The sequence below is a fragment of the Methanoculleus frigidifontis genome (assembly GCF_030464345.1).
GTDB lineage: Archaea > Halobacteriota > Methanomicrobia > Methanomicrobiales > Methanoculleaceae > Methanoculleus_A > Methanoculleus_A frigidifontis.
Genome location: NZ_VCYH01000015.1, coordinates 1 through 43010, shown reverse-complemented (window position 1 = coordinate 43010; position 43010 = coordinate 1). Strand labels below are relative to the sequence as shown.

Sequence of the window (43010 nt, the reverse complement as noted above, 5' to 3'; positions counted from 1 at the left end):
CATGCCCCCTCCCCTGGTACCCCTCCCCCGACACGATTGCCCGTATAGTCCCAGGCTCAGGAGGCGATCGCGGAGGCACCAGCTCCATCACTCCCCCGTTCCTGCTGCAAAAATATACCGGCAACGAGGTTTGACTACCCAGCGAAACCCCTAAACCCCTTTTATGCCGTCTTCCGTCAGCACGAACTCGAACGAGAGCCCTTCGGGCCGCCACCGGTGCTTCTGCAGCACCGCACGCCGCACGCTGTCCGTCTTCTCCAGCCTGACGATGGCCTTCGAGATATGGGCGAGCGCCGTCCCGCCGAGCCCCATGACGCGGCTGCGGTCGATGTCCATGTAGATCTGGTTCGTTATCAGGACAGGAACATCATACTTTTTTGCAAGCCCCAGGAGCTTGACCATGTAGTGCGAGAGCTTCCGCACCGCCTCCTTTCCAGCCTCAAACTCGGTCCGGTAGAGGGCGGTCGCCGAGTCCATGACGATCAGGTCGACCGGATACTCCCGGCCGGCGCGGAGCAGCCCTTCGCTCTCGGCGATCATCAGCCCCTGCTGCTCGAAGTCCACCGGCTCGAAGAGGTAGAGGTGTTCGGCGAGCTCTTCGGCCTGCTCGCCGGCAATCTGGGAGAACCGGTCGACCGAGAACCCCTCGGTATCGATGAAGACCACGGATTTGCCCGCTTTCAGGCACTCGACGGCGGCCATGAGACAGAGCGTGCTCTTCCCGCTCGCAGGCTCGCCGTAGATCTGGGTGATGACCCGCCGCTCGAGCCCGCCGCCGAGCAGGGCGTCCAGTTCCGGACTGCCGGTGCCCGGTTTCTCCGGCTTCACTCGTCGAGCACCCCCCGTTCCCGGAAGATCTGCCGTGCCGCGTCCTCCACGATCCCCGAAACCTCCCGGAGGGGCAGGTCGAGGTCGCGGGCACAGGCGCGTGCCTGCTCGAACTCCGCCTTGAACGAGGAGATCTTCCCGTCGAACCACCCGCACTTGACATCGACGGTATAGCTTCTTCCCCGTATCGTGACCGTCACCGGTTCGACCGTCCGCTCAATAGTGAACCGGTGGACGGTGGAGAAACACCGGATGCCGAGCGTCCCGAGCTCGCGTGCCATCACGGCGGCGAGGTGGTCCGTCCTCTCAGGCCTGCAGATGACGCGGACCAGGTAGCCGTTTCTTCCTTTCTTCATCACCAGCGGCAACGCGCTGGCATCCCGTGCCCCTTCTTCCATCAGCCGGGAGAGGGTGTAGGCGAGCACCTCCCCGGTCACGTCGTCCACGTTCGTCTCCAGGAGATCGACGTGGTCGTGGGAGACGGCGGTATCGACGGTGAGCAGCAGCGTCCGGAGGACGTTCGGCGTGTGGTGCGGGTCTTTCGTCCCCGCCCCGTAGCCGATCGCCGAAATCTTCGCAGGCCCGATATCCGCAGCCTTGAGCGTGGAGAACTCGGCAAGGAGCGCCGCCCCCGTGGGCGTGCAGAGCTCCTGCTCCTCCGCACCAAGGCTCGTCTGCAGGTCCGAATCCCGGAGAACGGCCAGCGTGGCGGGTGCCGGGATTGGGAAGGTGCCGTGCGCCCCGGTCGCAAACCCCCGGCCGAGAGCGACCGGAAGAACCGCAACACCGTCGACACCGAGCGAGAGGAGAGCGGTGCATGCCCCGACGATGTCGGCAACGGCGTCGTCGGCACCGACCTCGTGGAAGTGGGCTCCGGCGCCGTGGATGCTCTCCTCGGCCCGGTGCAGCCGGAGAAAGACCCTCCGTGCCATCTCGCGGGCTTCCTTTGGAGCGACGCTCTCGTCGAGCCGTGCGAGCACTTCGGCGAGGCTGCGGTGTGCTGCCTTTGCATGTGTCCTGACCCGGACCGCCCGGATACCTGCCCGGTCTACGTGCTCGAACGCCGGTTCGCCCACGACAGAACGCATGGCTGCCCGGACAAGCCCTTCGTCCGCCCCCAGATCGAGGAGAGAGCCGATGATCATGTCGCCTGCTGCGCCGTGGAACGGGTCTACGAGGAGGATCTTCATGCGTGGACAGTACTTATAAATCCGAGAATATATGAATTAGAGGTAATGCCCGAGATATACTTGAAAGTCGATAGCGCATATCCGGAGGATCAGGGCGCGGGAAAGGCACGGCTCGACCCTGATACCATGCTCCAGCTCAGGCTGAGCCCGGGTGACCTCATCGCCATCGAAGGGAAACGCCCGACCGTGGCAAAGGTCTGGCGTGCCATGGTAAACGACTGGCATCAGGGGAAGGTCCGCATCGATAATTTCACACGGCTCAATACCGGTGCCAGTATCGGCGATCGGGTAAAGATCAGGACGCTCGACGAGGAGGTCGAGGCAAAGCGGGTGGTTCTCGCCCCGCCGGAAGACCTCCCCAAGCAGCTTCCCATCAACTACAGCAGCGTCGTCAACAAACTGATCGATTTCCCGGTCGTGAAGAACGACTCCGTCCCGATTCAGGCCGGCCTTCCGTTCATGCAGCCGCAGCTTGTGGCGTTCAAGGCCGTCGTCGTGGAGCCGGAGAACGCGGTGATCATCACCAAGAATACCAAGATAGAGTTCTCCGAAAAGCCCGCCGCCGGGTTTGAAGGGGCAAAGAAGATCAGCTACGAGGATATCGGCGGCCTCAAGGACGAACTCCAGCGGGTCAGAGAGACGATCGAGCTGCCGATGCGCCACCCCGAGATCTTTTCTAAACTCGGCATAGAACCACCAAAAGGCGTGCTCCTCTACGGCCCGCCCGGGACCGGCAAGACGCTGATCGCAAAGGCGGTCGCAAGCGAGAGCGGCGCCCACTTCATCTCCATCGCAGGCCCGGAGGTCATCTCCAAGTACTACGGGGAGAGCGAGCAGAGGCTGCGTGAGGTTTTTGAAGACGCACGCCAGCATGCTCCCGCCATCATCTTCATCGACGAGCTGGACTCGATCGCACCCCGCCGGGAAGAGGTGACCGGCGAGGTCGAACGGCGTGTCGTCGCCCAGCTGCTCACGATGATGGACGGACTTGAGGAACGCGGACAGGTCGTGGTGATCGGGGCGACGAACCGGCTGGACGCCATCGACCCGGCACTCCGCCGGCCCGGCCGGTTCGACCGCGAGATCGAGATCGGCGTCCCGCCGGAAGACGACCGGATCCAGGTGCTCCACATCCATACCCGCGGGATGCCGCTCGCCGGCGACGTCAATATCGAGAGCATCGCCCAGCAGACGCACGGGTTCGTCGGCGCCGATCTCGCCGCACTCGCCAGGGAGGGGGCAATCAAGGCGCTCCGCCGGTATCTTCCCGAGATCGACCTCGATGCCGATGAGATCCCGCCGGAGATACTCGAGAAGATGGAGGTGCAGCCAAACGACTTCCGCGACGCACTCCGGGACGTCGGCCCGAGCGCGATGCGTGAGGTGCTCCTCGAAGTCCCGCACACGTCGTGGAACGACGTCGGGGGGCTCGAAGAGGCAAAGATGGATATCCGCGAGGCGGTCGAGTACCCGCTCACCCAGCGGGAACGGTTCGATGATCTCGGTATCGAACCGCCGAAGGGCGTCCTGCTCTACGGCCCGCCCGGAACCGGCAAGACCCTGATCGCAAAGGCGATCGCAAGCGAGAGCGGCGCGAACTTCGTCCCGGTCCGCGGCCCGCAGCTCCTCTCCAAGTGGGTCGGCGAGAGCGAGCGGGCGGTCCGGGAGATCTTTAAAAAGGCCCGGCAGGTCGCCCCGGCGATCATCTTCTTCGATGAGATGGACGCCCTGACGCCGGCACGGGGCGGCGGCTCCGAGTCGCACGTCATCGAGAGCGTCTTAAACCAGATCCTCACCGAGATCGACGGGCTCGAGGAGCTCCGCGGTGTCGTCATCATGGGAGCCACGAACCGCCCCGATATGATCGATCCGGCGCTCCTGCGGCCGGGGCGGTTCGACCGGCTGGTCTACATCAGCGAACCGACACCCGCTGACCGGCACAAGATCCTCAACATCCACAGCCGGACGGTGCCGATCACCGGATCGACCCTCGAGGAACTCGTGGATATGACGGACGGGTTCTCCGAGACCCGGCTTGAGGATCTTGTCGGGTCGCTCGGTGTCGAGAAACGGATCACCCTCGACGACGTTCGGGCGCACCTGCCGGACGACCCCCGGGCCGCGCCTGACGAGGAACGGGAGAGCGAGGTGCCGAAACGGACGCCGCGGCGGAAGATGCTCGTCAACCTGCTCTCCCAGCACCGGCTCGACCTGGCCGATCCGGCACGCGAAGAGCTTATCGCGAAACTTGCCAAAGAAACCGAAGGGTTCGTCGGATCCGACCTCGAGGCGCTCTGCCGCGAGGCTGCCATGGCAGCACTCCGCGACGGTTCGCGGACGGTCGAGCCCAGGCATTTCGAGGAGGGACGGGGGAAGGTCCACCCGACCATGAACGAGCGGATGCGGCAGTACTACCAGAAGATCCAGCAGCACTTCAAGGGAGGCCTCCCGAAAGAGGTGCAGCCACCGGAGTACCAGTAACCCCCACCCGCTCTTTTTTTGCGATACTGTAATATTCGCCGATGAACAACTCTATACATTACGGATCAGCGATGCCGCCGCATCCCTATCGGAGTGTCGTACCCCATGCCGAACTGCACCACATTTCTCGATATCACCGCCCGCACCAGCACACAGCCCGCTCTGGTCGTCCCCTCGCGAGGAGAAGCCTACACCGCCGCGGATCTCCTCGACCGGGTGAACCGTATCGGAAACGGCCTGCTCGACCTTGGGATCACGGCGGGAGACCGGGTCTGCATCTACCTTGACAGTTCTCCCGAGTACCTCGTCAGTTACTTTGCCGTCTGGCGGATCGGTGCCGTCGCGGTGCCGACGAACCGCGTCTACCGCGAGTCGGAGCTCCTCTACGCGGTGAAGGACGCCGGGGCGGCGGCGGTGATCACCGACACGCCCGGCAGCGCATCGGTTGCGGCGATCCGGAGCGATGCACCGGCGCTCCGGCAGGTGGTCGCCGTCGGCGGCGGGGAGGGCGCTGTTTCCTGGGACGACCTCCTTACATCCTCTCCCCACCTCCGGGCCGCCCACTGCCGGTTCGACGACCTCTGCCAGATCCAGTACACCTCCGGCACGACCGGCAGGCCGAAGGGCGCGATGCTGACGCACGGCAACTGGATCGCGGCGATGGACGCGGAGCGGGACGTGCTGGGGCTGACGGCGGCCGACGTCTACCTCGGGATCTACCCGATGGGGCACGTCGGGGTGAGCTGGGGGATCGCCGCGCTCCGCGCCGGCGGCACCTACGTGACGATGGAGCGGTTCGACCTCGACGCCTACCTCGACCTCGCCGGCCGCTACCGCGCCACCGTCGTCGCCGGCATGCCGCCGGTGATCCACTCGCTCCTCCGCACGCCGCCGGGGACCGAAGAGCAGCTCGCCTCGGCACGGGCGATGATCAGCGGCGGCGGGCCGCTTGCCCCGGAGATCTGGAAGGAGTTTCACGAGCGGTTCGGCATTCCGATCGTCAACGCCTACGGCCTCTCAGAGACGATCGTCGTCGGCACCGGGACCGCGATCCGCCCGGAGCACTACGCCACCGCGGACGAGTTTAGGAGCGTCGGCACGCCGGTCGGGTTCTCGGAGGTGAAGATCGTCGACGAAAGCGATCCCGGGCGGGAACTCTCCCCCGGCGAGACCGGCGAGATCGCGCTCCGCGGCCCGGCCGTCGCCGCGGGATACTGGCAGATGCCCGCCGAGACGGCGGAGGTCTTCCTCCCGGACGGCTGGTTCCTGACCGGCGACATCGGCTACCTGGACGATGCCGGCATGCTCTCGATCACCGACCGGAAAAAGGATATGATCGTCATGTCGGGCTGGAAGATCTACCCGACCGAGGTGGAGAACGTCCTGCTGCAGCACCCCGGGATCCGGGATGCGGCGGTCTTCGGGTGCAGCGACGAGCACCGCGGCGAGGTGCCGGTAGCGGCCGTCGTGCCGGAAGGAAACACCCTACCTCCGGAGGCGGTCGTCGCCTACGCAAAGGAACGGCTCGCTGGGTATAAAGTGCCGCGGACGGTGCTGATCGTCGACGAACTGCCCCGGGTGAACGGCTGGAAGATTCTGCGCAAGGTGCTGCGGGAGCAGTTCTGTCCGGGGTGAGAGGGCGGGCAATCCCGGGATGCGCCCGAACGCGAGAAGGCATCAGCCTGCCCGTATGTCGGGGACGGACGCATCGCAGCCCCGCATAGGAAGGATTCGATCGGACGTACAGTCCCGGCGCATCCGGACGCGCTCTGAGGCCTTGCCGAGCGAATGAGGGCGTCTGCACTCCCGATCAACCGGGGAAGATCAGGGCGATGTTACGAAGCGAGCAAAAGCGAGTGAGGAAACTCACCCGATGGTCCGAAGATTCAAATCCTACCCCTCAGATTTCATTTCTGATCTCCCCGGCCACATCGCCACGGTCTGGAGGATGACGCGAGGCCCGACCAACCACACATGGTCTCTTTTTCTGTGTACCAGCCCCTCGACCGTGTTCCCTCCTGCCAGGGGCGATGCACCTCCCGGTTCCGGTATCGTCCGGTGCGGCACGCCTCCCCCGCCTCCCGGAGCCGCAACCTATAAATAGAATACTCAGATGTTCCTGCTATGCAGGAAGAGCACGATACCCCCACCCGCATCCTGCGTGCTCTCCGGTTCCGGCCGAAGGGCATGACGATCACCGAGGTGGCAAAACAGATCGGAGCGACCCGGAACTCGGTCTCGAAACACCTCGAAATTTTGCAGATCGCGGGCAAAGTCGACGTGCGGGTCGTCGGCAACGCGAAGGTGTACTCGCTCGCCCAGCGGGTGCCGATGTCCGCCTTCCTCTGCTTTACAAAGAACCTGATCCTCATCCTGGACGAAAGCCAGCGGATCGTCCAGGTCAATGACCAGTGCCTAAAAGCCCTCCGGCGGTCGAAGGACGACCTCATCGGGCTGACCCTTGAGGAGGCGGCGCTCCCGGTCGTCTCCACGCCGGAGGCCATCAGCTTCATCGAGGGGCTGGAGCGCGAGCAGGTCGTCACCGATCTGCGCTGCCGGAGTGACGGAAAGGACTTCTTCTACCAGATGCAGGCGATTCCGACGACCTTCGACGACGGGGAGACGGGGTGCACCCTCGTCCTCGAGGATATCACCGAGCGGAAGCGATACGTCCGGAACATGGAGTTTCTCGCCCGGACTGCGATGGAACTTGTGGATATGCCAGCGGAAGCGGATATTTACCAGTACATCGGGAAGCGGATCATCGAACTCGTCCCGGGGGGATGTGTATATGTCTTTTCGTACGACGAGATCTACCAGCAGTTTTCTCTGCGGGCGACGGAAGGTGAGGGCTTCCATGACGGACTGATCCAGATACTGGGGCGGGATCCGATCGGCCTGGTAGTGCCCTTAACCGAGATATTTTCCCTTCCCTCTGGAGGAAGCCCCATGAGCCTGCTCCATGGCGGCATCAAGGAGCTCATCTTCTATCCGGAGATCGGTCCGGAAGGGCTGTCATTTTATGATCTCTGCTTCCGGCAGATCCCAGAAGATATCTGCGAGGAGATCCGGCGGACATGGAATCTTGGGAAGGTGTATATTACCTTCTTAGTCTGGGGGGAGCAGCTCTTCGGGGATGTCGGGATATTCATGGCACCACATGAGAAACTCGAGGATCAGCAAGCGGTCGAATCCTTCCTCCGCCAGGCTTCGATCGCCCTCGCCCGACGGCAGACCGAGGATCGGCTCCGCCGGAGCGAATCCCGGTTCCGGGACGTGATCGACTCCTCCCCTGTTGCCGCCGCGATCATCGAGAGCGACGGCCGGTACTCCTACCTCAACCGGGCGTTCACCGATCTTTTCGGCTACACGCTCGCGGATATCCCCACCGGGCGGGACTGGTTCCGACAGGCGTTCCCGGACCCTGATCTCAGAAGCGAAGCGATCGCCGCCTGGAAGGCGGACCTGGCGCAGGCCGGCAGGGGCACACCCCGCCCCCGGACGTTTTCGGTCCGGTGCAGGGACGGCGAGGAGAAGACGATCCTCTTCAGTCCGGTGGAGCTCTCTGACGGGACGCAGTACGTCACCTGCGAGGATCTCACCGAAGAGCGCCGGGCATACCGGGTGCTGGTCGGAGAGATCACCAGGCTGCGGCAACGCAGGAAGAGCTAAGCAACGATGTGGTTGCAAATCCGGATCTCCTGAAGAAGCTGCTCGACGAGCTGATCGAAGAGAAGAAGCGGAACGGCGAGCGGTGATACATTCCGCCCCCCCATTCTCTTCGCCGGAGGGCTTTGCATGATACCGACCGTGGAGATGAAAGAGGCCGCCCGTGCTTGAGAGGTAGGAGTGTCGCAGAAACACGCAATCGAGATCTTCCCGAGCGGCGAGGACGAGGGGTTCCTGTCGCCCCCCGCCGACCGGGGACGGCCGCGGGAGATCCTGCTCCGCTTCACCCCCGAACAGGTGCTCGCCGCCTGCGAAAAGCCGGGAAAACCCGAACATGCATAATGCCTCTTTCCGGCGGGAAATCAGGCCAATATCCGGCCAATTTCACGTTTCCCGGTCAAGTAACGGATAAATAACACCCGGTTTCACTGCCGGCATACACCCCGCACGTTTTTAAACCGCGTACGCTCACCCTGAATCAAGTGATGCTCAGGATGCGGTTTCCTCCGCGAGAGCCGGTGCATCGCGAAAAACAGCAGAGAGGTCGTTCATGAAACCGAAACCAGACCCGATACCCCGGGGCATCCGAACCCCGGCCGAATCAAGAAGAGAAGACGAAGATATCTGCGGCGGCAGCCGGGCACAACCGAATGTTTCCAGCACCGGGATGCACCAGACCGCCAATGGTACTCGGCACTGCAACGATATAAGCATGCCCACTTCGAACGCGGTCCCGCTCTACCTCATTGCGCAGGCGGTGGCGGCCGCTGTCGCCCGGCACAAACGGGCGGTCAGGGAGATCCACGTCGTCGGCGCCGCCGGCCACTACTACACGGTCACGACCGTCATCAGCGGCGGTGAGAAGCGTGCCTGAGCCGGGGACGCTCGCCTACGGCAGCGGCGGGGTGCTCCACGTCATGGTCGACGCCGAGCACTACCGGATCGATCCTGCGGACGTGCAGGCCCTGCTCTTCTCCGGCCGATCGGCGTCGGTGCTGCAGATCCGCGTCGTCCGCGGCGGTGGGGCGCCGATGGGCAGGACGACGATCGAGGGGTATGCAGCATTGAACTGCACGGGACAGGCCGTGGCGCTCCACACCCGCGCCGGCTCCTACGTCATCCCGCTCGTCAGTTTCCAGCGGGTGACCCGCGGGGAGGCCGCAAGCGCCCCCCTCTTTCCCCTTCTTCCGGGGGTGACTGGATGACGGACGAAATCCTCCGGATCGTGCGCCTGCTCGCCCCTGACGGCGTCGTCGAGGTCCGGGCGCTCAGCGAGGCGGGCGTCCACTCCGGCTACTTCGACGACCGCAGCGAACTCGCCGGCAGAGTCGAAGTCCTCGATGCCGACCCCTCGGTCGCCGGGATCTACATAACGCTCAACCCCGTCAACGGTGCGCTCCTCGCCCGGCGTGGGCGCTCAGTCCCGCGGCGTCTCCGCCGCCTGCATGATGTAGGCGTAGTCCTCCTCGGGGATCTCCCGCATCGCCTTCCCGCGGAGATGCCCGGACCACTGCTGTTTGTTGGTGATGAACTGCAGGTGCTCGAGGAGCTGTTTGAATTCCATCGGCGGATCGAAGAGTTTGATGGGCTTGAGGGTGATCCGGAGCGGGAAGACCTCGTCGCCGAGCTTCTGCGGTGCGGTGAAGATCCGGGAGGTGTCCTCGTACACTCCCGAGGTGACCGCAAAAGCTCCGGTGAGCGCCGGCGGGAGCACGTCTCTGTCGACGATCTTCTGCCCGACGTAGACGAGCACAGTATCGCCGGGCTGTACCCGGCCGATGGTGTTGGCGTACCGCTTCGGCACGCCCCAGACGTGTTTCCTGATCACGACGTCGGAGTTCTCCCGGTTGGATATCGCGAGCCAGCGTGTCATGGTCGCTCCTATGCAGGAGTACTACAAAAAGATGGAGGGATATGAGCGAATTCGGCCGCCCGGTACCGGGCGATCCGGACGGCCAATACAGAACTGGTCGGGCTGTACCGGGATGTTGCGAGGCCGATTGTGGATCGGCAGGCCGGCGATGCCCGGGGCAGGTCAATTCTCCAACAACCGGTTGGAGATCTGCAGAGGGAGTTTCCCGGCATCGGCGGCTTTTCCGCCTCCGATCTCCGGCGGATGCAGTCGCCTTTCGAGGCGTATGCCGGCCCCCGCAAAACTCGCACACCTGGTGCGAGAAATTGGCCGGAGTCACAATCCAGGTATCCTGAAACGGCAGGTTCGCCTGAACGGGAAGAGGTGCGAGGTACCTAGGGTATGACGACGGAATCGCACAATCTGTCCCGGCAGGCAGAAGCGATCTGCCTGCAGACTACGCCGGGGTACTCGGAGAGATCAAAGAGCGAATCTGGTCGGAGCGCCTGCGGGTCACGCTTGCGGCCAACGCAGCCATGATCCTGCTGTAATGGGATATTGGAAGGATTATCCTGGATCGCCAGAAGAGCGAGGGATGGGGCGCGAAGGTGATCGATCGTCTGTCACACGACCTGAAGATCGCCTTTCCCGAGATGACGGGGTTCTCCCCGCGCAACCTGAAGTATATGCGCACCTTCTCTGGGTCCTGGCCCGACCGCGAGTTTGTGCAACGCACCATTGCACACATTCCGTGGCGCAGCAACGGTGCCCTGCTCGACAAACTGAAAGACGCGGATCTGCGCGTATGGTATGCCCAAAAAACCTTTGAGCATGGCTGGAGCCGCGAGATTCTCAACGTAGCAAGGATCAACGCGCACCAAAGCGAGCGCGACGCGATCAGCGTCATCTACCGGAGCCTGCAGAAGGACCGCGATGCCGTTCTCCTTACCATCCGCGATTTCCTCTGGAGCGATACAACCGGCCTGCCGGTGGATCACTATACCGAAGACGACGTGCAGGCCAGGGTGGACGAAGTGTATCGCCACGTCTACCGTGTGTGTCCGGCGCTCCCGTCCCCGTTCTACGAAAAACCGGCAGCGGCGTGAACCACGGAAACAAGCCCTGCAGCGGATGCAGTAACGCCACCCTGAACCCTTGCACCATCGTTTGTGGGACACAAAACGCATGTTCATGTCGCACAAACTCCGTTGTGGGTCGCAGGTGTCGCACAACCGCTCCCCGGCATATAGGGTTTGTGTATATTCTGGTACGCACAAGGTACATTGTGTATGTCGGATCGGGGTTTCGATATACACAAGCAGGTCTGCCGGCATCTGACTACTTACAACCGATCCCTCCCGGTGATAGAGAAAGCAGCCGCGGAAAGGTATGGGTATCTCCCCTTCGGTACAGACCGGGGCGTCTCCCTCCTCATCTTCTCTATAACCGGCGCGAAAACCCTCGACGCCGCCGGCGAAGGGCTCGAGCGACTGAAGGAGATGCTCGCCCGGATAGGTTAGCCAGATCGAACTACTAACGAACTACTCATCTCTCCTAAATGAGTATTTCACGACTGAATCCGCCCATACCCCTGCCGCACCGCGCCCGGCCGCAAATCCGAAAGCGAGACTTCTTCCCCTGCCGCGACCACACGGAACATAATGACCCGCCTCTCCCCGGCCCTGATAGCCCCCTGCGGCATGAACTGCGCCCTCTGCATCGGCTACCTGCGGGAGAAGGACCGGTGCCCCGGCTGCCGGGCGGGCGATGCCAGCAGGCTGCGCCCCTCCTGCGCCCGGTGCACCATCAGGAACTGCGAAGACCGCACGGGAGACTACTGCTTCGACTGCGCGAACTACCCCTGCCCGCGGCTGAAACGCCTGGACAAGCGCTACACAACGAAGTACCGGATGAGCATGCTGGAGAACCTTTGCGAGATCCGGGAGCGGGGAATCGCGGCGTTCGTCGAGCAGGAAGAGGTCCGCCGGAGATGCCCGCAGTGCGGACACATCCTCTCCGTTCATCGGGACCGCTGCCTGCACTGCGGCCGGGCGTGGTGAGAAAGGAACGCCCCCGCACCAGCTCCTTCTCGTACCGCAGCACGATCTCGTTCGTCCCGCTGCCGGACCTGCCGTTCCCGTCCGGCAGCGGCACGGCACTTCCGGAGATGCGACGCACCGCCCCGTCGTCAAAGATCGGGTCGGATGCGACCTGTTCCTCCGGCAGAATCCCGACGCCTCTCGCATCGCCCTGGACGCTGCCGGCCGCTCGTCTTCGGGCGCTGGCGGTGAGAGGGTGCTCCCGAACGGCAGGGGAAGCAGATCGTGGGTGCGCCTGCCGCCAAAGCACGGAGCGGCATTCCGGATCGGGCGCGATGAAGAACGCAGCATCGAGTATATCTCCGGACACTCGTATAGGCGGCCGAAACACGGAGAGGCACAATTATATTCCGCCCGATAATATATTTCACCAGATACGTGTGTACCGCTGGGTGCACCCGGGAGCAGATACGTGACACCTGTAAAGAAACGTTCAACCGGGATCGCCGGCCTGGACCTCGCCCTCGACGGCGGATTCCCGGTGGGCGCCAGGATCGTCGTCTCCGGATCGGTGCTGAGCGGCCTTGAGCATCTGGCTCACCAGTTCTGGAAGACCGAGGACGAGACCGGCCTGTACCTGATGCTGGACGCAGAACCCACGCAGGGGATGTATGACGCACGCGAGCTCTCCCTCAAAGAGCTCGGCGCTGCACTGCAGGGGAACCGGATTGTCGTGGACTCGCTCTCAACGCTCATCCATAACTACGGCATCGACGCTGCGGCCGAATTTCTCACCCATACCACCAGGGACGTCGTCGATGCGGGCGGAAACGTCCTCTTTCTGCTCTACAAGGGGATCCACACGCCGGTAGAAGAGGTCTGCCTCATGCGTGCCGCGGACGTGGTGCTCCTCCTCCGGCAGGAACTGCACGGCAACGAGTTCGAGCGGACGCTTGCCGTGGAAAAGATACGGGGGATGCAGGTGCCCTCGCGAGCGGTTCCCTACAACATCACCGCAAAGGGCCTCGAACTCTCGACGACGACCCGTGTCATCTAAGTGTATTCCGGTCGCAACTCGCCGGCGGCGGCGACCATATTCTTCAATTTTCCAGACGCGGTCTCGCGGCTCTGCATCCGCAGGCCGCAGTCGGGATCGACGAGCATCGCCCTGGCACCGAAGACCTCGATCCCCGTTTCGATCCGCCGCACTATCGTCTCGACGCTCTCGACCGCCGAACTGCTCGAGTCCACGCAGCCGTAGCCGACGGACCGCCCCCGGAGATCCCGTGCCGAGAGCACCTCAAGGTTCCCGGGACTGACGGCGAACTCGAAGTCGAGGATCGCGACGTTCACCTTCAGCACCTCGTCGATGACCGACGCAAGATCGCCGCAGACATGGAGGCAGGTCGGGATGCGCAGCGACGAGACGATGGCGTTCACCGCCTGCCGGCCGGCTGCGAGATCGGCGGCGCCCGTCGAGAAGATGGGCTCGTCGATCTGGACGAGCGTGACGCCGGCAGCCTCAAGATATCTCGCCTCGACCGCCAGCGCCTGAGCGAGGTCGAGCGCCAGCTCCTCCCGGTTGCGATACATCGGGGTCTCGATCTTGAGCGCATGCGCAAGCGTCGAGGGGCCGGTGAGGATACCCTTGACCTTGGCGTGCTTCGAGAGGGCATACCGGGTGTCCGCCACGGTGAGCGGCTTTGCCGGCGGCTGCACCTTCCCGACGACCGCTTGGCCTTTGATGCCGGGAAGCCGGGACGTAAACGCCTGCACCATATCCCCCCGGACCTGGCCGTCCGAGATGATGTCGATCCCGGCCTCCAGCTGGTCGGCGACCGCCGTCTCGACGGCGTGCTTGAGGGGGTCGAGGGCAAAAAGTCCCTTCTTCGCGACAACGGGGTAACTGCCGACCACCGTTGTGGGCAGGGTCTTGCTGATGAGCGTCATGGTGTCAGCCGGTGCCGGTCCCGCGGGAAGAGAACGGCTTCACGGATATTGGGGAGATTGAGCATCGTCATAATTAACCTTTCGACACCGAGCCCCCACCCGGCGTGGGGGGGCATGCCGTACTCGAACGTCTTGAGATAGAACTCGAAACTCTCGGGGGAGAGCCCTTTTGCACGGATCTGCTCGACGAGGAGGTCGTGCTGGTGGATACGCTGCGCTCCGGAGGAGAGCTCCATCCGGGGATGCATCATATCGAAGGCCTTGGAGAGCTCCGGGTTCTCGGGATACGGCATGGCGTAGTAGGGCTTGATCGCGGTCGGCCAGTCGACGATGAAGTAGTGCTGACCGATATATTCGCCGATCGCCTTCTCAGCGGCAGTGCCGAGATCGTCGCCGAACGAGATCTTCTCGGGGACCGTCCGGTTGGCGATCTCGATCGCCTCGGCGTAGGAGATTCTCGGGAACGGCGTCGCCGGAACCGTCAGGTCGACCCCGAGGGTCGCGAGCTGATCGGCGCAGTCTTCGGTCACGCGCCGGTAGACCGCGATGATGAGGTCCTCGAGGAGCTGCATCACGTCGTTGTGGTCCGCAAACGAGACCTCCACGTCGAGGCTCGTCGCCTCGTTGAGGTGCCGGACGGTGTTATGCTCCTCCGCACGGAAGATCGGGCCGATCTCAAAGACCTTCTCACAGCCCGCCGCCATCATCATCTGCTTATAGAGCTGCGGGCTCTGGTTGAGGAACGCCTCTTTCTCGAAGTACGCGATCGGGAAGAGCTCCGTCCCGCCCTCGGTCGCCGCAGCAACGACCTTCGGCGTGGTGATATTGATAAATCCACGGGAGAAGAGGAACTCGTTGATAGCCCGGACCGCCACGCTGCGAATGAAAAAGATCGCTCCGACGCGGGGCTTCCTGACATCCAGGAACCGGGAATCTATCCGGGTATCCATCTCCGCAGACACCTTCTCGGCGACATCGAGCGGCAGCGGGCTTGCTGCGAGGCTGACGATCTCAAGTTCCTCCGGCACGAGCTCCCGGCCGCCGGGCGCCTTCTCAATAGCCTTGACGGTGCCCGCCACCCTGACGACCGACTCGCGCGAAACCTCCTTTGCAGCCTCGACAACCGCTTCCGGAGCCTTCTTCTTCGGGATCGTCACCTGAATGAGACCGGTTCTGTCACGCACGATGAAGAATGCCAGCCCACCGAGATCGCGGATTTCGTGAACCCATCCGATAATTTCAGCATAGTCTGTCTCTGGAGTTACGTCCTGTATTGCGATGCGCATAGCAAAACCCGAATACTATTGAGTCTGGTAGATATTGTGCTTTCCGCTCGTGAACCGCCTTCGCATCAGGCAGCCCCGTCCGGAGCGGAGAAAAAAGATTGGCGACTCTCAGTCTGTATTCAGACAAAGACCGCTGCTGCAATGACCGTTGTCCACCGGCCGTTCATATCCCCTTCGGCGGCCTGGCAGATGTTGGTCGTGTAGATGATCCTGCCGCTGGCCTTGTAGATCTGTTCACGCTCCTGCCAGGCGCGGTCGGGATCGAACTCGATGCCGAGCGTGGTTGCGAGCATGGTTGCTGCAAGGTCCTCGGCATACTCACCGCTGATCTCCTCGGTCTCCCCGAAGGCATGGTGCTCGGAGAGGTATCCGTATTCGTTGCTCTCTTTGGGCATCGCATGGCCGATGGCTGCAGAGGTCAGCCGTTTGGGTTCGTTGGTCTCGCTCCGTGCCATGACGACGTAGACGATGGAACCCGGCTGCAGTTCGGCAAGCCCTTCCTCCCGGGTGATCAGTTTGCAGTTTGGTGGGAAGATACTGGAGACGTATACCAGATTGTATTTCTCGATACCGGCCTGTCTGAGCGCCAGCTCGAAGGAGGCCAGTTTGTCTTTATGGACACCGACACCTTTCGTAAAGAAACATTTGCTCGGAACAAACATTGTCAAGCTTCTCATCGTGAGAATTTTTAATATTTTTGGTCTTCCCAAGCAGCAATTCTGAAAATACGTCTATTATTTCAGTATATTTACAATATGAAGGCAAATTTTCGCCAAAAGACGAATCAAGGAAGATATCTGCCCGAAAAGGGGCAGGAGAATGGACGAAGGCTGCTCCGGCAATCCGCATGACGGGGAGGGAAATGCAACAGCAGAAGCCTTCTCGTGCGAAAATCGCCCCCTGCGGAGGGCACGGAGCGCCCGGCATAGTCGGAGACCCGGCAGCCGCCGAGCGCATGCGCATCCCGGATCCGGAGAGCGCCGGGGAATACACCCACGGGAGGTGAAAACCTATTCCGGAGACCATCCCGGCATTTCGTGGCTGCTTTGCAGCGTTTGCCGGCGACGGCCGCCGGCAGGTCCGGTTGCACCCGGGGCAGCGCAACACTTATATCATCGAATGCACGAGACCGTGCGGCCGACAGCGACCATGGGTTCGCCGCCACCGGACGCAGGCGGGAAAACAGGCCGGTGCAACAGGAGGAGAGACACAGGATGAGTGCATCTATCGAACCGGCAGCAGAAGTGGACTGCATCGGGCTCTACTGCCCGATGCCGATCGCCATGACCAAAGAACAGATCGACGCGATCGGCGTCGGGGAGATCCTGAAGGTGGAGGCGGACGATCCCGCAGCCGAAGAGGACATCAAACGCTGGGCAGAGCGTGTCGGGCACGAGATCGTGCAGTTTGAGAAAGAAAGCGGGATTATGACGTTCTACATTCGTCGGATGAAATGAGGTGATGGAAAATGTATGCTGATTCGACCGCCGACTGCATCGGGGCCTGCGAGGCGCCGATGCTGCTGGTGAAGGAGAAGTTCGGAAGGCTCGAGAAAGGGCAGGTGCTGAAGGTCGAGACCGACAAACCCGCGGTCGTGAGGGATGTCGAGGACTGGGCAGGTAATCTCGGGTTCAGTATCGAAGAGCAGGAGAAGGTCGCCGGCGTGACCTCGATCTGGATCCGCAAAACGAAGGAGTGGTCCGAGGAGATCGAACCGACAATGCAGACTGCGGAGCAGCAGCGATAACGGGACAGACGACCCAGATCCGGTGGCGGGCGATCGCCGCCGGGACGGGACGGCGACCGGACGGGCTCGTTCTACCGGGCAGTGCGGGTGGGGGTTCGCGGAGACGAAAGAGACCGGCGGCGTAACGACAATTTATATACGGAAGGGGGGCAAGTGAGCGCATGGCCAGAGTGCTGTACATCCAGACCAGCGGTACCGATACCCCCGAGAGGCTCTACGCCCCCTTCGTCCTCGCCATGACCGCACGGGCGATGGACATGGATGCGGAGATCTTCTTCATGATCAAGGGCGTGACCGTCGTCAAGCGGGGCGAGGCTGAGAAGATCCGGATCGGGAACTTCCCGAGCCTCGCCGAGATCATGCAGCAGGCGATCGCCGCGGGCGTGAAGATCTACATCTGCGAACAGAGCACGCAGCTGCTCGGGATGGAGCGGGGCGACTTCATACCCGAAGGCACAATCGTCGGCGCCACGACCTTGAACGACATCGCGATCGATGCCGACGCCGTCATAACCTTTTAGGGCGGTCGTATGGAGCGAATCTACCTCGACCACGCGGCGGCGATGCCGGTCGATCCGCGGGTCATCGACGCCGCCCTCCCGTACCTGGCCGGGAAGGTCGGCAACCCCTCCGGCCTCTACGAGGAGGGGCTCATGGCAAAATCCGCCATCGAGGAGGCACGCGGCAGGGTCGCCGACCTCATCAACGCGGAGGATACCCAGTCGATCGTCTTCACCGGCGGCGCCACCGAGTCGAACAACATCGCGGTCCGGGGGACGGCGCTGCGGAACGCCCGGACCGGAAAGAAGGTGGTGACGAGCGCCATAGAACATATATCGGTGCTCAATCCTGCAAAAGACCTCCAGAAGAGCGGGTTTACCTACGCCACGGTGCCGGTCGATCCATGGGGAGTCGTCGACTGCGAGGCGCTGCGCGAGGCCGTGACGCCCGATACGACCGTGACCTCGGTCATGTACGCGAACAACGAGATCGGCACCGTCGAACCGATCCGCGAGATCGGCGAGATTGTCCACGAGAGAGGGAAGTATCTCCACGTCGACGCCACGGATGCAGGCGGCCGGATCCCGATCGATGTCCAGCGGGACGGCATCGATCTCCTCACCCTCTCAGGAAACCAACTCGGCGGCCCGGAAGGCACCGGCGCCCTCTACATCCGCCCGGGCGTCCGATCGCAGCCGGTGGTCCTCGGCGGCGGACAGGAGCGGGGCCTGCGGTCCGGGACCGAGGACCTCTTCGGGATCGTCGGGATGGGCGAGGCTGCCCGGATCGCCGCCGCCGATATGCCGGGGGAGAGACGGAGGCTCGCCGCCATCCGCGACCGGTTGATCGAAGGCATCCTCACCCTCGAGGAGGCCGCCCTGACCGGCCACCCGACCGACCGCCTGCCGCACCACGCGAGTTTCCGCTTCTCCCGGATCGAAGGGGAGAGCATCCAGCTCGGCATGGACTTCTTCGGCGTCGCCGTCGCTACCGGGTCTGCCTGCACCTCGCGGACGCTCGAAGCGTCCCACGTCCTCCTCGCAATCGGCCTTGCGCACGCGGAGGCGCACGGCTCGATGATCGCAACGCTCGGACGGTCGAACACCACCGAGCAGGTCCCGGCCGTCCTGCACGCGGCGAGGGAAACAGTTAAACGGCTGCGAGCCATTACACCGCTCTAATCCGAGGTGGACCGATACTATGGCAGAGCAACAGATCGGGTACAGCAAAAAGGTCATGGAGCACTTCATGAACCCGCACAACGTCGGGGTCATCGAGAACGCAGACGGCTACGGCAAGGTGGGCAACCCCGTCTGCGGGGACATCATGGAGATCTTCATTACCGTAAAAGATGACCGTATCGAGGATATCAGGTTCCGCACCTTCGGCTGCGGCTCGGCCATCGCCACGAGCAGCATGGTCACCGATATGGCGAAGGGCAAAACCCTCGACGAGGCGATGGCGATCACCCGTGACGACGTGGCTACCGAGCTCGAGGGGCTGCCGCCCCGGAAGATGCACTGCTCGAACCTGGCAGCGGACGCACTCCACGAGGCGATCCGGGACTACCGGAGCAGACAGGGGGAGTAACCGGGGTCACCGGGCCAGGAGCGCCATGAGGTTCTTTGCAAGGTGCAGGCTCTTGCCCCGGTTGATCATCAGGGTATCGAGACGGAGAGTGCCATCGATCTCCACCGGATCGCGGACGTCCTGCACGAAAATGTCAAGGAAGTCCTCGTAGAGGCGGAACGTCCCTGCAGAGGTCGGTTCCAACCCGAACGCACGCATCAGCGCCGCAGCCGGGCCGCTCACCGGGGTGTCGCCAATGAACGGGCTGATCGCTATCACACGCTGTTTTTTGAGCGCCTCGCGGACGCCGGCGCACTCCAGGATCGGGGAGACGCTGGTCACGGGGTTTGAGGGGCCGATGATGACCGCGTCGCTCTCCTCGATGGCGGAGAGAACCTCCGGCGTCGCCTCCGGCGCATCCCGGCAGACCCGCTCGACGCCGGATATCTCCACCGAGCCCCGGTGCTTCACCCAGTACTCCTGAAAGTGCATCTGCGCATCGGCGGTGCGGACGTAGGTCGTCACCTCCGCGTCGGTCATCGGCAGGACGGTCGCCCGCAGACCGAGCCGTCTGCAGAGCACCCGCGTCGACGCCGTCAGGGTCATGCCAGAGCGGAGCATCTCGCCGCGGGCCGCATGCACCGCCCGGTCGCGGTCGCCGACGGCAATGAACTCCTCGATCCCGAGTTTCTGCAAAAAATCGTGCGTGATATAGGTATCGTCCCGGATCCCCCACCACTTCGCCGTGTCGAGGAGCCCGGCGAAGAGATAGATCACCGTGTCCACGTCGGGTGAGAGATGGTTTCCCGTGAGCCACATATCCTCGGCGGTGTTGACGATCACGCTGATCTCGCGTTCGTCCAGGATCTCCTGGAACCCGCGGAGCAGCTTCGGCGTTCCCGTCCCGCCCGAGAGGAACGTAATCATGCAATCATAGGGGTGCATGGCGGGCCTATATGAACGTTACCAAATTGCATACCGGAGGCTACACACCGGAAACCGGAAAATATTCCTCAAAATAGCCTTTTCGCGTCGATACGGCGATTCCCTCACGAAACGGCCTTTCGGATAACCGCCATGAGATCCCAGGCGAGCGCATCCAGATTTCTGCCCCGCCAGAGCCGGGTATCGAGGCGCAGCGCACCCTCGACGACGTCCGGGTCGCGGAGGTCCTGGACAAAGATATCCGCGACGTCCTGGTAGAGAGAATAGACGCCGGACGCTGTCGGTTCAACGCCTGCGGCACGCATCAGTGCCGTATCCACGGGGCTCACCGGTTTGTCGGCCCGGAACGGGGAGACCGCGATAACGAGCTGCCCGTCGAGCGTCTCGCGGACGCCGGCACAGTCCAGGATCGGCAGGATGCCCTGCACCGGGTGGGACGGCCCGATGATGACGGCATCGGCCGCCGCGATCGCGCCCAGCACCTCAGGCGTCGCCGCCGGCTCCTCTTCGCCGGCACGCAGGATCCGCCGGATCGCCGGATCGGCAGGTGCTGCCCTGCAGTACTCCAGGATATGCATGGCACCTTCGCCGGTCTCGACGAAGGTGGTGATGCCGGTATCGGTCATCGGAAGAATCGTCGCCTCGATGCCGAAGGCGGACGCCTGCCGGCGGGCCGCCTCCGTCGCCGTCACTCCGCTCCGCAGCATCTCGCCGCGGGCGATCTGCACCGCACGCTCTTTGTCCCCGATCTCGAGCCACTCCTCCCCGGCGGCTCTCTTCAGGTATCGGTGTGTCGAGAAGGTATCTCCCCCGATCCCCTGCCAGGTGCCGGTGTTCAGGATGCCGGCAAAGAGGTAGAGGAGTGTTTCGAGATCGGGAGCATGGTAGCCGCCGCTGATCCAGAGATCGTCGGCGGTGTTGGCAACGACGGCGATCTCGCCGTCATAGAGGATCTGCCGGACGCTCTGAACCAGCCGCGGCGTTCCCGCCCCGCCCGAGAGGAAGGTGATCATGCTTCAGAAGTGGTGGGCGCTCTGAGGTGAAGAAGGTTGATCGGGCCTCCCGCCGTGCGGTCACGCAACCGACAGTGCAGCTTTGGGCTCTTTCTCGGTAACCTGCACGTGGAGTGCGTCCTCGGGCAACTTGACGATCTTCGTCACCGTTGTTGTCGTCGCTTCGACCTCGTACCCGGTCTCCCCCCGTTCTGCCGTATACCCTTTCCGTGGGTTTTCGTACGTCACCCGGATCCCGTACGTCCGGTTGCCCATCCGGTTCTCGAAATAGTCCGGCCCTTCCGTCTTTTTCAGGTCGCCGGGGACATAGAACCGTTTCGCCTTATCCACCGGCTCTCTGGTCCTGCTGCTTGGAACCTCGTAGGTTATCCAGTATGTCCGGGTCTCTCCTGCATACTTCGCGGTCGTCTCCGTATACGCCATAGCCGGTCACCCCACGTAGTCGGGCTTCTCACCGACGGAATACGCATCGCCGCCGTGCCGGTTGCTGTTTGCAACCTCAGTGGTCTTTTCGTACTCTTCCCACGCCCGTCTCTGTGCCTCGTCCAGCGATCCCATCTCCCGGAACTTCTCTGCAAGACCCGTCGGGTTGTCCGGCGCAAGCAGGACGACAAGGTACCTGCTCCTCCGCTTCAGCTCGGTCACCCTGTCGCGTGAACCGGCGCTTCGGATCTCCTGGCGGATCGTCTCGTTGATCGCTGCGATGTCGTCGACATCGTTCACTTCGCGGTAGATCTGTTCTGCCATACCGTTCACCGGGCTCCGGTTCCGCACCGGAGAGCCATAAAATTACCGGCGATTCCACCCCGTCGGAGGTGACCGCGATCGACGGATAGAACGCCCGGGAACGGCAGACCGGAGGCGGGAGAAACTAATTAATGCACAGTCGGCGAACTTTCAACAGAAAACCGATGAAGATTATCAAGGACCCGGTGCACGGATATGTGGAGGTGGACGCTCTTGCTCTTCGCCTGCTGGACTCACAGCGGGTTCAGCGCCTCCGCCACGTCTCCCAGCTCGGGTTCGCCAATCTCGTCTACCCCGGAGCGAACCACACCCGCTTCGAACACTCGCTCGGGACGATGCACCTTGCTTCCATGATATCCCGGCAGCTCGGCCTGTACCAGAACGAAATACAGATCGTCACGGCAGCAGCGCTTCTCCATGACATCGGCCACGGCCCGTTCTCCCACGTCATCGAACCGGTCATGGAGGCATGCACCGGCAGGCGGCACCACGAGATCGCCGACCTTGTCAGGGCGGGGCCCGTCGCCGGGATCCTGGAGGGCGAGGGGATCAGCCCTGCCGAGGTCTACGCCATCATCAGCGGGCGCCACCGGCTTGCCGGGATCATCCACGGCAGCCTCGACGTCGACCGGATGGACTACCTGATGCGGGATGCGCATTATACCGGCGCTCCCTACGGGACGGTCGACGCACAGCGCCTGATCCGGAGCATTCTCCTCACCGATTCAGGGATCGGGATCGAGGAGAGCGGCATCAACGCCGCGGAGTCGCTCCTGATCGCCCGGACACTGATGCGGCCGGCCGTCTACTTCCATCACGTCAGCAGGATTGCCACCAGCATGTTCGTTCTCGCCGCGACCGAGCACCTGCAGCACGTCCCGGGCGCCGACGCCGCGGCGATGATGCGGATGGACGACGCCGCCTGCATGCAGACGCTCCTGGCATCGCCGCACCCGGTCACCCGGAGCCTTGCCGAAGGCGTCTACAACCGCCGGCTCTACAAACGGGCGCTCTACGTCGGCGAGGGGCGCGTGAACCTGACATCCGCCGTCAGCGGCCTCGACCTTGCAAAGGAGCGAAGCCTCGCCCGGGAGATCGCCGGGGCGGCAGGGGTCGAGGAGTGGCAGGTGCTCGTGGATATCCCCCCGCTGCCCGGGGAGATGTCGATGGAGGTCCGGGTCCGGAGCAGCCACACCATGGTGGAGATCGAGGAGGTCTCCCCGCTGATCAACACCTTAAACGACACCCGGCGGCAGCAGTGGCGGCTCGGGGTCTATACCCTGCCGGAGCACCGGACGACCGTCGAGGCGGCGGCGATAGAGGTGCTCCGGGTGAAGAAGCCGACGAAACAGGACAAACTGGTTTTTACCTGACATGTGAGGAACTATGACGAAAGAATATGTGATCGGGGTCACGGGAGCAAGCGGTGTTGTCTACGCCCGGCGGATCCTCGAGGTGCTCTGCGAGAAGGCGACCGTCCATATCGTCATCTCAGAGGTCGGCCAGCAGATCGCCGACCTCGAGAAGGTCGGCCTCGACGGGTTCGACGCGATCTATGCGGAGAACAGCGACCTCGCCGCAGACATCGCCAGCGGGTCGTTTTGCTACGACGGCATGGCGATCGTGCCCTGCAGCATGAAGACGCTCGCCGCCGTCAGCAACGGATTTGCAGACAACCTGATCACCCGTGCAGCGGACGTCTGCTTAAAAGAGCGGCGGCGGTGCATCCTGGTGCTGCGGGAGATGCCGCTCTCGCGGATACACTTAACGAACATGCTGCGTGCGGACGAGGCGGGAGCGACGGTCATGGTGGCCAGCCCGCCGTTCTACCACAACCCGGCGACGATCGACGACCTGGTGGACATGGTCGCCGCACGGGTGCTCGACCACCTGGGCGTCGAGCACGCGCTCGGCACACGATGGAGCGGATACGATGCGTGAATTTATCGAGATGATGCGACAGAAGGGGCGGGTCGAAGATATCCGCGAGCCGTGCTCGACGGTCTTCGACGCCCCGAAGCGATCGAAGGCGAGCGATAGGATACTCTTCTTCCACGACCTGGAGGGGCACCGGGCGGTGATGAACCTGATGGCCGACCGGTCGGCCCTGGCGGCGGCGCTCGGCGTCGGGGAGCGGCGGCTCGTCCCGCACCTGGCGGGTGCGGCCTATGCGGGAGATGTGGTCGACGCAGGAGCGCTTGCAGACCCGCAGCCGGCAGACCTCTCGCGCATTCCGATCATGAAGCACTTCCCCGGGGACGCAGGCCGCTACATCACCTCCGGGATCGTCTTCTCCCGCGCCGGCGATATGGAGAACGCCTCCATCCACCGGATGATGGTGCTCGACGAAAAGCGCGTGGCCGCCCGCCTGGTGGAGGGGCGCCACACCCACACGATGCTCAAAGAAGCCCTCGCCCGGGGCGAGAAGCTGCCGGTTGCGGTCACGATCGGCACCCACCCCCTGGTGACCTTCGCGGCCTGCACCCGCGTTCCGCAGGGAAAAGAGCTCGCCTACGCCGCAGAACTGCTGGGCGGCACCCTTGCGGTCCGGGAGTGTGCAAACGGCGTCCTGGTTCCCGACGCCGAGATCGTGCTCGAAGGATACATCGGTGCGGAGCGTGCCGCCGAAGGGCCGTTCGTCGACATCACCGGCACCTACGACCCCGTGCGGCAGGAGCCGGTGATCGAATTCACCCATATGTACTGCAAACCCGACCCGATCTACCACGGGATCCTTCCCGCCGGCGACGAGCACAAGCTCCTGATGGGAGCGCCGTACGAGCCGAAGATCTACCGGGCGGTCGGCGAGGTGACCGGCGTTTGCGATGTCCTCCTCACCAAAGGGGGAGCCGGCTACCTCCACGCCGTCGTCAAGATCCGGAAAAACACGCAGGGCGATGCGAAGAACGCCATCATGGCCGCCTTCGCGGCGCACACCTCGCTCAAGCACGTGGTGATCGTGGACGAGGACATCGATATCCACGACCCGACCGACGTCGAGTTCGCCATCGCGACCCGGGTGCGGGGGGATACCGATATCATGGTGATCACCGGCGTGCGGGGCTCGTCCCTCGACCCGACCCGGCTCGGCGACGGCACGAACGTGAAGGTCGGCGTCGACGCCACGATGGTGATGGGCAAAGAAGACGAGTTTGTGCGGGCAGGATGGGAGTGAAACGATGTACCTTGACGCAGAAGACGAGAACGTGCTGGCCGGCGAGTTCGGCGAGACCCGGCAGAAGATGATGGAGATCCTGGTCGCTCTCGGCCGGGTCTACGACGCCGAGAAACTGGTGCCGATCGCGAGTGCGCAGGTGAGCGGCGCGTCCTACAAGACGATCGGAAAATGGGGGCTGCACTGGCTCTCCACGATGAACGCCCGGGTGGCGGTGCCGGCGGTCTTAAACCCCATCGGAATGCCCCGGGACGAGTGGCGGGAGCTCGACGGGATCACCCCGGAGTTTGCCCACCAGCAGGAGGAGGTGCTCGCCGCGTACCGCAGGCTCGGGATCAAACTGGAGTGCACCTGCACGCCCTACTACCTCCAGCGGACCGAGTACGGCGAACACCTGGCGTGGTCCGAGTCGAGCGCGGTCTGTTACGCAAATTCGGTGATCGGGGCGCGGACGAACCGGGAGGGCGGCCCGAGCGCCCTTGCCGCGGCGATCGTCGGCAAGACGCCCTTCTACGGGCTGCACATTGTCGAGAACCGCCGGCCGGGCGTCGTCGTCGAGGTCGAGGCGGGCGACGCGCCCCACGCCGATCACTACGGCGCCATCGGCTACCTGGCGGGGCGCGAGGTCGGCAACCGGATACCGATCTTCACCGGCATCCGGCCGGGCCGCGACCAGCTCAAGGCGCTCGGGGCGGCGATGGCGGCAAGCGGCGCGGTCGCCCTCTTCCACGTGGATAAGATTACGCCGGAGACGCGGGTCTTTCATTTCGAGACAGAAAGCCTTGAGCGGATAACCGTCGGGCAGCAGGATATCGAAGACCTCTTCGCAGCGCTGGACGTGGACGCGGTCGCCATCGGCTGCCCCCACTGCTCGCCGGACGAGCTCCGGGAGGTCGCCAACCTCCTCCGGGACAAGCAGACGACAAAACCGCTCCTCGTCTTCGTCGCACGGGCGGTCGCCCGGGAGAACCCGGACCTCGTCGGCGCCATCGAGCGGAGCGGCGCAAAAGTCGTCCCCGACACCTGCATGGTCGTCTCGCCGGCGATGGACCGCTACCGGGCTATTATGGTCGACTCCGGCAAGGCCTTCGCCTATGTCCCCGGGATGTGCGGGGCGCTCGCCCGTATCGGGACGCGGAAAGAGTGCATCGACGTCGCGACGTCGTAGCCCCGCACCCCGCCCTCTCTTCTCTCTTTCTGCCTGCAGCAATATTCATATGCACCCGCGGGAATAGACCGCACGAGATATGCCACGGACGGATGTTGCCGCCATGCAGCGGAAGAGAGACGTGGAGGGGCTGATCCGGGCACTTGCCGACCCCTCGGAGACCGTGCGGGCGGCCGCGGCGACGGCGCTCGGGGCGGTCGGGGACAGCCGGGCGGCGGAGCCCCTGAAGCATGCAAAGTTTTCTGATGGAAGTCCGGACGTCCGCAGGGCGGCCTCGGCAGCCCATACCTGGCTCGTCACACGGCTGCAGGCAGAGCGGATGCTGAAGGGCGGCCGGTACGCCCCGTGATAGCCGGAACCTAGAGGGGGAAGGTGAGCGGGATGAGCGGCGCCTCTCCCGCCTCCTCCGGCGGCACGAACGTGAACGTGCTGTCGGGAATCCCCGGGTTGACGGCGATGTTTGCGTACTCGGCCGAGAGGAGACAGTCCCCGGAACCGTCCGCGAAGTCCACCCGGTCGACCATCCAGGTGGAGGTATCGATCCACGCCCGCATCAGGGCAAACTCCCGGCCGGTATACCGGCACGGGTTGTCCGGCGCCGCCTCGACGACGTGCGCCCTGCTGCCGTTCACCCCCTCCACCCCGCGATACGCGATCGCATTCTCCGCCACGACCCGGGCAACGACCCGCTGGTAATCCTCGTGGAGAAGAGCCGTGCAGATCTCGCCGGTTGCGGGCACCTGCTCCACCGCCCCGGTTCCGGGCGTGTAGCGCCAGAGCACGCTCCCGTTGCAGACTTCTATCCTCTCGGGCAGACCCGCCTCGTCGAGATGTTCGCGGCGGTACCTGCACGGCGCCTTCGCCGTCACGACGGTCTGCCCGTCCCGCACTCCCGCAGGTCCGGTCATCTGCAGCGTTGCCGAGTACTCGCGGACGCTCTCCTGGTGAGCAAGATACTCCCGCCTGATGTCGCCCGCCGTCATCTCCTGGTTCCCGAGCTCCATGCACCCGGCGAGCGGCACCACAAGCAGAAGCAGGAGCAGCGCAGAGAGGACGGCCGGCTTCATGGCCGCCTTTCTGGCGCCCACGCCGGGACGGCGGCGGTGCTGCCCGGACCTGCGCACCTGCGGATCCGACATAGGCGTGGGTGTAGGGTGGCGAGATGCTAATACCTTACTGCCCGACGGGAAGGAATCCTTAAATACTGTGCACGGGAGCAGATGCCCTGCAGAGGGAGAAGAGAACGATGACGGACCGGGATGATGTCGACAGGATGCGTGATGAGCGGGACGTTGAGGGGCTGATCCGGGCGCTCGGCGACGACGACGAGTTTGTCAGGGCAGAGGCCGCGCTTTCGCTCGGTGCAATCGCCGATCCGGCGGCAAAAGAGCCGCTCGACCGGCTCCGGTCGGAAGATGCGAGCGCGTCCGTCCGGGAGGCCGCAGAGACCGCCTACCGGTGGGTCGCCGGCAGGCTCGCGGAGGTGGAGGCGACGAAGGGCACGCCCACAAGCCCGCCGCCGCAGAGGTAAGGGTCACGGGAACGCGAACATAAGCCAGAGGATCCCGGTGCCGATCCCCACGGTGATGACCAGGATCAGCATGCCGATCTTCAGAAACTCCATGAACGTGATGAGCGTTCCTTCCCGTGAGGCGATCCCGAGCACCACGACGTTTGCAGACGCGCCTATCGCCGACCCGTTGCCGCCGAGGCACGCTCCGAGCGAGAGCGCCCACCAGAGGGGGTAGATATCCATCGAACCGCCGAGGTCCTCGATCAGCGGGATCAGGGTGGCGGTCAGCGGAATATTGTCGACAAGGGCCGATGCAATGGCAGCGAACCAGGCGATGATGAGGATCGCCTCGCCCGTCGAGTGGACGGTGTTCACCACCATGTTCGCAATAACTGCAATCGTTCCGGTCTCAACGAGTGCTCCGACGACGACGAAGAGCCCGCCGAAGAAGAAGAGAGCGGGCCACTCGATCTTCTCGAAGATCGCCTCGGGGGATTCGCGGCTCCAGAAAAGGAGGAACGAGGCTCCAATGAGCGCGACGAGCGCCGGTTCGAGACCGAGCGCGTCGTGAATGAAGAACATGCCGACGACGAGCAGGATCGTGACGACGGATTTATTGAAGAGTACCCGGTCTCGGATAGCCGCATCTTCGTCAAGCGCTTCGAATGTCCGGGCGATGGCCGTCTGCCGGTCAGGGTCGACGCGGAGCACCCGGCCGTAGACGAGAATGAGCACGCCGATGACGACGACCAGATTGATCGCCATGATCGGGCCGAGCGTGATCAAAAACTCGTTGAACGAGAGGCCCGCTGCAGAGCCGATCATGATATTCGGCGGGTCGCCGATGAGCGTGGCCGCTCCGCCGATGTTGGATGCAAATATCTCGGTGATGATAAACGGAACCGGGTTTATCTCCATCGCCTCGGCGATGTAGAGCAGCATCGGCGTGAGCAGGAGCACCGTCGTGACGTTGTCCAGGAACGCGCTGACGAGGGCGGTGACGATTGCAAAGAGGATCAGGGCACGCAGCGGGCTGCCGCCGGCCTTTTTTTGCCGTAATGATGCCGATATACTCAAAGAGACCGCTGTTCCTCGCGGTGTTCACGATGATCATCATCCCCATCAGGAAAAAGATGGTGCCGAGGTCGATGTACTCGGGGATCATCTCCCAAGGGACGATCTGCAGGAGCACGATGACGGAAGCCCCGAGCATCGCCGCGACCGCCCGGTGGATCCGCTCGTCGATGATGAGGGCGTAGGTGAAGAGGAAGACCGCAATCGCGATCAGTTCGGGAGCGTTCATGTCCGCCCTCCCCGAGCCGGTACACCGGAGATCAGGGCAGGCGTCGCTGATGCAGTGGCAGAGAGAAGAGAGAGAACCATACTGTTCGCCGAAGTCGTCTGTATTCAGAGAAGAGTGTAGGTTTACCCCGCGTTTCACGATATCGATCGTGCGGCGCAGGAACCCAAAGCAACGCCCCTGAATCGACGGAAAATGCCCGGGTCCGCCGCACCCGGAGCGGGCCTGCAATCCCCCGATACCTTTATCCGGTTTGCATGGGGTGGGAGAGACGTATGAGCAGAATTGCCGTTCTTATCACCGATGGGTTCGAGGACGTCGAGTACACAAAACCGGCAGGGGCGTTTGCGGACGCAGGCCACACGCTCGTCCACGTCGGGCTGCAGGCGGGCGAGACGGTTCGCGGAAAGCGGAGCGAGGCGTCGGTGCGGATCGACCGGGCTGCCGATGCCGCAGCGGTGGACGAGTTCGACGCTCTCTTCATCCCGGGAGGCTACTCGCCGGACAGACTGCGGGCTCACCCGGAGCCGGTGCGGTTTGCACAGCAGTTCCTGGAGAGCGGAAAGCCGGTCTTTGCGATCTGCCACGCGCCGCAGCTCTTCATCACGGCGCAGGCGCTCCGGGGCCGCCGCGTCACCGGGTGGCGATCGATCGTGCAGGACATCAAAAATGCAGGCGCCGAGTTCGTCGATGCGGAAGTCGTGGTGGACCGCAATCTCGTCTCCAGCAGGAACCCGGGCGACATTCCGGCGTTCATCGACGCGGCGCTGGAGATGCTCGAGACGTCGGGCGTCCGGATGGAGACGGCCGAGGCGCGTTCCCGGTGATACCGGTGGGGATAACCGTTATCCCCACACCTGCAGCATCACGCGTACGCTACCAGGCGGACACCGAGCTCCTCTTCGAGCTGCTTCACCCGGCGCAGGTTCTCGCTCGAGAGATCGGCAGCGGCAGGCGGTTTTTCATACGCCAGCAGGATCACGTCGATGTCTTTTTCCAGTCCGGCAACTTTCTTCACTTTTTCTTCCGGGAGATCCGCATACGTCAGGCATGTCATGGCAACACCAACCAGTCTTGATAGGCGGAGACCATATATGCCTTTCCTGCAGGCCTCGCAAATGTACTGGGCTTTATACAATTCCACCAGCACTCCGGACATCCGGCGCCGACACGCAAATGCTATTAAGACACCGCGTCCAGATCAGCAGTAGGCATGAGTACAGCAAACGCCGGGTGGAAAGCCTCCGAACGCGTCAAAATCGTCATCATCGTTCTGGTGACAGGGCTCTTCATCATCCTGGAGCTGCTCGTCCATTTTCTCTTCGGCATCGATATCGTCTACACCCACTTCTTCTACCCCCTGCTGATCCTCGTCGCATACTGGTACCACCGCAGTGCCGTCTATCTCGGGCTGTTCCTCGCCGCGGCACACATCGCCGTTGAATACCTGCAGGCGGGGGTGCTTGGCCCCGGCGTGGTGGTGCGCGCCGCAATGTTCATCGCCGTCGCCTATATTCTCGGCTACCTTTTCGAGCTCCTGGAACGGCGAAACGTCGATCTCCGGTCATACCTGGCCGGCTATGCCGACCGCCCCGCCGCTTCCGGCCGCCATCTCACCCCCGGCGAAGAGGGCGCCGGGCCCGCTCTGCAGCAGCGTGACATGCGGCGGCTGCTCGCCGGCCTGCAGAGCAGGGACCCCGATGTCAGATACCAGTCTGCGGAAGCGCTCGGCGAACAGGGCGACCCCTGCGCCGTAGAACTGCTCGCGGTTCTTCTTGCCGATGAGGAGAGCGGTGTGCGGTGGAAGGCGGCCGAAGCGCTCGGAAAACTCGGGCACCGGGCCGTCGAGCCCCTGACGCAGAGCCTCCGCGACCAGAGCGTCGACGTCCGGTGGATGGCGGCGATCGCCCTCGGGGAGATCGGCGATCCGCGAGCGATAGACCCGCTCATCGAGACACTCAAAGACCCCGACACCTATGTCCGGAGCAGAGCGGCGCTGGCGCTCGGGAAGATGGGCGATCCCGCCAGGGACGTCCTTGAGGTCGCCATCCGATCCGACGAGGAGGACCTGCGATGGGGTGCGGCGATGGCACTCGGGGAGATCGGGGGAGCGAGCGCCATACAGGCGCTCATCGGTGCCCTCGATGACCCAAGCCAGCACGTTCGACACCGGGCTGCCGGCGCCCTCGAGGAGATCGGCGATCCGGCGGTGCCGCACCTCATCGAAGCGTTTGCCGGGTGCAGTCCGTCGGTCTGCACAACCGTTGCCGAGACGCTCGGCTATATCGGCAAACCGGCGACCCGCCCCCTCATCGCTGCGCTGCACGACGAACGCCGGACTGTCCGGGCAGGCGCGGCCCGAGCTCTCGGCGAGGTCGCCGATCCGGGCGCGGTGGATGCCCTGATCGAAGCACTCGGCGACGAACAACCCGAGGTGACGGCCGCGGCACGGGCCGCGCTGAAGCATATCAAGAAGACATAATACCCCGGAGTGACGATGTGAACGACATGAGTGATGAAAAGCAGATCCGGGAAGCAGTCGAGACCCTGAAAACCGGCGATATGCATGCCAGGCGGGCGGCGACGGAGCTGCTCGGCTCTGCCGGGGAAGCGGCTGTAGAACCCCTGATCCGGGCGATGCTTGAGTCGGGCAACGATCTCCGCTGGTACGCCGCCCGGGCGCTGGTCCGGATAGGCAGCCCCTCGGTGCAGCCGCTCCTCCGGGCAATGCACGAGACCGGCGACCAGGACTTTCGCCGCTACGCGATGGCCGCCCTCGCCGAGATCGGGGAGGCTGCGGTCGACCCGCTCATCGAAGACCTCATCAGCGAGGATGAGGAGCTCCGCCCCTACGTAGTGACGGCGCTCTGCGCAATCGGGGAGCCGGCCGTCGAGCCGCTCACCGAGATTATGAAGGAGCATCCCGACCGGAAGATCCAGACGTGTGCGGCGCTGCTGCTCTGGAAGATGGGAGAGCCGGGGGCAGCGCCCCTGACCGAGGCGCTGCAGGAAGAACGGTCACGGACGCCCTGACCCGCCCAGCGCCCTCTCCCGGCGTGATTCCCAAATGATAAATCGATAGATGCCCATCAGAATGATATGGAGTTCTCACCTGCGCTGGGGGTCTACTTCGATCGGCTCGATGCCGGGCTGAAAGCAGCCATGGCGGTTGCCAGAGCCGCCCGTTCCCGCGGCCTCGACCCCGCCACGGAGCCGGAGATCCCCGTCGCCAGCGACCTTGCGGACCGCGTGGAGGCGCTCCTCGGCTACACGGGGATTGCCGCCCGCCTGCGCGAACTGGAGCAGCAGATGTCGCGTGAAGAGGTGGCGCTCAAGATCGGCGACGATTTTGCCCGGAAGGAGTTTGGTGAGACGACGACGGAGGAGATCCTCGACCATGCCATCAGGGCGTCGATGGCGCTGCTGACGGAGGGCGTCGTGGCCGCCCCGACCGAGGGGATCGGGAAGGTGGCGCTCGGCAAGAACGACGACGGGACCGAGTACCTCAAGATCTACTATGCCGGGCCTATCCGGAGCGCCGGCGGAACTGCCCAGGCGCTCTCGGTTCTCGTCGGCGACTACGTCCGGCAGGCTCTCGGCATCAACCGCTACATCCCCCGCCCCGAGGAGGTCGAGCGCTACATCGAGGAGATCCGGCAGTACAACAACATCATGAGCCTGCAGTACCTGCCGACCGAGAAGGAACTGCGCACGATCATCTCCAACTGCCCGGTCTGCATCGACGGCGAGCCGACGGAGCAGCAGGAGGTGAGCGGCTACCGGAACCTCGAGCGGGTGGAGACGAACACGGTGCGGGGCGGCATGGCGCTGGTCGTTGCGGAAGGGCTGGCGCTCAAGGCACCGAAAGTCTTGAAGAACGTCCGGAAGATGAAGATGGAGGGCTGGGACTGGCTCGAAGATCTCATCGGCGGGGTGACGACGAGCAGCGATGACGACGATAAAAAGGCCGCCGTCAAACCCAGGGACAAATACCTCCGCGATCTCATCGGCGGGCGGCCGGTCTTCTCCTACCCGATGCGGAAAGGGGGCTTTCGCCTCCGTTTCGGCAGGGCGCGAAACACCGGCTTCGCCGCCGCAGGGTTTCATCCCGCAACCCTGCACATCCTCGGCAATTTTCTCGCCGTCGGTACGCAGATGAAGGTCGAACGGCCTGGAAAGGCGGCAGGAGTCGTGCCGGTCGACACCATCCAGGGGCCGACTGTGCGGCTGAAGAGCGGGGAGGTCCTCCGGATAGACGACGCGAAGCAGGCACGGGAGCTTGGAGGGCAGGTGGAGGCGATCATCGATATCGGGGAGATCCTCATCAGTTACGGTGAGTTCCTCGAGAACAACCACCCGCTGATGCCGCCCTGCTACTGCGAGGAGTGGTGGCTGCAGGAGGGAGGGCCGAGCCACCCGGAGAGCGAGATGGAGGCGATCGAGTTCGCGCTCGACGGCGCCTACCTCCATCCCGACTATACCTATCTCTGGGACGACGTCACGCCGGGCGAGATCGCCCTTCTTGCCGACCGGATCGTCGAAGCAGGAGCGGTCGAGGACGGGGCGCTGACGGTTCCGAATACCCCGGAGGTCAAGGCGGTCTTGGAAGAGCTCCTCGTCTTCCACCACCTCAAGGACGACCGGATCGTTATCGCCGAGTACCTGGTGCTGCTGGCCTGCCTGGGGCTGACGATCCAGCTGAAACGGCGCGAGACATGGACGGACGCGCCTGCGGGCGACCCGCTTGCGCTGGTGATGCACCTCTCCGGGTTCAGACTCCGTTCCCGTGCCGGCACCCGCGTCGGCGGCAGGATGGGTCGGCCGGGCAAGTCCAAGGCGCGTGAGATGCGTCCGCCGCCCCACTCCCTCTTTCCGGTCGGCGATGCCGGGGGCTCTCGCCGGTCGTTCCAGGCGGCGATAGCCGCGAAACCCCGGTCGAACACCGACGGCGGGCTCATCGAGGCCGAGGTCGGTGAGCGCCGCTGCACCGCCTGCGGGAAGATGACGTATAAGAACCTCTGCGAATGCGGCAGCCACACCGTGCCGGTCTTCCGCTGCTCCCGGTGCGGCAGGGAGACGGCAGAGGAGTCCTGCCCCGCCTGCGGCGCGTCCACCGTCTGCCTCCAGAAGGTGACGGTGAATATCAAGACGGAGTTTGCGGCCGCGCTTGCACACCTCGGGATGCGTGAGAACGCCATCCCGCTACTGAAGGGCGTCAAGGGGCTGATCTCCCGCGACCGGCCGGTGGAGCCGATCGAGAAGGGAATCCTCCGCGCCAAACAAGACCTCTACGTCTTCAAGGACGGCACCTCGCGCTACGACATGATCGATCTCCCGCTCACCCATTTCCGGCCCGACGAGGTCGGCGTCTCCGTCGAGAAACTCCGTTCGACCGGGTATACGCACGACATCCACGGCGCCGAGCTCACCGAGCCCTCCCAGGTGCTCGAACTGCGCCACCAGGACATCCTGGTCTCGGAGGACTGCGGCGAATGGCTGATCCGGGGAGCGAACTTCATCGACGAACTCCTGGAGAAGGTCTACGGGCTTGAGCCGTTCTACAACGTGAAGACCAGGAGCGATCTCGTCGGCCACCTCGTTATGGGGCTCGCCCCCCACACGAGCGCCGGCGTCCTCGCACGGGTGATCGGGTTCACGAAGGCCGGTGTCGGCTACGGCCACCCCTTCTTCCACGCAGCGAAACGACGGAACTGTTTTGCGGGCGACACCGAGATCGAGGTCTTCGGCGAGGGCGGCGGAACGGTCGTGCCCATCCGGGACTTCGTCGTCGAGAACTTCGATATCAGCAGACCCGGCCTCGACCACCTCGGGACGTTCTACTCCGACCCCGTCCGGCCATTCTTTGTGCGGAGCATCGATTCTCAGGGGACGGTCAGGATGAAGAAGGTCACGTCGGTCTCGGTGCACCGCGCTCCCGCGCACCTGATCCGCTTTACGACAAAGCGGGGCAGGATCCTCTCGGTGACGCCGGAGCATACCATGCTCGTCTGGGACACGGACTATCTGAGAAAGATCACTGCGCAGGAGGTCGCGATCGGAGACCGCGTCCCGGTGCTCGAAGGGACGCTCCCGATCTGCGACGAGATCGCGGGCCGCGAGATCGTCAAAGCCCTCGACGACCGGGTCTACTGCCTGACGGTCGCCGAGACCCATACGCTCGTCGCCAACGGGATCTTCACCGGCCAGTGCGACGGCGACGAGGACTGCGTTATGCTGCTCCTCGACGGCCTGATCAACTTCTCGCGCTCGTACCTGCCGGAGACGCGGGGCGGGACGATGGATGCTCCCCTCGTCCTGACCACCCACCTCGATCCCGCCGAGGTCGACAAGGAGAGCCACAACGTCGACGTCTGCGACCACTACCCGCTGGAGTTCTACCTCGCGGCGCTGGACTACACCCACCCAAAAGACCTCGACAAACTCATCGACCGGGTGGAAAGAAGGCTCGGCACGCCCGCACAGCTTGAGGGGTTCTCCTACACCCATGCGACGAGCGACATCTCCGCAGGGCCGCTCGTCTCCACCTACACCATCCTCGGGACGATGCTCGAGAAACTCGAGGCGGAGCTGGACCTTGCCAAGATGATCCGGGCGGTGGATGCCGACGACGTCGCGGAACGGGTCTTGAACACCCATTTCATCCGCGACCTGATGGGGAACCTCAACGCGTTCTCGAAGCAGAAACTCCGGTGCACGAAGTGCAATGCGAAGTACCGCAGGATGCCGCTTGCAGGGAAATGTACGAAGTGCAAGGGGAACGTCATCGCCACCGTCCACGAGGGTTCGGTGAAGAAGTACCTCGCCGTCTCCCGGGAGATCTGCGAGGTCTACGCCATCTCCGAGTATACGAAACAGCGGGTGCGCGTCATCGATATGTCCATCGAGTCGACCTTCGGCACGCCGCCGGAGCAGCAGCTCGGCCTCGCGGATTTTATGTGAGGAAGAGAAGACGGGGACAATCCTTCCAAAAGACGCCCCGCGTTCTTCCCGGAAGGGAAGTGGAGATATGCCGGAACGCTGAATAGACCCGCGGGGACGTCTTTTCGCCCCCGATCTCCGGCGGGGCTCGGGGCAGCGGACGGGCGTCATCATGGGGGCGGCATCCGGCGTCCCGCCGGACGGAATTATGCCCGGCACCCCTCTGCCGATTCCGCCCCGCGTGGCGGAGAAGGGTCATGCAGGGTGCGTATCTCTCCGATCCGTGCGCGCACCGATTGGTTCGATATACTTGCAGACCGGACAGTACATGCCCACCGTGCCGTCAAGCCGCGTTACGGTAGTCCTCTCTCCGGTGCTCCGGCAGAGAGGGCATGCACTGTCATGGCGTAGCACGCCGCTCACACACCACCTCCTGCGCCCGAGGATTTATAATTATTTATCATGTAGATTCCGGGGAGCCGCATCTTCTCGCAAGAACCGTTCATTCCGAAACGGGGTACGGAGCGTCCATCCGCCGTGCCCCCGTATCTTCCGGAACTACATCATACCGAGAACGCCCCGCATGGCGCAACATTCAATACCTGCCGCGCCCTTGGAACTGGTATGAGTCTTCTTACCGGGCTTCTCGTCCTTATCCTGGTCATCATCGTCGCCGCCCTGCTGTTCCGGGTCTTCAAAAGCATCGTCGGGCTCGTCGTCAACGCCGTCGTCGGCATCATCCTGCTCTGGCTCATCAACCTCTTCAACCTGATGAGCCTCATCGGCCGTCCCGACATCCCGATAAACCTGATAACCATCCTGATCTGCGCGATAGGCGGCGTGCTCGGCGTGATCATCGTCGTCATCCTGCAGGCTATCGGGATACCGCTGGGCCTGTAGGCGACCGGCGGGGTCATCCCCGGCAGGGGTGCGGGCGGCAGACCCGCGGGCTCCCACCCTCCTGCCGCCAAGCTCATAACCCTATACCTCATATATTCTGTTGCACGTCTCTCTGGGGTACACAACCCTCTGTCCGTGTGCCCGCACAATGCGAGTGTTACCGAGCGGCCAAAGGTGATCGACTCAAGATCGATTCTCGTAGGAGTTCGCAGGTTCGAATCCTGCCACTCGCATCTGTTCTTAACAGGATCTTGATCCTGAAATGTTCCGGGGTGCCTGAGATACTCAGTTCAATGCACATAGATATTCGCTGATAGCTTCGAGCAATAGGAAATCGATTTCGTAATATTGATGTATGGTGCTGATCGAGTCACCTAATGACTTGAATTAGTTCTCAGTTTACTATCCGTCTACCGTGGGGCATATGCATGGAAGAGAGCGAACGTCAGACCCGCAAGCAGCGAATCGATCCGAAGCTGCTGGCTGCGGGCTGGAAAGTGGTTCCCTTTGACGAAAGGAAGGATCTCCCGGCATATGACCGATGCGCCATCACGGAGTATCCCACCACAAACGGTCCCGCGGATTATGCGCTCTGTGTGAACAGTTCCATCATCGGCGTTGTTGAGGCAAAGCGGCTCTCTCTCGGCCCGCAGAACGTGCTCACCCAGGCCGAACGGTATGCCCGCGGGATCACGGCAAACCCGTTCAACTTCGATGGGTTCCGTGCGCCGTTTCTCTATTCCACGAACGGCGAGGTCATCTGGCATCATGATGTCCGTCATTCTCTCAACCGCTCGCAGCAGGTTTCGGGATTCCATACGCCCGACGCCCTTCTCGAACGCCTGCCTGCTGATATCGATGCATCCTGCACGCAGTTCTTCCGTGTGCCGGACAATTCCCTGATGCGCCCGTATCAGCGGGAAGCCTGCGATGCCATCGGTGAGGCCATCTCCGATAAAAAGCGGGCAATGCTGGTTGCAATGGCGACCGGAACGGGTAAGACCTACACAATGGTCAACCTGATATACCGGCTCATGAAGGCGGGCGTGGCAAAGCGCATCCTCTTTCTCGTTGACCGGCGAGCACTCGCTGCGCAGGCTGTCCGGGCGTTTTCTTCCTTTGAGACCGAGCAGGGGCTGAAGTTCGACAAGACCTACGAGGTCTATAGCCAGCAGTTCCAGCGGGGCGACCTCGACGAAAACGAGCCGTATGATATCAACGTCCTGCCCGAGTCCTATCTCACCGATCCGCAGCCGGGGCACAGCTTCGTCTACGTCTCCACCATCCAGCGGATGACGATCAACCTCTTCGGAAACTCAGCCCGGTTCTCCTGTGATGAGGAGTCAGAAGACGATGCCAAGAAGATCGATATCCCCATTCATGCGTTCGACCTCATCATCGCGGATGAGTGTCACCGGGGCTATACAGCGCAGGAACTCTCGGTCTGGCGCAACACGCTCGACCACTTCGATGCAATAAAGATCGGGCTCACCGCGACTCCGGCCTCCCACACAATGGCCTATTTCAAGCACAAGGTGTACGAATACGGCTACGAACGGGCTGTTCGGGAGGGGTATCTGGTCGATTACGATATTGTGACTATCGAATCGGGGGTGCGGATGCGGGGCATCTTCCTGAACGAGGGAGAGGCCGTCGATCTGGTCGATCCGGTGACCGGACAGCGGACGCTTGATGTCCTCGAAGACGAGCGCGAGTTCCCTTCGGAGCAGATTGAGCGGAGCATTACGTCCATCGATTCCAACCGGAAGATCATCGAGGAGATCCAGCGGTATGCGCTGGAGCACGAAGAGCGGTATGGACGCTTTCCGAAGACGCTGATCTTTGCCGCCCAGGATGTGCCGCACATCTCGCACGCCGACCAGCTGGTCGAGACAGCCCGCGATGTCTTCGGGAGAGGCGATTCCTTTGTGCAGAAGATCACCGGGAAGGTTGACCGCCCGCTCCAGCACCTGCGTGAGTTCAGGAACCGGAAAGTGCCGGGGATTGTGGTCACGGTGGATCTGCTCTCGACGGGCGTGGACATTCCCGACCTTGAATACATTGTCTTTTTGAGATCGGTGAAGTCCCGTATCCTCTTTGAACAGATGATGGGACGCGGCACGCGGAAGGGAGAGCATCACCCCGACAAGTCCCATTTTGTGGTCTTCGACTGTTTCGGTGGGACGCTGCTGGACTACTTCAAGCAGGTGACCGGCATCACCGCAGAACCGCCCCAGAGGGAGACGAAGCCGATCACCCAGGTGATCGAGGAGATCTGGAACAACCGTGACCGGGAGTACAATACCCGCGTGCTGGTCAAGCGCCTCAACCGGATCGACAAGGAGATGTCGGGAGAGGCGCGGGATCTCTTCAGCGCGTTTGTCGAGAAGGGCGATCTTAAGAAGTTCGCCGTCAGTCTGGAGCGGCAGCTCCGGGACGATTTCACCGGGACGATGGAACTCCTCCGCAATCCCGATTTCCAGAATCTGTTGCAGAACTATCCGCGCCCACCGAAGAACTTCATCATCGATTACGGCACGCAGGATGAGGTGACCTCGACCTGGCTGGTGCGGGACGCTGCCGGGGAGGAGTACAAACCGGCGGATTATCTCACCCAGTTCTCCCGGTTTGTCCGGGAGAATCCCGAGAAGATCGAGGCGATCCGCATCCTCCTCGACCGCCCGCAGGAGTGGGGCACGGACGCACTCAGCGAGCTGAAACAGAAGCTTGCGGTCACCCCGCAGCGGTTCACCCCGGAGAACCTGGAGCGTGCGCACCGGGTGCAGTATCACAAGGCGCTGGTGGACATCATCTCGATGGTCAAACACGCAGCCCGGGAGGAGAACGAGCTCCTCACGGCTGAAGAGCGGATACTGCTGGCCTGCGAGAAGGTGACCGCCGGGAAGACCTTCACCGCCGAGCAGAAGGACTGGCTCAAACGTATCCGTGCACATTTAATCGAGAACCTCTCAATCGATAAGGAGGATTTTGAAACCATCCCCATCTTCACGGATCACGGCGGATGGGGCCGGGCAAACCGCGTCTTCAATAACCAACTTTCAGCGCTTATTCAGGAATTCAACGAGGCAGTTGCAGTATGAGCGATATCGTGCAGAAACTCTGGGGCTTTTGCCATACCTTACGGCATGAAGGGATCGATTACGGGGATTATATCGAACAGATCACCTATCTGCTGTTCCTGAAGATGTCCGATGAACGCGGGATCGATCTCCCGGAGAAATGCGACTGGCAGACGCTCAAGGAGCTTTCGGGCACGGAACTCACCGACCATTACACCGACACGCTCAGAACCCTTGGAAAGGCGGACGACCTTCTGGGGGATATCTTCGCCGGTGCCCTCTCCCGGTTTCATAACCCGGTGAGTCTCAAGAAGATCATCTCGCTGATCGATGAGACGGAGTGGACGGGGCTTGATATCGATGTCAAGGCAATGGCGTTCGAGGGGCTGCTCGAGAAGGCGGCGAGCGAGGGGAAAAAGGGTGCCGGGCAGTACTTCACTCCCCGCATCGTGATCCAGACGATTGTGCGGTGCATGAAACCCGATCCGCGGGGCAAGCGTGAGTTCTTCATCATGGACCCGGCGTGCGGGTCAGGCGGGTTTCTGGTCTGCGCCTACGAGTGGCTGAAGGCGGTGACCGCTGGCGGAGCCTTCGACCGGGATCTTGCAAAGCGTATTAAATCCAGCACCTACTTCGGGCAGGAGCTCGTCGAACGCCCGCGGCGGCTTGCCCTGATGAACCTCTACCTGCACGGCATCGAGCCGGAGATCGAACTGGGCGACTCGATCTACGAGGTGCCGGACGCGAGGCGGTTTGATGTGGTGCTCACAAACCCGCCGTTCGGGACGAAGGGGGCGAACCAGTCACCGGGGCGCGAGGACTTCACGATCGAGACCTCGAACAAGCAGCTCAACTTCATCCAGCATGTCATGACGATCCTCAAGCCCGGCGGACGGGCGGCGGTGGTAGTACCGGACAACGTGCTCTTTGCCGACGCGGCGGGGGAGGTCTTCAAGGTGCTCTGCGAGGACTGCGACCTCCACACCGTGATCCGGCTGCCGGATGGCACCTTCACCCCCTACTCCCCGGGCACGAAGACGAATGTGATCTTCTTCACGAAGGGCATCCCGACCGAGCATACCTGGGTGTACGACTGCCGCACCAACGTGCCGAAGATCACGAAGAAAGACCGCCCCCTCACGCGGGAGCACTTCGCTGAATTTGAGCGCTGTTTCGGGGACGACCCGAACGGTAGATCCCCCCGTGACCCGAAGGACTCCGAGGGCGACCGCTGGCACCGGTTCCACATCTCGGAGCTGAAGGAGCGGGACTACAAGATCGACTCCCTGAAGTGGCTGCGGGATGAGTCGCTGGAGAACGGTGAAGACCTTCCCCTGCCGGAGGAACTTGCGGCGGAGGCTATCGATGAGCTTGAGGCGGCGGTTGCAGAGCTGCAGGCGATTCTCGATCTGATGGGGAATGGGTATGCAGCAGAGGAGTGAGCTGCCGGAGGGGTGGGTTTCTGTTCCGTTAGGCGATTTGATTTCCCCATCAAGAGAAAAAATTGAACCTTCTGACACTCCTGATCTCAAGTATGTCGGATTAGAGCATATTGAAGCCAATACTTGCCGAATAATCAGTTCGGGTATTGCGAGTGATGCGAAAAGTACGAAAACGCGTTTTCGTATTGGGGATGTGCTCTATGGAAAATTACGACCCTACCTAAATAAGGTGTGTATTCCCGAATTTGAAGGCATCTGCTCCACCGATATTATTGTTTTCAATAAGCAGCCTAATTTGAATAATCGATATCTGATGCATTTTCTTTCGACACCAGAATTTGTTGATTATGCGAATAATAACATGTCAGGTGTCCAATTACCGAGAATTAGTTATCAAAAAATCTCAAGTTTTCGAATACCTCTTCCCCCTCTCGCCGAACAGCACCGCATCGTCGCCGCCATCGAGGCGCTCTTCGCCCGGCTGGACGCGGTGGAAGCCCGGCTTGATCGAGTGCCGTGCATCGTGCAGCAGTTCCGGGAGGCGGTACTTGCTGCTGCGTGTGATGGGCGGCTGACGGAGGATTGGCGAGAAGAACATTCTGAGGTTGAGGATGCGCATCGGCTGTTATTGGATATTGCAAGAAGCATTCAAAAAACAAATAGTTCAAGAAAATATCACAAAATTAATCCTGAAGAGCTAAGTGACATCCCAAAAACATGGAAATGGACTCAACTAGGTTGCTTATTAAATTTAACATCAGGCATCGCATTTAAAAAGAGTGAGTACTCTCAACAAGGAGTGAAATTGCTCCAAATAGCAAATGTTACTTTCGGTAAAATAATCTGGGAAAAACAAGCGTTCTTACCTGATAATTATGTTGAAAAATACCCCGATTTAGTACTAAAATCGGGGGATCTATTGATGGCATTAAATAGACCCCTCTTAGGAGACAATCTAAAAATAGCATTTCTTTCGGATGAAGATGAACCCGCAATATTGTACCAAAGAGTTGGACGATTTGACTTTTACTGCACCGATTTAAAAAAGTACATCTATACCTTTTTAAACTCTCCTTTGTTCATTGAAGAATTGAGAACAGATCTTAGAGGTGTTGATCAACCTTTCATAACAAAGCCAAACCTTCTTAGCAAAAAAATATCTCTCCCTCCCCTCCCCGAACAACACGAGATCGTCCGCCGCGTCGATGCCCTCCTCGCCCTCGCCGACCAGATTGAGGCCAAAGTTGCCGCCGCGAAAGAGCGCACCGAAGCCCTCCGGCAGTCCATCCTCGCTCAGGCGTTCTCCGGGCAGCTGGTGCCCACCGAGGCAGAGCTCGCCCGGCGGGAGGGGCGGGAGTATGAGCCGGCGGCGGTGCTGCTGGAGCGGATAACAGCAGAGCAGAATCATTTATCCGGGCGACGGGCGTCCTCTCCGATGTAGCCCCGGCGGCTCGAAGGATATGTTCAGGTTCACCTCCCGGAGGGGGCTGAATACGTACGTCAGAATACTTTCATCCCGCTCGGTGCAAATAATTATGGTCATACACACTATAGTTACTCGCTCAACAGCTTTGAAGCATACTTCGGACTCATAAATTTCTTCACCCATTTCTCCCAATAGGTTCTCTTCGTCGCCAGTTTCTCAAATGCCTGTGCAATCGTGGCAGTCATGTGCT

The 43010-nt window shown here is 62.5% G+C and carries 42 protein-coding genes, 1 tRNA gene and 2 pseudogenes; 31 read left to right on the top strand and 14 right to left on the bottom strand.

The window, feature by feature from the left end; translation table 11 throughout:
• Window positions 1–150: 150 nt before the first annotated feature.
• Together radB and larC are read right to left on the bottom strand one after the other, a co-directional pair.
• Window positions 151–828, bottom strand: a complete 678-nt coding sequence (radB, locus tag FGU65_RS15140) for a DNA repair and recombination protein RadB (RefSeq protein ID WP_301665340.1) — start codon at window positions 826–828, stop codon at window positions 151–153.
• Window positions 825–2018: a nickel pincer cofactor biosynthesis protein LarC gene (larC, locus tag FGU65_RS15135; RefSeq protein WP_301665339.1), complete on the bottom strand. Its 1194-nt coding sequence runs from the start codon at window positions 2016–2018 to the stop codon at window positions 825–827. Before larC ends, radB begins: the two co-directional genes overlap by 4 nt.
• 45 nt (window positions 2019–2063) lie before the next feature.
• On the opposite strand from larC, the gene FGU65_RS15130 reads away from it, so the two are divergent.
• The 6 genes from FGU65_RS15130 (at window position 2064) to FGU65_RS15105 (ending at window position 9373) form a co-directional block, all read left to right on the top strand.
• A complete protein-coding gene (locus tag FGU65_RS15130) occupies window positions 2064–4499 on the top strand; it encodes a CDC48 family AAA ATPase (RefSeq protein ID WP_301665338.1) in 2436 nt (811 codons plus the stop codon).
• 105 nt (window positions 4500–4604) lie between these two features.
• On the top strand, window positions 4605–6134 hold the full coding sequence (locus FGU65_RS15125) for a class I adenylate-forming enzyme family protein (protein ID WP_301665337.1): 1530 nt from the start codon (window positions 4605–4607) through the stop codon (window positions 6132–6134).
• Window positions 6135–6623: 489 nt separating this feature from the next.
• On the top strand, window positions 6624–8171 hold the full coding sequence (locus tag FGU65_RS15120) for a PAS domain S-box protein (protein ID WP_301665336.1): 1548 nt from the start codon (window positions 6624–6626) through the stop codon (window positions 8169–8171).
• Window positions 8172–8348: 177 nt separating this feature from the next.
• A complete protein-coding gene (locus tag FGU65_RS15115; protein ID WP_301665335.1) occupies window positions 8349–8510 on the top strand; it encodes a hypothetical protein in 162 nt (53 codons plus the stop codon).
• A gap of 370 nt (window positions 8511–8880) precedes the next feature.
• Window positions 8881–9042, top strand: coding sequence for a hypothetical protein (locus FGU65_RS15110; protein ID WP_301665334.1), 162 nt, complete (start codon window positions 8881–8883; stop codon window positions 9040–9042).
• Window positions 9035–9373: a hypothetical protein gene (locus tag FGU65_RS15105; RefSeq protein WP_301665333.1), complete on the top strand. Its 339-nt coding sequence runs from the start codon at window positions 9035–9037 to the stop codon at window positions 9371–9373. The genes FGU65_RS15110 and FGU65_RS15105 overlap by 8 nt, the downstream gene beginning before the upstream one ends.
• A 212-nt stretch (window positions 9374–9585) precedes the next feature.
• Here FGU65_RS15105 and FGU65_RS15095 read toward each other — a convergent pair whose 3' ends face one another.
• Window positions 9586–10041, bottom strand: coding sequence for an EVE domain-containing protein (locus FGU65_RS15095; protein ID WP_301665332.1), 456 nt, complete (start codon window positions 10039–10041; stop codon window positions 9586–9588).
• 66 nt (window positions 10042–10107) lie between these two features.
• Here FGU65_RS15095 and FGU65_RS15950 point away from each other — a divergent pair.
• From FGU65_RS15950 to FGU65_RS15075, 5 genes and pseudogenes are all read left to right on the top strand, one after another.
• Window positions 10108–10419 (top strand): annotated as a pseudogene (locus FGU65_RS15950) (DUF1016 N-terminal domain-containing protein); the annotation flags it as partial.
• Between the two features lie 158 nt (window positions 10420–10577).
• Window positions 10578–11126 (top strand): DUF1016 N-terminal domain-containing protein, encoded by a 549-nt coding sequence (locus FGU65_RS15090; RefSeq protein ID WP_301665341.1) that lies wholly within the window; start codon window positions 10578–10580, stop codon window positions 11124–11126.
• Between the two features lie 255 nt (window positions 11127–11381).
• On the top strand, window positions 11382–11540 hold the full coding sequence (locus FGU65_RS15085; protein WP_301665331.1) for a TATA-box-binding protein: 159 nt from the start codon (window positions 11382–11384) through the stop codon (window positions 11538–11540).
• 141 nt (window positions 11541–11681) lie between these two features.
• Window positions 11682–12080, top strand: coding sequence for a DUF3795 domain-containing protein (locus tag FGU65_RS15080; protein WP_301665330.1), 399 nt, complete (start codon window positions 11682–11684; stop codon window positions 12078–12080).
• Window positions 12081–12531: 451 nt separating this feature from the next.
• Window positions 12532–13116 (top strand): RAD55 family ATPase, encoded by a 585-nt coding sequence (locus FGU65_RS15075; protein WP_301665329.1) that lies wholly within the window; start codon window positions 12532–12534, stop codon window positions 13114–13116.
• Here the strand turns inward: FGU65_RS15075 and FGU65_RS15070 are convergent.
• The 3 genes from FGU65_RS15070 to FGU65_RS15060 all read right to left on the bottom strand — a co-directional run bounded on the left by FGU65_RS15070 (window position 13113) and on the right by FGU65_RS15060 (window position 15957).
• Window positions 13113–14009 (bottom strand): methionine synthase, encoded by an 897-nt coding sequence (locus FGU65_RS15070; RefSeq protein ID WP_301665328.1) that lies wholly within the window; start codon window positions 14007–14009, stop codon window positions 13113–13115. The two genes, FGU65_RS15075 and FGU65_RS15070, sit on opposite strands and share 4 nt — an antisense overlap.
• Window positions 14006–15295 (bottom strand): aspartate--tRNA(Asn) ligase, encoded by a 1290-nt coding sequence (gene aspS / locus FGU65_RS15065; protein WP_301665327.1) that lies wholly within the window; start codon window positions 15293–15295, stop codon window positions 14006–14008. Before aspS ends, FGU65_RS15070 begins: the two co-directional genes overlap by 4 nt.
• 119 nt (window positions 15296–15414) lie before the next feature.
• The gene (locus tag FGU65_RS15060; RefSeq protein ID WP_301665326.1) at window positions 15415–15957 is read right to left on the bottom strand and encodes a pyruvoyl-dependent arginine decarboxylase; all 543 of its coding nucleotides are present in this window, start codon (window positions 15955–15957) and stop codon (window positions 15415–15417) included.
• A 552-nt stretch (window positions 15958–16509) separates the two neighbouring features.
• Here FGU65_RS15060 and FGU65_RS15055 point away from each other — a divergent pair.
• The 5 genes from FGU65_RS15055 (at window position 16510) to nifU (ending at window position 19133) form a co-directional block, all read left to right on the top strand.
• Window positions 16510–16752 carry a sulfurtransferase TusA family protein gene (locus tag FGU65_RS15055; RefSeq protein ID WP_301665325.1) on the top strand — a complete coding sequence of 81 codons (243 nt, stop codon included), beginning with the start codon at window positions 16510–16512 and terminating at the stop codon, window positions 16750–16752.
• Window positions 16753–16763: 11 nt separating this feature from the next.
• Window positions 16764–17042: a sulfurtransferase TusA family protein gene (locus FGU65_RS15050; protein ID WP_301665324.1), complete on the top strand. Its 279-nt coding sequence runs from the start codon at window positions 16764–16766 to the stop codon at window positions 17040–17042.
• A 161-nt stretch (window positions 17043–17203) separates the two neighbouring features.
• Window positions 17204–17563 (top strand): DsrE family protein, encoded by a 360-nt coding sequence (locus FGU65_RS15045; RefSeq protein ID WP_301665323.1) that lies wholly within the window; start codon window positions 17204–17206, stop codon window positions 17561–17563.
• A 9-nt stretch (window positions 17564–17572) separates the two neighbouring features.
• Window positions 17573–18724, top strand: a complete 1152-nt coding sequence (locus FGU65_RS15040; protein WP_301665322.1) for a cysteine desulfurase family protein — start codon at window positions 17573–17575, stop codon at window positions 18722–18724.
• Window positions 18725–18743: 19 nt separating this feature from the next.
• On the top strand, window positions 18744–19133 hold the full coding sequence (gene nifU / locus FGU65_RS15035) for a Fe-S cluster assembly scaffold protein NifU (protein WP_301665321.1): 390 nt from the start codon (window positions 18744–18746) through the stop codon (window positions 19131–19133).
• Window positions 19134–19139: 6 nt separating this feature from the next.
• On the opposite strand, the gene cofD is transcribed toward nifU, so the two are convergent.
• The 4 genes from cofD to FGU65_RS15015 all read right to left on the bottom strand — a co-directional run bounded on the left by cofD (window position 19140) and on the right by FGU65_RS15015 (window position 21817).
• Window positions 19140–20039 (bottom strand): 2-phospho-L-lactate transferase, encoded by a 900-nt coding sequence (gene cofD / locus FGU65_RS15030; protein ID WP_301665320.1) that lies wholly within the window; start codon window positions 20037–20039, stop codon window positions 19140–19142.
• 122 nt (window positions 20040–20161) lie between these two features.
• Window positions 20162–21070 carry a 2-phospho-L-lactate transferase CofD family protein gene (locus FGU65_RS15025; protein ID WP_301665319.1) on the bottom strand — a complete coding sequence of 303 codons (909 nt, stop codon included), beginning with the start codon at window positions 21068–21070 and terminating at the stop codon, window positions 20162–20164.
• A 60-nt stretch (window positions 21071–21130) separates the two neighbouring features.
• A complete protein-coding gene (locus tag FGU65_RS15020) occupies window positions 21131–21493 on the bottom strand; it encodes a hypothetical protein (RefSeq protein WP_301665318.1) in 363 nt (120 codons plus the stop codon).
• 6 nt (window positions 21494–21499) lie between these two features.
• Window positions 21500–21817, bottom strand: coding sequence for a hypothetical protein (locus FGU65_RS15015; protein ID WP_301665317.1), 318 nt, complete (start codon window positions 21815–21817; stop codon window positions 21500–21502).
• 164 nt (window positions 21818–21981) lie between these two features.
• Here FGU65_RS15015 and FGU65_RS15010 point away from each other — a divergent pair, with 164 nt between their 5' ends.
• The 5 genes from FGU65_RS15010 (at window position 21982) to FGU65_RS14990 (ending at window position 26509) form a co-directional block, all read left to right on the top strand.
• The gene (locus FGU65_RS15010; protein WP_301665316.1) at window positions 21982–23190 is read left to right on the top strand and encodes an HD domain-containing protein; all 1209 of its coding nucleotides are present in this window, start codon (window positions 21982–21984) and stop codon (window positions 23188–23190) included.
• Between the two features lie 13 nt (window positions 23191–23203).
• On the top strand, window positions 23204–23758 hold the full coding sequence (locus FGU65_RS15005; RefSeq protein ID WP_301665315.1) for a UbiX family flavin prenyltransferase: 555 nt from the start codon (window positions 23204–23206) through the stop codon (window positions 23756–23758).
• Window positions 23751–24992: a UbiD family decarboxylase gene (locus FGU65_RS15000; RefSeq protein WP_301665314.1), complete on the top strand. Its 1242-nt coding sequence runs from the start codon at window positions 23751–23753 to the stop codon at window positions 24990–24992. The genes FGU65_RS15005 and FGU65_RS15000 overlap by 8 nt, the downstream gene beginning before the upstream one ends.
• Before the next feature lie 4 nt (window positions 24993–24996).
• Window positions 24997–26160, top strand: coding sequence for an aconitase X (locus tag FGU65_RS14995; protein ID WP_301665313.1), 1164 nt, complete (start codon window positions 24997–24999; stop codon window positions 26158–26160).
• A 79-nt stretch (window positions 26161–26239) separates the two neighbouring features.
• On the top strand, window positions 26240–26509 hold the full coding sequence (locus tag FGU65_RS14990) for a HEAT repeat domain-containing protein (RefSeq protein WP_301665312.1): 270 nt from the start codon (window positions 26240–26242) through the stop codon (window positions 26507–26509).
• 10 nt (window positions 26510–26519) lie between these two features.
• Here the strand turns inward: FGU65_RS14990 and FGU65_RS14985 are convergent, their stop codons facing one another.
• Window positions 26520–27299 (bottom strand): LolA family protein, encoded by a 780-nt coding sequence (locus FGU65_RS14985; protein WP_301665311.1) that lies wholly within the window; start codon window positions 27297–27299, stop codon window positions 26520–26522.
• A gap of 107 nt (window positions 27300–27406) precedes the next feature.
• Between FGU65_RS14985 and FGU65_RS14980 the strand changes: the two genes are divergently transcribed.
• The gene (locus tag FGU65_RS14980) at window positions 27407–27691 is read left to right on the top strand and encodes a HEAT repeat domain-containing protein (protein WP_301665310.1); all 285 of its coding nucleotides are present in this window, start codon (window positions 27407–27409) and stop codon (window positions 27689–27691) included.
• Window positions 27692–27694: 3 nt separating this feature from the next.
• Here FGU65_RS14980 and FGU65_RS14975 read toward each other — a convergent pair whose 3' ends face one another.
• Window positions 27695–28750 carry an ArsB/NhaD family transporter gene (locus FGU65_RS14975; RefSeq protein ID WP_367652393.1) on the bottom strand — a complete coding sequence of 352 codons (1056 nt, stop codon included), beginning with the start codon at window positions 28748–28750 and terminating at the stop codon, window positions 27695–27697.
• A gap of 34 nt (window positions 28751–28784) precedes the next feature.
• Window positions 28785–28886: pseudogene (locus tag FGU65_RS15945) on the bottom strand (hypothetical protein); the annotation flags it as partial.
• 362 nt (window positions 28887–29248) lie between these two features.
• Between FGU65_RS15945 and FGU65_RS14970 the strand changes: the two are divergent.
• Window positions 29249–29800: a type 1 glutamine amidotransferase domain-containing protein gene (locus FGU65_RS14970; RefSeq protein ID WP_301665309.1), complete on the top strand. Its 552-nt coding sequence runs from the start codon at window positions 29249–29251 to the stop codon at window positions 29798–29800.
• 38 nt (window positions 29801–29838) lie between these two features.
• Here FGU65_RS14970 and FGU65_RS14965 read toward each other — a convergent pair whose 3' ends face one another.
• Complete coding sequence (locus FGU65_RS14965; RefSeq protein WP_301665308.1) at window positions 29839–30030, bottom strand: hypothetical protein; 192 nt, start codon at window positions 30028–30030, stop codon at window positions 29839–29841.
• 156 nt (window positions 30031–30186) lie between these two features.
• On the opposite strand from FGU65_RS14965, the gene FGU65_RS14960 reads away from it, so the two are divergent.
• The 8 genes from FGU65_RS14960 (at window position 30187) to FGU65_RS14925 (ending at window position 42775) form a co-directional block, all read left to right on the top strand.
• Window positions 30187–31455, top strand: a complete 1269-nt coding sequence (locus FGU65_RS14960; RefSeq protein ID WP_301665307.1) for a HEAT repeat domain-containing protein — start codon at window positions 30187–30189, stop codon at window positions 31453–31455.
• 26 nt (window positions 31456–31481) lie between these two features.
• Entirely contained in the window at window positions 31482–32006 is a 525-nt protein-coding gene (locus FGU65_RS14955; RefSeq protein ID WP_301665306.1) for a HEAT repeat domain-containing protein, read from the top strand.
• A gap of 66 nt (window positions 32007–32072) precedes the next feature.
• On the top strand, window positions 32073–35933 hold the full coding sequence (locus FGU65_RS14950) for a DNA-directed DNA polymerase II large subunit (RefSeq protein WP_301665305.1): 3861 nt from the start codon (window positions 32073–32075) through the stop codon (window positions 35931–35933).
• A gap of 603 nt (window positions 35934–36536) precedes the next feature.
• Window positions 36537–36812 (top strand): pro-sigmaK processing inhibitor BofA family protein, encoded by a 276-nt coding sequence (locus FGU65_RS14945; protein WP_301665304.1) that lies wholly within the window; start codon window positions 36537–36539, stop codon window positions 36810–36812.
• Window positions 36813–36962: 150 nt separating this feature from the next.
• Window positions 36963–37045 (top strand) — tRNA-Leu (locus FGU65_RS14940).
• 195 nt (window positions 37046–37240) lie between these two features.
• The gene (locus tag FGU65_RS14935; protein ID WP_301665303.1) at window positions 37241–39913 is read left to right on the top strand and encodes a type I restriction endonuclease subunit R; all 2673 of its coding nucleotides are present in this window, start codon (window positions 37241–37243) and stop codon (window positions 39911–39913) included.
• Window positions 39910–41334, top strand: coding sequence for a class I SAM-dependent DNA methyltransferase (locus tag FGU65_RS14930; RefSeq protein WP_301665302.1), 1425 nt, complete (start codon window positions 39910–39912; stop codon window positions 41332–41334). The genes FGU65_RS14935 and FGU65_RS14930 overlap by 4 nt, the downstream gene beginning before the upstream one ends.
• A complete protein-coding gene (locus FGU65_RS14925; protein WP_301665301.1) occupies window positions 41318–42775 on the top strand; it encodes a restriction endonuclease subunit S in 1458 nt (485 codons plus the stop codon). The genes FGU65_RS14930 and FGU65_RS14925 overlap by 17 nt, the downstream gene beginning before the upstream one ends.
• The last annotated feature ends 235 nt before the right edge of the window (window positions 42776–43010 follow it).

Excerpts from the sequence above, each read along its gene's own strand:
- larC (WP_301665339.1), bottom strand. The coding sequence starts at position 2,018 with ATGAAGATCCTCCTCGTAGACCCGTTCCACGGCGCAGCAGGCGACATG.
- FGU65_RS15130 (WP_301665338.1), top strand. The coding sequence starts at position 2,064 with ATGCCCGAGATATACTTGAAAGTCGATAGCGCATATCCGGAGGATCAG.
- FGU65_RS15125 (WP_301665337.1), top strand. The coding sequence starts at position 4,605 with ATGCCGAACTGCACCACATTTCTCGATATCACCGCCCGCACCAGCACA.
- FGU65_RS15120 (WP_301665336.1), top strand. The coding sequence starts at position 6,624 with ATGCAGGAAGAGCACGATACCCCCACCCGCATCCTGCGTGCTCTCCGG.
- FGU65_RS15110 (WP_301665334.1), top strand. The coding sequence starts at position 8,881 with ATGCCCACTTCGAACGCGGTCCCGCTCTACCTCATTGCGCAGGCGGTG.
- FGU65_RS15095 (WP_301665332.1), bottom strand. The coding sequence starts at position 10,041 with ATGACACGCTGGCTCGCGATATCCAACCGGGAGAACTCCGACGTCGTG.
- FGU65_RS15080 (WP_301665330.1), top strand. The coding sequence starts at position 11,682 with ATGACCCGCCTCTCCCCGGCCCTGATAGCCCCCTGCGGCATGAACTGC.
- FGU65_RS15070 (WP_301665328.1), bottom strand. The coding sequence starts at position 14,009 with ATGACGCTCATCAGCAAGACCCTGCCCACAACGGTGGTCGGCAGTTAC.
- aspS (WP_301665327.1), bottom strand. The coding sequence starts at position 15,295 with ATGCGCATCGCAATACAGGACGTAACTCCAGAGACAGACTATGCTGAA.
- FGU65_RS15060 (WP_301665326.1), bottom strand. The coding sequence starts at position 15,957 with ATGTTTGTTCCGAGCAAATGTTTCTTTACGAAAGGTGTCGGTGTCCAT.
- FGU65_RS15055 (WP_301665325.1), top strand. The coding sequence starts at position 16,510 with ATGAGTGCATCTATCGAACCGGCAGCAGAAGTGGACTGCATCGGGCTC.
- FGU65_RS15050 (WP_301665324.1), top strand. The coding sequence starts at position 16,764 with ATGTATGCTGATTCGACCGCCGACTGCATCGGGGCCTGCGAGGCGCCG.
- FGU65_RS15045 (WP_301665323.1), top strand. The coding sequence starts at position 17,204 with ATGGCCAGAGTGCTGTACATCCAGACCAGCGGTACCGATACCCCCGAG.
- FGU65_RS15040 (WP_301665322.1), top strand. The coding sequence starts at position 17,573 with ATGGAGCGAATCTACCTCGACCACGCGGCGGCGATGCCGGTCGATCCG.
- nifU (WP_301665321.1), top strand. The coding sequence starts at position 18,744 with ATGGCAGAGCAACAGATCGGGTACAGCAAAAAGGTCATGGAGCACTTC.
- cofD (WP_301665320.1), bottom strand. The coding sequence starts at position 20,039 with ATGATTACGTTCCTCTCGGGCGGGACGGGAACGCCGAAGCTGCTCCGC.
- FGU65_RS15025 (WP_301665319.1), bottom strand. The coding sequence starts at position 21,070 with ATGATCACCTTCCTCTCGGGCGGGGCGGGAACGCCGCGGCTGGTTCAG.
- FGU65_RS15020 (WP_301665318.1), bottom strand. The coding sequence starts at position 21,493 with ATGGCGTATACGGAGACGACCGCGAAGTATGCAGGAGAGACCCGGACA.
- FGU65_RS15015 (WP_301665317.1), bottom strand. The coding sequence starts at position 21,817 with ATGGCAGAACAGATCTACCGCGAAGTGAACGATGTCGACGACATCGCA.
- FGU65_RS15010 (WP_301665316.1), top strand. The coding sequence starts at position 21,982 with ATGAAGATTATCAAGGACCCGGTGCACGGATATGTGGAGGTGGACGCT.
- FGU65_RS15005 (WP_301665315.1), top strand. The coding sequence starts at position 23,204 with ATGACGAAAGAATATGTGATCGGGGTCACGGGAGCAAGCGGTGTTGTC.
- FGU65_RS15000 (WP_301665314.1), top strand. The coding sequence starts at position 23,751 with ATGCGTGAATTTATCGAGATGATGCGACAGAAGGGGCGGGTCGAAGAT.
- FGU65_RS14995 (WP_301665313.1), top strand. The coding sequence starts at position 24,997 with ATGTACCTTGACGCAGAAGACGAGAACGTGCTGGCCGGCGAGTTCGGC.
- FGU65_RS14990 (WP_301665312.1), top strand. The coding sequence starts at position 26,240 with ATGCCACGGACGGATGTTGCCGCCATGCAGCGGAAGAGAGACGTGGAG.
- FGU65_RS14985 (WP_301665311.1), bottom strand. The coding sequence starts at position 27,299 with ATGTCGGATCCGCAGGTGCGCAGGTCCGGGCAGCACCGCCGCCGTCCC.
- FGU65_RS14980 (WP_301665310.1), top strand. The coding sequence starts at position 27,407 with ATGACGGACCGGGATGATGTCGACAGGATGCGTGATGAGCGGGACGTT.
- FGU65_RS14970 (WP_301665309.1), top strand. The coding sequence starts at position 29,249 with ATGAGCAGAATTGCCGTTCTTATCACCGATGGGTTCGAGGACGTCGAG.
- FGU65_RS14965 (WP_301665308.1), bottom strand. The coding sequence starts at position 30,030 with ATGACATGCCTGACGTATGCGGATCTCCCGGAAGAAAAAGTGAAGAAA.
- FGU65_RS14960 (WP_301665307.1), top strand. The coding sequence starts at position 30,187 with ATGAGTACAGCAAACGCCGGGTGGAAAGCCTCCGAACGCGTCAAAATC.
- FGU65_RS14955 (WP_301665306.1), top strand. The coding sequence starts at position 31,482 with ATGAGTGATGAAAAGCAGATCCGGGAAGCAGTCGAGACCCTGAAAACC.
- FGU65_RS14950 (WP_301665305.1), top strand. The coding sequence starts at position 32,073 with ATGGAGTTCTCACCTGCGCTGGGGGTCTACTTCGATCGGCTCGATGCC.
- FGU65_RS14945 (WP_301665304.1), top strand. The coding sequence starts at position 36,537 with ATGAGTCTTCTTACCGGGCTTCTCGTCCTTATCCTGGTCATCATCGTC.
- FGU65_RS14935 (WP_301665303.1), top strand. The coding sequence starts at position 37,241 with ATGGAAGAGAGCGAACGTCAGACCCGCAAGCAGCGAATCGATCCGAAG.
- FGU65_RS14930 (WP_301665302.1), top strand. The coding sequence starts at position 39,910 with ATGAGCGATATCGTGCAGAAACTCTGGGGCTTTTGCCATACCTTACGG.
- FGU65_RS14925 (WP_301665301.1), top strand. The coding sequence starts at position 41,318 with ATGCAGCAGAGGAGTGAGCTGCCGGAGGGGTGGGTTTCTGTTCCGTTA.